Annotated in this window: 43 protein-coding genes; 9 read left to right on the forward strand and 34 right to left on the reverse strand. The window is 72.5% G+C overall.

The features are described 5' to 3' along the window. Window positions 1–138: 138 nt before the first annotated feature. On the reverse strand, window positions 139–1,176 hold the full coding sequence (locus Mam01_RS33815) for a chemotaxis protein CheB (RefSeq protein ID WP_204289239.1): 1,038 nt from the start codon (window positions 1,174–1,176) through the stop codon (window positions 139–141). A gap of 107 nt (window positions 1,177–1,283) precedes the next feature. On the opposite strand from Mam01_RS33815, the gene Mam01_RS33820 reads away from it, so the two are divergent. Continuing rightward, window positions 1,284–1,973: an STAS domain-containing protein gene (locus tag Mam01_RS33820; protein WP_204289240.1), complete on the forward strand. Its 690-nt coding sequence runs from the start codon at window positions 1,284–1,286 to the stop codon at window positions 1,971–1,973. 22 nt (window positions 1,974–1,995) lie between these two features. Here Mam01_RS33820 and Mam01_RS33825 read toward each other — a convergent pair whose 3' ends face one another. From Mam01_RS33825 to Mam01_RS33835, 3 genes are all read right to left on the reverse strand, one after another. Beyond that, window positions 1,996–2,451 (reverse strand): GNAT family N-acetyltransferase, encoded by a 456-nt coding sequence (locus tag Mam01_RS33825; protein WP_204289241.1) that lies wholly within the window; start codon window positions 2,449–2,451, stop codon window positions 1,996–1,998. A 156-nt stretch (window positions 2,452–2,607) separates the two neighbouring features. After that, window positions 2,608–3,606, reverse strand: coding sequence for an NAD-dependent epimerase/dehydratase family protein (locus tag Mam01_RS33830; RefSeq protein ID WP_204289242.1), 999 nt, complete (start codon window positions 3,604–3,606; stop codon window positions 2,608–2,610). 89 nt (window positions 3,607–3,695) lie between these two features. Then, a complete protein-coding gene (locus tag Mam01_RS33835) occupies window positions 3,696–4,613 on the reverse strand; it encodes an SDR family oxidoreductase (protein WP_204289243.1) in 918 nt (305 codons plus the stop codon). A gap of 120 nt (window positions 4,614–4,733) precedes the next feature. Between Mam01_RS33835 and Mam01_RS33840 the strand changes: the two genes are divergently transcribed. Next, the gene (locus Mam01_RS33840; protein WP_204289244.1) at window positions 4,734–5,300 is read left to right on the forward strand and encodes a TetR family transcriptional regulator; all 567 of its coding nucleotides are present in this window, start codon (window positions 4,734–4,736) and stop codon (window positions 5,298–5,300) included. A 138-nt stretch (window positions 5,301–5,438) separates the two neighbouring features. Here Mam01_RS33840 and Mam01_RS33845 read toward each other — a convergent pair whose 3' ends face one another. The 3 genes from Mam01_RS33845 to Mam01_RS33855 all read right to left on the reverse strand — a co-directional run bounded on the left by Mam01_RS33845 (window position 5,439) and on the right by Mam01_RS33855 (window position 11,394). Further along, complete coding sequence (locus Mam01_RS33845) at window positions 5,439–6,602, reverse strand: YncE family protein (protein WP_204289245.1); 1,164 nt, start codon at window positions 6,600–6,602, stop codon at window positions 5,439–5,441. Between the two features lie 308 nt (window positions 6,603–6,910). After that, the gene (locus Mam01_RS33850; protein WP_204289246.1) at window positions 6,911–7,222 is read right to left on the reverse strand and encodes an STAS domain-containing protein; all 312 of its coding nucleotides are present in this window, start codon (window positions 7,220–7,222) and stop codon (window positions 6,911–6,913) included. Then, on the reverse strand, window positions 7,222–11,394 hold the full coding sequence (locus Mam01_RS33855; protein ID WP_204289247.1) for a SpoIIE family protein phosphatase: 4,173 nt from the start codon (window positions 11,392–11,394) through the stop codon (window positions 7,222–7,224). The genes Mam01_RS33850 and Mam01_RS33855 overlap by 1 nt, the downstream gene beginning before the upstream one ends. A 288-nt stretch (window positions 11,395–11,682) precedes the next feature. On the opposite strand from Mam01_RS33855, the gene Mam01_RS33860 reads away from it, so the two are divergent. From Mam01_RS33860 to Mam01_RS33875, 4 genes are all read left to right on the forward strand, one after another. Then, entirely contained in the window at window positions 11,683–13,068 is a 1,386-nt protein-coding gene (locus tag Mam01_RS33860) for an NtaA/DmoA family FMN-dependent monooxygenase (RefSeq protein WP_204289248.1), read from the forward strand. Continuing rightward, entirely contained in the window at window positions 13,065–14,252 is a 1,188-nt protein-coding gene (locus Mam01_RS33865; RefSeq protein WP_204289249.1) for an LLM class flavin-dependent oxidoreductase, read from the forward strand. Before Mam01_RS33860 ends, Mam01_RS33865 begins: the two co-directional genes overlap by 4 nt. Window positions 14,253–14,322: 70 nt before the next feature. Then, window positions 14,323–15,378: an LLM class flavin-dependent oxidoreductase gene (locus tag Mam01_RS33870; protein WP_204289250.1), complete on the forward strand. Its 1,056-nt coding sequence runs from the start codon at window positions 14,323–14,325 to the stop codon at window positions 15,376–15,378. Further along, entirely contained in the window at window positions 15,375–16,520 is a 1,146-nt protein-coding gene (locus tag Mam01_RS33875) for an LLM class flavin-dependent oxidoreductase (protein ID WP_204289251.1), read from the forward strand. Before Mam01_RS33870 ends, Mam01_RS33875 begins: the two co-directional genes overlap by 4 nt. Window positions 16,521–16,568: 48 nt before the next feature. On the opposite strand, the gene Mam01_RS33880 is transcribed toward Mam01_RS33875, so the two are convergent. The 12 genes from Mam01_RS33880 to Mam01_RS33935 all read right to left on the reverse strand — a co-directional run bounded on the left by Mam01_RS33880 (window position 16,569) and on the right by Mam01_RS33935 (window position 30,680). Next, window positions 16,569–17,999, reverse strand: a complete 1,431-nt coding sequence (locus Mam01_RS33880) for a serine hydrolase domain-containing protein (RefSeq protein WP_204289252.1) — start codon at window positions 17,997–17,999, stop codon at window positions 16,569–16,571. A gap of 230 nt (window positions 18,000–18,229) precedes the next feature. After that, window positions 18,230–19,276, reverse strand: a complete 1,047-nt coding sequence (locus Mam01_RS33885; RefSeq protein ID WP_204289253.1) for an LLM class F420-dependent oxidoreductase — start codon at window positions 19,274–19,276, stop codon at window positions 18,230–18,232. Next, the gene (locus Mam01_RS33890) at window positions 19,273–20,277 is read right to left on the reverse strand and encodes a glutathione S-transferase C-terminal domain-containing protein (protein WP_204289254.1); all 1,005 of its coding nucleotides are present in this window, start codon (window positions 20,275–20,277) and stop codon (window positions 19,273–19,275) included. Before Mam01_RS33890 ends, Mam01_RS33885 begins: the two co-directional genes overlap by 4 nt. Window positions 20,278–20,418: 141 nt before the next feature. Beyond that, window positions 20,419–21,576, reverse strand: a complete 1,158-nt coding sequence (locus Mam01_RS33895) for an NAD(P)/FAD-dependent oxidoreductase (protein WP_204289255.1) — start codon at window positions 21,574–21,576, stop codon at window positions 20,419–20,421. Next, window positions 21,573–23,225 carry a dipeptide ABC transporter ATP-binding protein gene (locus Mam01_RS33900; protein ID WP_204289256.1) on the reverse strand — a complete coding sequence of 551 codons (1,653 nt, stop codon included), beginning with the start codon at window positions 23,223–23,225 and terminating at the stop codon, window positions 21,573–21,575. The genes Mam01_RS33895 and Mam01_RS33900 overlap by 4 nt, the downstream gene beginning before the upstream one ends. Then, window positions 23,222–24,085, reverse strand: a complete 864-nt coding sequence (locus Mam01_RS33905; protein WP_204289257.1) for an ABC transporter permease — start codon at window positions 24,083–24,085, stop codon at window positions 23,222–23,224. Before Mam01_RS33905 ends, Mam01_RS33900 begins: the two co-directional genes overlap by 4 nt. Continuing rightward, window positions 24,086–25,045 (reverse strand): ABC transporter permease, encoded by a 960-nt coding sequence (locus tag Mam01_RS33910; RefSeq protein WP_204289258.1) that lies wholly within the window; start codon window positions 25,043–25,045, stop codon window positions 24,086–24,088. After that, window positions 25,042–26,691: an ABC transporter substrate-binding protein gene (locus Mam01_RS33915; protein ID WP_204289259.1), complete on the reverse strand. Its 1,650-nt coding sequence runs from the start codon at window positions 26,689–26,691 to the stop codon at window positions 25,042–25,044. The genes Mam01_RS33910 and Mam01_RS33915 overlap by 4 nt, the downstream gene beginning before the upstream one ends. 85 nt (window positions 26,692–26,776) lie before the next feature. Beyond that, the gene (locus tag Mam01_RS33920; RefSeq protein ID WP_204289260.1) at window positions 26,777–27,889 is read right to left on the reverse strand and encodes a sensor histidine kinase; all 1,113 of its coding nucleotides are present in this window, start codon (window positions 27,887–27,889) and stop codon (window positions 26,777–26,779) included. Next, window positions 27,882–28,592: a response regulator transcription factor gene (locus tag Mam01_RS33925; RefSeq protein WP_204289261.1), complete on the reverse strand. Its 711-nt coding sequence runs from the start codon at window positions 28,590–28,592 to the stop codon at window positions 27,882–27,884. The genes Mam01_RS33920 and Mam01_RS33925 overlap by 8 nt, the downstream gene beginning before the upstream one ends. Before the next feature lie 5 nt (window positions 28,593–28,597). Beyond that, window positions 28,598–29,275 carry a VanZ family protein gene (locus Mam01_RS33930; RefSeq protein WP_204289262.1) on the reverse strand — a complete coding sequence of 226 codons (678 nt, stop codon included), beginning with the start codon at window positions 29,273–29,275 and terminating at the stop codon, window positions 28,598–28,600. Between the two features lie 139 nt (window positions 29,276–29,414). Next, window positions 29,415–30,680 (reverse strand): serine hydrolase domain-containing protein, encoded by a 1,266-nt coding sequence (locus tag Mam01_RS33935; protein ID WP_204289263.1) that lies wholly within the window; start codon window positions 30,678–30,680, stop codon window positions 29,415–29,417. Between the two features lie 305 nt (window positions 30,681–30,985). Between Mam01_RS33935 and Mam01_RS33940 the strand changes: the two genes are divergently transcribed. Next, complete coding sequence (locus tag Mam01_RS33940; protein ID WP_204289264.1) at window positions 30,986–31,678, forward strand: GNAT family N-acetyltransferase; 693 nt, start codon at window positions 30,986–30,988, stop codon at window positions 31,676–31,678. A gap of 108 nt (window positions 31,679–31,786) precedes the next feature. On the opposite strand, the gene Mam01_RS33945 is transcribed toward Mam01_RS33940, so the two are convergent. The 8 genes from Mam01_RS33945 to Mam01_RS33980 form a co-directional block, all read right to left on the reverse strand. Beyond that, window positions 31,787–33,202: a sensor histidine kinase gene (locus Mam01_RS33945; RefSeq protein WP_204289265.1), complete on the reverse strand. Its 1,416-nt coding sequence runs from the start codon at window positions 33,200–33,202 to the stop codon at window positions 31,787–31,789. 114 nt (window positions 33,203–33,316) lie between these two features. Continuing rightward, window positions 33,317–34,456, reverse strand: a complete 1,140-nt coding sequence (locus tag Mam01_RS33950; RefSeq protein ID WP_239101825.1) for a sulfite oxidase — start codon at window positions 34,454–34,456, stop codon at window positions 33,317–33,319. A 37-nt stretch (window positions 34,457–34,493) separates the two neighbouring features. Then, complete coding sequence (locus Mam01_RS33955) at window positions 34,494–35,810, reverse strand: lanthionine synthetase LanC family protein (protein WP_204289267.1); 1,317 nt, start codon at window positions 35,808–35,810, stop codon at window positions 34,494–34,496. Between the two features lie 120 nt (window positions 35,811–35,930). Continuing rightward, window positions 35,931–36,170 (reverse strand): hypothetical protein, encoded by a 240-nt coding sequence (locus Mam01_RS33960; RefSeq protein WP_204289268.1) that lies wholly within the window; start codon window positions 36,168–36,170, stop codon window positions 35,931–35,933. Next, window positions 36,167–36,724 carry an NADPH-dependent FMN reductase gene (locus Mam01_RS33965; RefSeq protein WP_204289269.1) on the reverse strand — a complete coding sequence of 186 codons (558 nt, stop codon included), beginning with the start codon at window positions 36,722–36,724 and terminating at the stop codon, window positions 36,167–36,169. The genes Mam01_RS33960 and Mam01_RS33965 overlap by 4 nt, the downstream gene beginning before the upstream one ends. A gap of 88 nt (window positions 36,725–36,812) precedes the next feature. Then, entirely contained in the window at window positions 36,813–37,319 is a 507-nt protein-coding gene (locus Mam01_RS33970) for a flavin reductase family protein (RefSeq protein WP_204289270.1), read from the reverse strand. A 215-nt stretch (window positions 37,320–37,534) separates the two neighbouring features. After that, on the reverse strand, window positions 37,535–37,975 hold the full coding sequence (locus Mam01_RS33975; protein WP_204289271.1) for a GvpU-like protein: 441 nt from the start codon (window positions 37,973–37,975) through the stop codon (window positions 37,535–37,537). Between the two features lie 73 nt (window positions 37,976–38,048). Further along, entirely contained in the window at window positions 38,049–40,310 is a 2,262-nt protein-coding gene (locus Mam01_RS33980) for a catalase (RefSeq protein ID WP_204289272.1), read from the reverse strand. 299 nt (window positions 40,311–40,609) lie between these two features. Here Mam01_RS33980 and Mam01_RS33985 point away from each other — a divergent pair, with 299 nt between their 5' ends. Together Mam01_RS33985 and Mam01_RS33990 are read left to right on the forward strand one after the other, a co-directional pair. Continuing rightward, complete coding sequence (locus Mam01_RS33985) at window positions 40,610–42,214, forward strand: glycosyl hydrolase (RefSeq protein WP_204289273.1); 1,605 nt, start codon at window positions 40,610–40,612, stop codon at window positions 42,212–42,214. Window positions 42,215–42,621: 407 nt separating this feature from the next. Then, window positions 42,622–45,198: an LVIVD repeat-containing protein gene (locus tag Mam01_RS33990; protein WP_204289274.1), complete on the forward strand. Its 2,577-nt coding sequence runs from the start codon at window positions 42,622–42,624 to the stop codon at window positions 45,196–45,198. A 106-nt stretch (window positions 45,199–45,304) separates the two neighbouring features. Here the strand turns inward: Mam01_RS33990 and Mam01_RS33995 are convergent, their stop codons facing one another. The 7 genes from Mam01_RS33995 to Mam01_RS34025 form a co-directional block, all read right to left on the reverse strand. Next, the gene (locus tag Mam01_RS33995; RefSeq protein WP_204289275.1) at window positions 45,305–48,862 is read right to left on the reverse strand and encodes a lectin; all 3,558 of its coding nucleotides are present in this window, start codon (window positions 48,860–48,862) and stop codon (window positions 45,305–45,307) included. A gap of 75 nt (window positions 48,863–48,937) precedes the next feature. Then, window positions 48,938–49,771 carry a sugar phosphate isomerase/epimerase family protein gene (locus Mam01_RS34000; protein WP_204289276.1) on the reverse strand — a complete coding sequence of 278 codons (834 nt, stop codon included), beginning with the start codon at window positions 49,769–49,771 and terminating at the stop codon, window positions 48,938–48,940. Continuing rightward, window positions 49,768–50,991: a substrate-binding domain-containing protein gene (locus Mam01_RS34005; protein ID WP_204289277.1), complete on the reverse strand. Its 1,224-nt coding sequence runs from the start codon at window positions 50,989–50,991 to the stop codon at window positions 49,768–49,770. Before Mam01_RS34005 ends, Mam01_RS34000 begins: the two co-directional genes overlap by 4 nt. 13 nt (window positions 50,992–51,004) lie before the next feature. Continuing rightward, window positions 51,005–51,937 (reverse strand): ABC transporter permease, encoded by a 933-nt coding sequence (locus Mam01_RS34010; RefSeq protein ID WP_150938412.1) that lies wholly within the window; start codon window positions 51,935–51,937, stop codon window positions 51,005–51,007. Next, on the reverse strand, window positions 51,934–52,935 hold the full coding sequence (locus Mam01_RS34015) for an ABC transporter permease (protein ID WP_204289278.1): 1,002 nt from the start codon (window positions 52,933–52,935) through the stop codon (window positions 51,934–51,936). The genes Mam01_RS34010 and Mam01_RS34015 overlap by 4 nt, the downstream gene beginning before the upstream one ends. Continuing rightward, window positions 52,932–54,362 (reverse strand): sugar ABC transporter ATP-binding protein, encoded by a 1,431-nt coding sequence (locus Mam01_RS34020; RefSeq protein ID WP_204289280.1) that lies wholly within the window; start codon window positions 54,360–54,362, stop codon window positions 52,932–52,934. The genes Mam01_RS34015 and Mam01_RS34020 overlap by 4 nt, the downstream gene beginning before the upstream one ends. Window positions 54,363–55,093: 731 nt before the next feature. Then, a partial coding sequence (locus Mam01_RS34025; RefSeq protein ID WP_204289279.1) for a ThuA domain-containing protein occupies window positions 55,094–56,937 on the reverse strand: 1,844 nt, incomplete at its 5' end.

The raw sequence follows: 56,937 nt of genomic DNA on the forward strand, positions 1-56,937 counted from the left end.
ACTGAGGTCGAGACGCGCCACGTGCGCCCGCGCCTGCCTGGCCACCTCCACACCCGGATCGTATCCCCCGGGTTCATGCCACCGTGACGAAATCCGCACCCTGAGTGACCACAACGTGCGCACCGCGGAACCCTTCACCTACCTGTCCACCACCCGCCAAAGGTCGCCCTCGGTGACCGCGACCGGCGCCTCCCAGCCGCTCTGGCTCTGCAGGCGGCGCAGCGCCTTCACGGTGTCCCGGCCCTGCTCGACCTGCCTCCGCAGCCACCGCGCCGTCATCGTCTGCCCATGCCGCTGCGCGGTGGACAGCATCCGGGTCATCAGGCGCAGCCGTTCCTCCAGCCGCAGGATGGTCACCCAGAAGGCGCGCTCGACGGCCTCGCCCTGGCCGTCGATCATGCTCTCCAGGGACCAGGCGTGCCCCACGATGCACTGGTAGTGCCCGTTGGGAGAGGTGGGCACCTCGTACAACGGGCCGTTGCAGTCGGGGCAGGTCAGGGCGCTCAGATCACCGGGCGGCCGGGGCAGCGCCCCGTGCGAGTAGAACGGCGACAGCTCCCGTTCGAGCTCCTGGTCCACCGTCTCCCCCTTCACCTCGCGGGCGCCGTCGCTCTGCCGGACGATCCACGCCGCGATGTCCGCCAGACCGGCCACCATCGGCCGCGCCGTCGCCGCGATGGCCGCGCGCGGCATGCCGTCGAACGGACTCTCCTCGGGGTCCTGCACCGCGACCAGACCACCCCGGCTCTCCACCTGCGCGCACCCGCGGGCTCCGTCGTCGAGCGTGCCGCTGAGGACGACGGCGAGGGTACGCGGCCCGGCGAAGGCCGCCGCGCTGAGGAACAGCGGATCGGCGGCGGGCCGGTGCCCGTTGTGCCGCGGGCCACGGGACAGCCGGACGGCGTCCCCGTCCAGCAGCAGGTGGAGGTCGGGCGGGGCCACGTACACGTGCCCGTGCCGCAGCGGCTCACCGTCCTGCGCCGCGGCGGCCTTCAGCGGTCCCGACCGGTCGAGGGTGCCCGGCAGGGCGCTGCCCGCCCGCGGCGAGATGTGCAGGACGACCATGACGGCCGCCCTCAGGTCGCCGGGCAGGCCGCCGAGCAGCGACCTCAGGGCCTCGACTCCGCCGGCCGAGGCGGCCACCACGACGACGTCCCGCCCGAAAATCACACCCACAATTGGCCCATATCCTCGGAAGTCAGGATTCATACGGCAGGCGTGGGCAGCGAAATCCGATCGCCCGATTCCCGTTTCCCCACTTCACGCGGGGAAAGGAGGCCGATATGGAGCTCTTCATCGACGCCACTCATCGGGAGCCCGACTCCGCGGTGGTCACCGTGGGCGGGGAGCTCGACGTGTTCAGCGCCGGGCGGCTTGAAGCGGTCATCACGCCGCTGGTGACCGAGGGCCGCGTCCACCTGGTGATCGACGCGGTCCGCCTGCGGTTCTGCGACCTCGCCGGGGTGCGCCTGCTGGAGCGCGTGCACGACGACGCCGCCGCGGCGGCCGGCGGCCTCATCGTCTGGGCGAGCCGTCCGCTGGGCCGCCTGCTCTCCCTGCTCTGGCCCGAGGGACTACCGGGACGCCCCACCGTGGTGCGCGCCGCCCCGGCCGTGCCGTCGCCGGGACCACAGCTCGTGCTGCTGCGCGGCTCCTCCCTGGACCTCCTCCCGCCCGCGCCGGGTACGGACGCGGCCTCCACGAGGACACCGGCCGCCGCCGACCGGGAGCGCCGGGCGGCGCTGCTGGATCAGTCGCGGCGGCTGCGCGCGGAGGCCGCGGCCCGCAGGGAGATCCTGTGCGAGCGGGCGCAGTCGTTGTGCGCGAACCTCGCGGCCGCGCACGAACGGCTGGCCGCCATCCACCTGGCGCTGCGAGACCGCCGCAGCGACGTCCTGGCCTGCGACGGAGTCGCCCACCGGAGGAAGGCGGCGCACGTCCGCCGCCAGGCCGAGGTCTTCTCCCGGAGGTGACCGTCCCTCAGGGCGGTCCGCCTCAGAGCGCCCTGGTCATGAACACGCTGAGCGGATCGGGACGGTAGTCGCCGAAGGGCGCGCAGTAGGTGAACCCGAACTTCTCGTACAGCTTCCTGGCCGGCAGGAAGTGCTCCTCCGAGCCGGTCTCGAGGCTCAGGCGCGCGAAGCCCATCCGCCCGGCCTCGTCGAGGATGTGCCGCAGCAGCAGGGACGCGATCCCCGCGCGTTTGCGCGCCGACGCCGTCCGCATCGACTTCAGCTCGGCGTGGGCCTCATCGAGCCTCTTGATCGCCCCGCAGCCCACCACGGCGCCGCCGTCCAGCACCGACCAGAACGTGACCTCCGGACGGCGGAGGCCGTCGAGGTCCAGGGCGTGCTTGCTCTCCGGGGGCGTGACGGACCGCATCTCCCGCAGGTGTTCCTCGAGGAACTCGGCGATCTCCGGGCCGGACAGGTCGTCCTCGACGATTCTCATCGCGCTCGCTCACCTGGATCATGACTGACGGATCATGTCTGACGGGACACCAGGATGCCATCCCGCCCCGCCTGCCCTGTACAGGTGGATCAGCACGACCGGATCAGTACGCCCGGCCCGTACGATCGGCCCGCGCGGCGTCGCATCGTGACCGGCTCAGCCCAGCGGCGCGGCGGCGAACTCCCGCATGCCCTCGGCGAACCCGACGCGCGCCTGGAAGCCCAGCTCCGCCCGCGCCCGGTCCGGCGAGGCGACGATGTGCCGCACGTCGCCGAGGCGGTACTCCCCCGTCACGACCGGGCGCGGCCCGCCCCGCCCCGCGGCCAGTTCCGCGGCCATCTCCCCGACCGTGTGCGGTTGTCCGCTCGCGACGTTGTACGCGGACACGGCGCCCTCCCGCCCCGCGGCGAGCGCCGCCAGGTTGGCCCGCGCGACGTCGCGGACGTGGACGAAGTCGCGCCGTTGCCCGCCGTCCTCGAAGACGCGCGGGGCGCGCCCCGCCTCCAGCGCCGACCGGAAGATCGCCGCGACTCCCGAGTACGGCGTGTCCCTGGGCATCCGGGGACCGTAGACGTTGTGGTACCGCAGGGCGACGGCGACGCCGCCGGTCTCCCTGGCCCAGTTGGCCGCGAGATGCTCCTGCGCCAGCTTCGTGGTGGCGTAGGCGTTGCGGGGATCGGCGGGCGCGTCCTCTCCGATCACCGCCGGCGTGAGCGGCGAGGCGCAACCGGGGCAGCGCGGCTCGAAGATCCCCCGGTCGAGGTCCTCGGCGGCCCGGGGACGGGGCCGGACCGGCCCGTGCTCGCCGCACTCGTACGCGCCCTCGCCGTAGACGACCATGGACGACGCAAGCACCAGGCGGCCGACGCCGTGCCGCGCCATGGCCGCCAGCAGCACGGCCGTGCCGTACACGTTCACCGAGGCGTAGTCGGGCAGGTCCGCCACGTCGACGCCGAGGCCGACCTTGGCCGCCTGGTGGACCACCGCGTCCACGCCCGGCAGCAGCCGGCCGGCGGCCGTCTCGTCGCGCACGTCTCCGCCCTCGACGCCGCCCGCCCGCAGGTCGAGGCCCGTCACCTCGTGCCCGGCCGCCGTCAGCGCCTCGGCGACGTGACTTCCGATGAACCCGGCCGAACCGGTCAGCAGCACCTTCACGCGCCGAGGGTAGACCGCCGCCGCCCCACCGGGGCCGCTTCGGGCGCGGCCGTTCGCGACCCGTAAGATCTTCCGCCCGCCCCCGGCCGTCAGGAGAAGTAGTGGCCCTTGCCGAGGTCGTCGAGGAGGCCGGGCTGCACCGGCCGCCAGCCGAGCAGGTCGCGGGTCAGCGCGCTCGACGCCGGGCTGTCGGCCCCGACGACATCGCCCAGCCAGCCGAAGTGCGCGCTCGCCTCCTCAGGGGCGACCGAGACCACCGGCAGGTCCAAATGGCCGCCGATCACCTCGGCGACGGCCCGGATCGGCACGCCCTCGTCGGCGACGGCGTGCAGCACCGTCCCCGCCGGGGCCTTCTCCAGCCCCAGCCGGAACAGGTGCGCGGCGTCGAGCCGGTGCGTGGCGGGCCAGCGGTTCGCCCCGTCGCCGACGTAACCGGAGACGCCCTTCTCGCGGGCGATGCCGACCAGGGCGGCCATGAAACCGGGGTCCCCCTCGCCGTGCACCGTCGGGGGGAGGCGTACGACCGACGACCGCACGCCGTGGGAGGCCAGGGAGAGCGTCAGCAACGCCGTCTCCAGCCGCCCCCGGGGGCCGCCGCCCGGATGCGCGGAGCCCGGCTCGATCCCGTCCTGCTCGGTCGCGACGGCTCCCGGCTTGAGGCCGAGGGTGCCTGAAGCGATCACGAGCGGCCGTCCGGTGCCCTGGAGCGCCTCCCCGAGCGCCTCCACGGCCCGGCGGTCCGCGCCGACGGCCTTCCCGAAGCCGCCCGAGAAGGCGATGTCGTGCTTGAACGCGAGGTGGATCACCCCGTCCGACTCGGCGGCCTCGCTCCGCAGGGTGCCGAGGTCGTCGAGCGTGCCGCGACGCACCCGAGCCCCGGCCCGGGTGAGGGCTTCGGCCGAGGCGTCCGACCGGGCCAGACCGGTGACCTCGTGACCCGCGCCGATGAGCTCGGGCACGACGGCGGAGCCGATCCAGCCCGACGCCCCGGTGACGAAAACGCGCATGAGAGAACCTCCCGACGGGTGACCGTCCCCGGCACACGGCCGCGCACGAGGATTGATGTCAGTCACTGTCGTCAGGATACGTCACGATGTCAGTGACTGTCATGCGGCTACGATCAGGGCATGGGTCGATGGGAGCCGGACGCGCGCGGCCGGTTGGAGCGGTCGGCGCTGGAGCTCTACGCGGAGCGCGGGTTCGACCAGACCACGGTCGCGGAGATCGCCAGGCGGGCGGGGCTAACGGAGCGGACGTTCTTCCGGCACTTTGCCGACAAGCGCGAGGTGCTGTTCCACGGCTCGCACGCGCTGGAGGAGCTTCTCGTGGACGCCGTCGCGGGCGCGCCCGACACCGCGGCGCCGATGGACGCGATCGCGACGGCCCTCGACGTCGCGGGCGGCATGTTCGAGGAACGCCGCGAGTTCGCGCGGCGGCGCAACGCCGTCGTCGCCGCGCACGCGGAGCTGCGGGAGCGCGAGCTGATCAAACTCGCGTCGCTCGCCGCGTCCCTCGCCGGGGCGCTGCGCGGGCGCGGCGTGGCCGAGCCGGCCGCGAGCCTGGCGGCGGAGGCGGGCATCGCCGTCTTCAAGATCGCGTTCGAACGCTGGGCCGGCGACGCCGACGGCCCGGACCTGCCGCGGCTCATGCGGGAGTCGCTCGACGAGCTGAGGGCCGTCACCGCGGGCGCGTGATCGCCGCCGGACACGGGACCGAGGACGCGGGACAGAGGACACCGAGCGGCGCAGGTCACCCGAAGCCCGGGTCTGTGGGCAGCACCGGCCGCTCGGAAGCACAGGTCGATCAGAGGTGCAGAGCACCGGAGGCACGGCTCACCGGAAGACGCCGGTGTGGCCGAGCGAGTAGCGGCCGGGCTGCGGATACACGCACAGCCCGTGCGGCCCGGCTCCGACGGGGATGGTGCGGAGGACCCTGCCGGTCCGGGTGTCGAAGACGTAGACGACGCCGTGGTAGCGGCCGCTCAGCCACAGCTTGGTGCCGTCGGCCGAGACGCCGCCCATGTCCGGGGAGCCGCCGCCGGGGATGCGCCAGACGTCGACCACCTTCCGCTGGGCGAACGACACGACGGACACCGATCCCTCGCCGCGGTTCGACACGTACAGGTGGCGCGAGTCGCGGCTGGCGTAGAGCCCGTGCGCGCCCCGGCCGGTCGGCATGAACCGGACGACCTCGTACGTCGCCGCGTCCACCAGCCACACGCCGTGCCGTTCCATGTCGGCGACGTAGAAGACGCGGCCGTCGGGCGACAGCTTCACGTCCTGCGGCATGCTCATGTGGCCGAGGTGGACGCGGCGGATCAGCCTGGGCGTGCGCCAGTCGACGACGACGAGGTCGCCGCTGAACTCGCAGCTGGCCAGGAACACCGAGCCGTCGGCGGTGAAGTCGCCGTGGTTGACGCCGCGGCAGGGCAGCGGCAGCGAGCGCAGCCGTCTCATGCTGTGCGGGTCGCGCAGGTCGAGCCGGTTGTTCCGCTCCGCCATGACCAGCGCGTACGCGCCGTCCGGCGAGAAGTACAGGTTGTACGGGTCGTCCACCGGCACCGGCCGGCCCGGCCTGCCGGTGCGCGGGTCGATGGGGGTGAGGAAGTTGCCCCGGTTGTTGTTCACCCACAGGGTCTTCAGGTCCCACGACGGCACCACGTGCTGCGGCAGCGCCCCGACCGTGAAGTGCCGCACGATCCGGTACGTCTCCGGGTCGATGACGTCGACCGTGCCGCTCTCGCTGTTGGGCACGTACACCAGGGAGCGGAACCCTTTGACGACCGGGCTCAGCATGCCGGGCCGGTCGGCCGCGTAGACGTCGGTCTGCTCCGGCCCCTCCGGAGGTGCGGCGGCGCCCCGTGACCGCGCCGGTGCTGGTGACGGGGACAGCGGCGCGGTGGGCGTCACGGCCCGCGGCACGGGCCGGGACGCGGGCGGCCCCGCGGCGCAACCGGCGAGGACGAGCCCCCCGAGGACCGCGAACACTCCGGTCACCGCCGCTTTCTTCCGCGCTCCTGTGACACCTGCACCTGTCACGCATCCCCCCGACATGGCGGGCGGCGCCCGGCCCCCCGTACGGTCACGACGACCGGCCGCGGGCGGCGGCTGCGCGGCGACTTACTGCACGCTGACTACCGCACAGTGACTACTGCACGGTGACTGCGAGACGGCGGAGACGCGGCTGCGCGGCTGGTCGGCGCGACGCTAACGCCCCCGCGGAGCGGCACGGAGGGGCTTTACCCGGTCTTGCACGGCGCCTTCCCGGCCCGCGACGCGCCGGTTCGCGGAGGCCGGCGGGGTCGCTACGACGTGATGGGGGCCTCGTGCTCGGCGGTCTGCACGGGAGCGAGCCCGGCGAGCCCGGAGATGTCCAGGACGGGGGTGAGCAGCGGGTTGGCGATGAGGGTGATGTGGTCGGCGTGGGCGAACAGGACGCTCAGGCCGGCGCTGTCGAGGTATTCGACGGCGGTCAGGTCCAGCACTAGGGGGCCCGGCATGTTGCCGAGAGCCTCGGCGAGCGCGTCGGTGTTGCTCATGTCGATCTCGCCGGTGGCCGTCAGCAGCGCGGCGCCGTCGGCGCGGCGGCTGGAGGTGAGGGTGAGGGGCGTGGTCATCAGGCGATCCTCGTGTGCATGTCGACGATGGTGCCGGACGGGCCGGGCGTGATGGTGACCTGCTGCATCATGGCGCGCATGAGGGCGACACCGCGCCCGCGGTGGGTGTTCTCCTCTGCCTTGGGAGACTTCCAGCGGCCGGTGTCGGCGACCACGAGGCGCAGGTTGTCCACGAAGGCCTCGGCCCGCAGGCGGACGATGTCGCCGGGGGCGTCGCGGTGACCGTGCTCGATGGCGTTGGCGCACGCCTCTCCGGCGGCGACCAGGACGTTCTGGATGGTCTGGGCCGGCAGGTCGCACTGCGCGAGCCAGGTCCGCAGCGCCCTGCGGACGGGCGCCAGCTGGGACGACTCGGCCGGGAAGGCCATCTCCAGCGGGGCGGGGTGGCGGTAGAGCAGCAGGGCGACGTCGTCGTCGTAGCCGTCGGCGGGCGCCAGCCGCACCATCACCTGCGTGGCGAGGTCGTCGACCGCGGCGTCCCGGCCGTCCTGCACGGCCCGGCTGGCCTGGTCGATGCCCGCGTTGAGCGGGCTGCGGCGGCGCTCGACCAGGCCGTCGGTGTAGAGCATGAGAGTGGCGCGCGCGGGGATGACCGCCTGGCCCTCCGGGCGTTCCGCGCCGGGCCGGACGGCCAGCGGGATCGACCGCCCGTCTTCGAGCAGGCGGGTGGTGCCGTCGGGGTGGGCGAGGATGCCCGGCGGGTGCCCGGCGCTGGAGTAGGTCAGCACCCCGGTCTCCGGGTCGAGCACGCCGCAGAAGACGGTGGTGCACTTCGCGCCGGGGACGCCGGCGGCGAAGTGGTCCAGGGCCATGAGCGTGCGCGCCGGGCTGGCGTCCTGCAGGAGCAGCGCGCGGCAGGCGCTGCGCAGCTGCCCCATGACGGCGGCCGCCTCCACACCGCGCCCGACGCAGTCGCCCACGACGATGCCGATGTTCCCGCCGGGCAGGGCGATGGTGTCGTACCAGTCGCCGCCGACCTCCAGGGGACGGGTGGCGGGCTCGTAGCGGACGGCGAACCCTTCGGGCAGGTCGGCGGGGCCGAGGATGGCGCGCTGCAGTGCGATCGCGGTCTCGCGCTGCTGGTCGATCTGGTGCGCGCGGACGAGCCCCTGGGCGAGGTGCCCGGCGAGCAGCGACAGGAGCAGCTCGTCCTCCCGGGAGAACGGCCGCTGGTCGCCCAGCTCGACCCACAGCGCCATCGGGCCGTCGGGATGCTCCAGCAGCACGCCGACTCCGCTGCGGTCGGCGGCCGGGGTCAGCAGGGGCCGCCGGCGCAGGCCGGTGAGCGCCTCGCGGCGTCCGGCCGGCAGCGCGCGCCAGGTCAGCGATTCGTCGGTGGCGGTGAGGGTGGGGTCGCCCTCGTGCTCGAAGACGGCGGCCAGCACGTGCCGGGCGCGCCACAGGGTGCGCAGTTCCCCCAGCGCCCCCGACAGCGCGTCGGTCAGGCTTCCGGCCTGGGACAGCGACGTGCTGAGGGAGGCGAGGGCGCTCTCCCGCTGGATGGCGTAGTGCTCGGCGGTGACGTCGCGGAAGGTGCCGACGACGACCTGGCGCCCGGTGTCGGGGTCCTGCGCCTGGTTGAAGGTGACACTGATCCACAGCCGGTGCCCGTCCCGGTGGGTGACCGGGATGGTGTAGCTGCCCTGGCCCGGGCCGACGATGCCCGCGAAGGCGTCGGCGACCTGCCGGTGGGCGGCGGGGTCGACGTCCCGGTCCGGCCACCACGGGTGGATCGGCCTGTACGGCAGGCCCTCGGGGCCGTACCCGAGCATGTCGGCGAACGCGCTGTTGATCTCGACGACCGCGCCGTTCTCGTCGCAGACGAAGAACGCCTCCTGCAGCGAGTCGACCAGCGCCGTGCGCCAGCGGGCCTGGTGCTGGCGCAGCCGCGCCATCTCCATGTTGGCCCGCACCCGCGCGAGCAGCTCCGCGGCGGCGAACGGCTTGACGAGGTAGTCGTCGGCGCCGGCCTGCAGGCCCTCGATGGACGCCTCCTGGCCCGCCCGCGCCGACAGCAGCAGCACCGGGACGGCGGCGGTGCGCGGATCGGCCCGCAACGCCGCGACCAGCGCCAGGCCGTCCAGGCGGGGCATCATCACGTCGCTCACCACGAGGTCGGGGGCGTCGGCGCGGATGGCGTCCAGCGCGTCCTGCCCGTCGCCGACGGTGTCGACCAGGTATCCCGCGCCCGTGAGGAGCCGGACGAGATATCCGCGCATGTCGGCGTTGTCGTCGGCCACCAGCACCCGCGCCGGGACGCCCGCCGGGCGGGAGGCGGAGGGGTCCTGGGCGGTCAGCTCCATGTCGTCCCCGCCGGACGCGGCGGCGTCGTCCGCCGGCAGCCAGCGCAGGGCCTCCTGGACGAAGGGGTCGGCGGTGGCGGACGCCACGCTGCCGCCGGCGGCCGTCGTGATCGCCTCGGCGGGCAGGTGCGCGGCGCCGAACGGCAGGCGGATGGTGAAGCGGGTGCCCTCGCCCTCGGCGCTCTCGGCGGCGATGGTGCCGCCGTGCAGGCCGACGAGCTCCTGCACGAGCGCCAGGCCGATGCCGCTGCCCTCGTTGGAGCGCGAGCGGGCGTTCTCGATGCGGTGGAACCGCTCGAACAGTCGCGGCACCTCGTCGGCCGGGACGCCGATGCCGGTGTCGGTGACGGTGACCACCGCGTGGCCGCCCTCCCCGCGCACCGACACGCCGACCGAGCCGTCGAAGGTGAACTTCAGCGCGTTGCTGAGCAGGTTCAGGACCACCTTCTCCCACATGCCGCGGTCGATGTAGACCGGCTCGTCCAGGGGACGGCAGTCGACCTCGAAGTCCAGGCCCGCCTTGTCGATGGCCGAGCGGAAGAGGCTGGCCAGCTCGGCCGTGACCGCGGCCAGGTCGACGGGCTCGTAACGGGCCTGCATCCGGCCGGCCTCGATGCGGGAGAAGTCGAGCAGGGTGTTGACGAGCTTGCCCAGCCGCAGCCCGTTGCGGCGGATGGCCTCCAGCTCCTCGCGCACCTGCGGGTCGGCTCCCTGCAGCCGGCCCCGCAGCTCCTCCACCGGTCCCATGATCAGGGTCAGCGGGGTGCGGAACTCGTGGCTGATGTTGGAGAAGAAGACGGTCTTCGCCCGGTCGAGCTCGGCCAGCTCCTCGGCCCGCCGCTGCTGCGCCTGGTAGCTGCGGGCGCTCGCGATCCCCGCGGCGACGTGCCCGGCGGCGAGTTCCAGGAACCCGCGGTAGCCCTCGTCTAGGAGCCGGTACCGGTTGAGCGCGGCCACCAGGAACCCGTACGGCGCGCTGCCCTGCTGGAGCAGCGGCACCAGCAGCGCCTGGGCGGGCGGCTCCGGCCAGTCACCGGACGGCAGCCCGGAGAACCCGGCGGCGTCGAGCTCCACGAGCACCGACTCCCCCCGGGCCGGCGCCGCCACGGGCCACACCGCCTCGCCGGAGTCGCGGGCCGGCAGGGTCAGGGGGGCGGCCGGGTGCCCGGCGGAGATGCCGGTCACACCCGCCAGCCGCGCGCCGCCGTCGTCCTGGAAGAGATAGGTCAGCGTGAACGGGAGATCGCGCCGGTTGTGGCCGAGCTGACGGCAGGTGAAGGCCAGCATCTCCTGCTCGGTGCGGACCACGCTGGGGTCGGAGCCGAGATCGCGCAGGGTCGCCATGCGGCGCTCGCCGACCACCCGCTCGGTGTCCTCCATGACGACGCACAACATGCCGACCACGGCGCCGGAGTCGTCGCGCAGCGGGCTGTAGGAGAACGTGTGGTAGCTCTCCTCCGGGTAGCCGGACCGCTCGAGGAACAGCAGCAGCGCCTCGTCCCAGGTGGCCTGTCCCGTGGCGAGCACGGTGCCGATCCGGGGACCGATGTCGTTCCAGATCTCCGCCCACACCTCGCTGGCCGGCCGGCCCAGCGCCCACGGGTACTTGCGCCCCAGGGTGTCGCGGCGGTAGGCGGCGTTGCAGAAGAAGGTGAGCTCCGGGCCCCACGCCATCCACATGGAGAACCGGGACGACAGCAGGATGCTCACCGCGGTCCGCAGGCTCTGCGGCCACTCGTCCGGCGGCCCGAGGGGGGTCGCGTGCCAGTCGACCTTCGCGAGGTCCCGGCCGATCTCCTCGTCGGCGGTGAACACGTCGGCGCCGGCCGCCGTCACCGGCCCCGGCTCGGCGTCGTCACTGAGCGCCACTACGCCACCCCTTCGTTCGCGCCGGCCCGGCCACTGCTCACCCGGCCCCGGTCGCCGCGTCCCGTCACCGCGTCCTATGGCCCGCCCAACCCTGGAGCAGATGGGTGACGTGACGGAGAGGATAGGTCAACCCCCCGTCAAGAGGCCAACCGGGGTCCCTTTCCGGACGGCCGGGACACCGGCGCGTCCGGCGAGTGCCCACTCCTTTCATCAGTTCCACGGTGACGATTGACGCAAAAACCCTTAATCCCTACTGTGTTAATAGGTTTCCCTCACCAGGAGCGCCCGATGACCAAGCAGATCCATCTCGCCGCGCACTTCCCGGGCGTGAACAGCACGACCGTCTGGTCCGATCCCGCGTCGGGCAGCCAGATCGACTTCGAGTCGTTCCGCCACCTGGCCCGGACCGCCGAACGGGGCAGGTTCGACTTCTTCTTCCTCGCGGAGGGACTGCGGCTGCGCGAGGCGAAGGGCCGCATCCACGACCTCGACGTCGTGGGCCGTCCGGAGTCCCTGACCGTCCTCGCCGCGCTGGCCGCCGTCACCACCCACCTGGGACTCGCCGCGACGGTGAACTCCACCTTCAACGAGCCGTACGAGGTGGCGAGGAGGCTCGCGTCGCTCGACCACCTGAGCGGCGGCCGCGCCGCGTGGAACGTGGTGACCAGCTTCGACGCCTTCACCGGCGAGAACTTCCGCCGCGGCGGCTTCCTGGACGAGTCCGACCGGTACAGCCGGGCGAAGGAGTTCCTGGAGACCGCGAGGGAGCTGTGGGACTCCTGGGCTCCCGACGCGGTGGCCGCCGACCCGGAGGCGGGGCGGTTCCTGCGGCCCGGCGGCGTCACCGCCTTCCGGCACCAGGGCCGGCACTTCGACATCTCGGGGCTGTTCAACGTGCCCAGGGGCCCGCAGGGCCATCCGGTGATCATCCAGGCCGGAGACTCCGACGAGGGCCGCGAGTTCGCCGCGTCCTCGGCCGACGTGATCTTCAGCAGGCACAGCAGGCTGGAGGAGGGCCGCGCCTTCTACCGCGACGTCAAGCGCAGGCTCGCGGCGTACGGGCGGCGGCCCGAGGACCTCAAGATCCTCCCCGCGGTGACGTACGTGCTCGGCGACACCGAGGCCGAGGCCGCGGAACGGGCCGCCGAGATCCGCCGCGCGCAGGTCGGCCCGCAGCAGGCGATCTACTTCCTGGAGGCCGTCTGGGGCCGCGACCTGTCGGCGTACGACCCGGACGGCCCGCTGCCCGACGTCGAGCCCGACCTGGACGAGGGCGTGTCCAGGGGACACGCGGCCTTCCGCCGCGACCGCGGCGAGCTGGTGGCCAAGTGGCGCGCCCTCGCCGAGGAGAAGAACCTGTCGATCCGGGAGCTCGCCATCGAGGTCTCCGCGCCGCAGACCTTCATCGGCACACCGCGCACCGTGGCCGACGAGATCGACCACTTCGTGCAGACCGACGCCGCCGACGGCTTCATCTTCGTGCCCCACCTGACGCCGGGCGGGCTGGACGAACTGGTCGACAAGGTCGTCCCGCTGCTGCAGGAGAAGGGCGTCTTCCGGGCCGAGTACACCGGGCCCACCCTCCGCGACCATCTCGGCCTCGCCCACCGCGACCCGGCTCTCAGCGAGCCCGCCGCCCCCGTGCCGGCCCCCCGTACGAAGGAGAACCGATGACCCTGCACCTCGCCGTCGCACTGGACGGGGCGGGCTGGCACCCGGCCGCCTGGCGGGCCGAGGGCGCGCGACCGGACCGGCTGTTCACCCTCGCCTACTGGGCGGACCTCGTCGCGGAGGCCGAACGCGGCCTGCTCGACTTTGTCACCTTCGAAGACGCCCTCGGCCTGCAGTCGACCCGCCTCAACGAGCCCGACGAGCGGCTCGACCAGGTGCGCGGACGGCTCGACGCGGTGCTGATCGCCTCCGGCGTCGCGCCGCTGACCTCGCGGATCGGCCTCGTGCCGACCACCGGCACGACCCACACCGAGCCGTTCCACGTCGCGATCGGCATCGCCTCCCTCGACCACATCAGCGGAGGCAGGGCCGGCTGGCGGCCCCAGGTCTCGGGCCGCCCCGACCACGCCGCGCACTTCGGCCGCCGGGTCCTGCCTCCGCTGGACTTCTCCGACCGCGCCGATCCCGCCTTCACCCGGCACGTGGCCGGCCTGCTCGGCGAGGCCGCCGACGCGGTGGAGGTGGTCCGCCGCCTGTGGGACAGCTGGGAGGACGACGCCGAGATCAGGGACGTCGCGACCGGCCGGTTCGTCGACCGCGAGAAGCTGCACTACATCGACTTCCAGGGTGACTGGTTCAGCGTGAAGGGCCCCTCGATCACGCCGCGCCCGCCGCAGGGGCAGCCGCTCGTCACCTCCCTCGCCCACGACCGGCAGCCGTACGAGTTCGCCGCCCGTGCCTCCGACGTCGTGTACGTCACGCCGCGGGACCGGGAGGACGCCTCGGCCGTCGTCGAGCAGGTGCGCGAAGCGGAGGCCGCGACCGGACGGGCGGGGCCGCCGTTGAAGGTCTTCGCGGACCTGGTTGTCTTCCTGGAGACCGGCGGCGCGGCCGACCGGAAGGCGCGGCTCGACGACCTCGACGGGGGCGAGTTCGTCTCGGACGCCCACGTCTTCACCGGCACCCCGGAGGCGCTCGCGGGCCTGCTGCTGAGCTGGCGCGAGGCGGGGCTGGACGGATTCCGCCTCCGGCCGGGCGAGCTGCCGCGCGACCTGGTGGCGATCACCCGGGGCCTGGTGCCCGAACTGCGGGCGGCGGGCGCGTTCCGAACGGCGTACGACACCGGGGACCTGCGCGGGCGGCTCGGCCTGCCCCGCCCCGCCAACCGCTACGCGACGGCGTCATGAGCGGGGCCGTCAGCGGCGTCACCACTCCGGACGGCGCCGCGCCGCTCACCGGCGGGGAGGTGGTCCGGGCGTGAAGTTCCTGGCCATGACGCTCGGGTTCCACCTGCCGCATCCGCTGACCGGCGAGCTCAAGTCGCCGACGGAGCGCTTCCGCGAAATCGTGGCGAGCGCGGTGCTCGCCGAGGAACTGGGCTTCGACGGCTTCGGCTTCGGTGAACGGCACGAGCGGCCGTTCCTGTCCTCGTCCCCGCCCGTGGTGCTGAGCCACGTCGCGGCGCTGACCCGCCGGATCAGGTTGTTCACCGCGGTGACCACGCTCAGCCTGCTGGACCCGGTCCGGGCGTTCGAGGACTACTCGACCCTCGACCACCTGTCCGGCGGGCGGCTGGAGCTGATGATCGGCAAGGGCAACGGCACCGCCCAGGCGGAGCTGTTCCACGTCACCGGCGAGGACCAGTGGGACCGCAACCGCGAGGGCTACGAGCTGTTCCGGCGGCTCTGGCGGGAGGACCGGGTGACCTGGTCGGGCCGCTTCCGGCCGCCGCTGACCGACGCCGAGGTGCTCCCCCGGCCGCTCCAGCGGCCGGTGCGGGTCTGGCACGGCAGCGCCACCAGCAGGGAGTCGGTGGACCTCGCCGCCCGCTACGGCGACCCCCTCTTCTCCGCCAACGTCACCAACCCCGTCGAGCCGTACGCGGAACTGGTGCGCTACTACCGGGAGCGGTGGCAGCACTACGGCCACGACCCGGCCGACGCCCTGGTCGGGGCGGGCAGTGCGGGCTACTACGCCACGCCGCGGTCGCAGGACGCCGTCGAGACCTACCGGCCGATCTTCGACGCCCGGGTGGCGTTCCTGGAGAAGCGAGGGCTCGACCCGGTGTTCCACACGCTGGAGGACGCCATCGAGCGCAGCTCCATCCTCGTCGGCAGCCCCCAGCAGATCGTCGACAAGGTGCACCGCTATCACGAGCGGCTCGGCCACGAGGTGCTGCACGTGCAGGCGGAGGCCGACGGCCTGACCGACGGGCAGCACCGGGCGTCGCTCGAACTGTTCCAGAGCGACATCGCCCCCGTGCTGCGCGCGCAGATCCCCAGCAGGCCGTTCCCCACCGGAGGACCAGCATGACCCGCCTGTCCGTTCTCGACCTCGCTCCGATCTCCTCCGGAGCCACCGCGCGGGACGCCCTGCGCAACACCGTCGACCTCGCCCGCCGGGCGGAGGACGCCGGATACCACCGCTACTGGCTGGCCGAGCACCACCTCACCCCCGGTGTGGCCAGCTCCGCGCCCGCGGTCCTCATCGGCGCCGTGGCGGCGGCCACCCGCCGCATCCGGGTCGGCTCCGGCGCGGTCCAGCTCGGCCACCAGACCCCGCTCACCGTGGTGGAGCAGTTCGGCACCCTCGACGCGCTGCACCCCGGCCGCATCGATCTCGGACTCGGCCGCTCCGGCCAGCGCGCCCGGGAGCTGCTCGCCACCCCGCCGGAGGGGGCCGCACCCACCCCCACCGACCCGCCCGCCACGGAGGCGCGGACGGTCAAGGGCCTGCTGATCCCGCCGCCGTTCTCGTTCGCCTCGCTCGCCAAGCACCCGCTCTTCGCCCTGGCCGGCGCGCTGCTGCAGCAGCCCGGCGCGCGGACGCCCGACTTCGCCGACCAGGTCGACGAGATCATCGCGCTGCTGGCCGGCCGCTACCGCTCCGACGAGGGGCACGAGGCGCACGCCCAGCCCGGGGAGGGCGCGGCGGTGGAGCTGTGGGTCCTCGGCAGCAGCGGCGGCCAGAGCGCGCAGGTCGCGGCCGAGCGCGGGCTGCCCTTCGCGGCGAACTACCACGTGAGCCCGGCCACCGTGCTGGAGGCGGTCGAGTCCTACCGCGACGCCTTCAAGCCGTCCCGCGACTATCCCGAGCCGCACGTCATGGTGTCCGCCGACGTCCTGGTCGCGCCCACCGAGGAGGAGGCCCGCCGCGTGGGCGAGCCGTACGGGCTGTGGGTGCGCAGCATCCGGTCCGGCGGGGGCGCCGTCCGGTATCCCTCTCCCGAGGAGGCGTACGCGCACGAGTGGAGCGAGGAGGACCGGGCCCTCGTCGCGGACCGGGTGGACACGCGGTTCGCGGGCACCCCCGAGAAGGTGGTGGAGGGGCTGCGCGTGCTGAAGGAGGCGACCGGCGCCGACGAGCTCCTGGTGACCACGATCACGCACGACCACGCCGACCGCGTCCGCTCCCAGGACCTCCTCGCCGAGGCGTGGTCGGACGCCGGATTCTGAGCACCGGATCGCCGGGGGCGGCCTGGGTGGCGTGGAGCCCGGCGTCGCCTACGCGACGTCGGGCCGTGTCATCAGCGGCGACCGCAGATGCGGCACCAGATCGGGGCTGGTCAGGGGCACGATGTTCCACGTCGCCACCGCCGTCCCCGCTCCGGCGTCGACCACCAGCCGGACCCGGTGCGGGGTGGTGACGACGTAAAGGTCGGCGACGAACGTGTCGCCCTGCCAGGCGCCGGTAGCGACGACGGGGCGGCCGAGCGGCGAACTCTCCCGCCACCCGCCGTGGCCGGCCTCGACGTCGAGGAACGACCCGAATCGCAGGAGCCATCCGCCGTCCACGGGATCGACGGTCACCGGGATTCCACCGGGCAGCGCCGAACCCTCGGCGGATGCGTCGATTGTCGCCGTGACGGAACGCTCCGGATCCGCCGAACCCGGCACCGGCGCGAGTGACAGCCGCCGCAGCCGATCGGCGAGGATCTCGTCGTCGCGGGTGCTTCCCGCGTGGTCCATGCCGGGCAGCAGGCACTCCCATATCGCGTCGAGCACCGCCTGCGCCCGCGTGTGAGCGCCGGTCACGGCGACCACGAGATCGTGCGACGGGACGACCACGCACTGCTGGCCGAAGGAGCCGTCACCGTGGTAACCGTGACGCGACACCCAGAACTGGTAACCGTAACCGCACAGGTAGTCGGCGTCCCCCGATCCGTCCTCGGACGGCAGGGTGCCGATGTGCCGCCGGGTCGCGAGCTCCACCCACTCGCGCGGGATGAGCCGCCGGTCGCCCCAGAGGCCTCCGCGCAGCAGCAGTTCACCGAAGGCGGCGACGGCCTCGGTCGTGAGGTGCAGCCCGTGGAATCCGAAGGCGGCACCGCTCGCCACCCGGTCCCATTCGGCGTGGCCGACGCCCATCGGCTCGAAGAGGCGCTCGCCGAGCAGTTCCGGCAGGCCGCGGCCCGTGACCCGTTCCACCATCCGGGCCAGGACGAAGGTGGTCGGATTGTCGTAGGCGTGCCGCGTTCCCTCGGCCTCGGGAAACGGCACGCGCAGGAAGCCCTTGACCAGGTCGCCCGGTTCCAGTTCCCAGGCCTGGGCGAGGCTGTCCATACGGTGCCCGGTCGTCATGGACAGCAGGTGGTGAACGGTGAGGCGGCGTCCCCGCTCCGAGACGCCGGCCGGAACGTGGCCGGGCAGCACGTCCACCACCCGGTCGTCCAGCGAGAGCAGCCCGTCGGCGATCGCGAGCCCCACGGCGACCGAGGTGAACGACTTCGTCAGCGAGTAGAGAAGGTGCGGGCGTCCGGCCGAGTACGGCGCCCACCAGCCTTCGGCGACGACGTGACCACGGCGTACGACCATGAGGGAGTGGCACTCGACGGACCGCGCTTCGAGCCGGTCCAGCAGCGCGGCGAGAGCGTGGGACGACACGCCTGACGCGGCCGGTGCCGAGCGCGGCAGGAGGGTGCGCTGAGAAGGCATCCGGGCACCCTAACAAATCCGCTGAATCGAGTTACGGGACAACAATGGCACCGGCCCCCTTCAACCGCCTCCGCCGTCACCATTGATTCCCCTTGAAGGATTTCCTCCTTTTACTGCTCCACCTAGGCGAGAGGCGAATCGCATTGGTGGCGGTGGTCCTGTCCCGGACGGTTCGACGGGCTCCGCAGGTGCTGAACCCGCACCCGTGAGCTCGGGCGGCATCCGGAGGATCAGCTCCGTCCCGGGCCCACCTGGTCCTGCGGGACGCGCAGGGCGGCCAGCACCTCCGGCAGCGCGCCGGGTGCCGCGTCCAGCTCGGGGGTCGGGGTGATGTGGAGCTCGACCGCGGTGACTCCGGGGTGCAGATACCGCGCGATGTGGGCGCGGCACTCCTCGGGCGAGCCGTGCACCCACAGCTCGTCCACGACCGAGTCCGGGAGCGCCTCGGCCGCGCCCCGCCGGTCCCCCGCGTCCCAGGCCGCCCGTGACGCGGCCAGGGCGTCGCCCCGGCCGAGCCAGTCGTGGAACGCGCGGTAGGGCGGCTGGTTGAGGATCCAGCCGAGGAAGGCGCGTCCGGCCGCCCTGGCGTACGCCGCGTCGTCCGTCGGGGTCACGAAGATCTTGACGACCAGTTCCTGCCCGCCGGCGGGCGGCCCGGCGGCCTCGACGATCCTCGGCACCTCGTGGGCGGCCAGCACGTTGGTGATCGCGCCGTCCCCCTCGGTGAAGGCCAGCTTCAGCATCCCGGGCCGCAGCGCGCCCACGATGACCTTCGGCCGCACCGGGGGACGTCGCCGGAGCTCGAAGTCGATCGAGAAGGTCTCGTACGTCTCCACGACGTGCTCCCCGTCGAAGGCCCGCCGCAGGAACCGCAGCAGATCCCGCACATGCGCGTACGGCCGGCCGTGCGGGCGGCCGTTCAGCGCCGTGACGTGGGCGGGGACGGACGAGCCGATGCCCAGCAGCACCTCGCCCTGGCCCAGCTCGGCCATGGAGGCGGCCGTCTGGGCGAGCACGCCGGGGCCTCGGGTCTGGGCCGGCAGCACCCCCGTGCCCGCCCGCAGCCCCGGCGACCAGGCCAGTGCCGCGGTCAGCGCGGTCAGGCCGTCGTAACCGCCGCCCTCCCCGGTCCACACGTCGCCGTAGCCCAGCGAGGGCAGCGCCTCGACGATCTCCCTGTGCCGGTGCAGCCCGAGCCCCGCCAGCGGCAGCGTGACCCCCCAGCGCACCGCGCCCGCCGGCGGGACGCCTCCGGACAGCCCGCGCGGGATGCTCACACGTGCTCCCCGGTGAGGGCCTCGCGGCCGTGCGGCTCGTGCCAGTCCGCCTCGTGCGGCGCGACCTCGATCCGCACCGGCCCGTCGCCGGAGGGGGCGGGCCTGCCGGGGACCCGGAACGCGGCGAAGTCGGTGGTCTCCCGGACGGCCGGGATGCCGTACAGGTCCCTGGCATACGCCCAGAGGTTGGGATAGCCGGTCAGCGGCCGCTCGCTGATCCCGGCGAGCGGGTTGTGCAGCAGGTCGAACCGGGCCAGCACCACCCACAACTGCACGTCGGACTCGGTGAGGCGGTCGCCGAACAGGTAGCGCCGGCCGGCCAGGCGGGCGTCCAACCGGTCCAGCGCGGCCGTCACCTGGTCGCGCCGCCGCTCGTACTCCTCCTGCGTCGAGGCCCTGGCGACGAGGTTCACCCCCTGGCTGACGTCGCGGGCGATCTCCTCGTCCAGCACCTCGATCTCGTCGCGCAGGTCCGCCGGGTAGAGATCCAGGCCCGGGCCGGCCCACTCGGCGAACGCCGTGCCGAGATCGAAGGGGATCACGGCGTAGTCGTTGCCGACGATCCGTTTCGTCCGCCGGTCCCACACCACCGGCACCGAGATGTGGCCCGGATATCCGGGCTCGGTGGCGTCGTACGCCTCGGACAGGAGCGTGAAGCCGTTGACCGGGTCGGGGCCGCGCCGCTCGCGGAACGCCCAGCCGCGCGCGTCCCGGTCGTCGTCCACGTACGACAGCGACACGACGTCCCGCAGCCCGGCGAGGTCGCGCACGATGGCGACGCGCTGCGCCCACGGGCAGGTGTAGGAGACGTACAGGTGGTAGCGGCCGGGCTCGGCCGGGTATTCGCCGGACCCGCCGGCGGTGATCCGGCCCTGGAACGGATAGAGAGGCCCCGGCCGGTCGGTCCGGCCCGGTCCGTACGGGCCGTGGGCGGCGACGTCGGCCGGGCTCGCGTACGCGGGTGCGTGGGTGGATACCGGGGTGGTCGCGTGGGTGGTCATGGGGGTGTGTCTCCTTGTCGATCTGGGGCTGCCGATCAGGGGCTGCCGATCTGGGGCTGCCGATCAGGGGCTGCCGATCTGTGGCTGTCGATCTGTGGCTGTCGACTCTGGGGCTGCCGACTCTGGGGCGGTCCGGGGACGTCAGCCGAGGATCCTGGCCGTGCCGAACCCGGCGGCCAGCTTCCCGCCGGTGGCGAAACGGCCGGGGCCGAACGCGGCGAGGCGGGGATCGGGGTCGCCGAGCAGCAGCCGGGCGACGTGGTCGCCCCAGGCGGGCGCGAGCTTGAAGCCGTGGCCGCTGGTGCCGGCGTCGACGTAGACGTGCTCGCCGACCTGCCCCGTGACCGGCTGCCAGTCGGGGCTCACGTCGTACAACGAGGCCCAGCCGCCGGTCACCCTGGCCCGGCGGCGGGCCGCGGAGCGTACGGCGGAGGCCGCGGCGAGCGCCTCCAGCTCCTCGGAACGCGGGCCGGGGACGTCGTCGGGGTCGGCGGCGGACGCCGGGACGACCCCGCCGGTGAGGTACTGCGTGCGGGGCTGCGGGGTGGTGTAGTAACCACCGGGCAGGTCGATCAGGACGTGCGGCACGAGCCCGCCGGCGTCGGCGGGGTCGTGCTCGGAGACCGCGACGACGTGCCGCTCCACGGTCAGCGGCAGGTCCACGCCGAGCGGCCGCAGCAGGGCGGCGGTCCACGGCCCGGCGGCCACGAGGAGCCGCCCGGCCCGGTGGACCTCACCGTCGGAGGTGGTCACCGCCGCCCCGCGGCTCTCCTCGGCGAGCGCGACGACCGGGCGGTGCGGGTGGACCACCGCGCCGTGCCGCCGCGCCGCGGCGGCCAGCCCGACCGTCGCGGCGTACGGGTCGGCGTACCCGGCGTCCGCCTCCCAGACGGCGACGGCGACGCCGTCGAGGTCCAGGCCGGGCAGCCGGGCGGGCAGCGCCCCGGCGCCGACCAGTTCACTGCGGACGCCGAGCCCGGCGAGCCGCGCGGCGGTGTCGGCCGCCGCGTCCACGTCGCCGGGCCCGTGCAGGTAGAACGCGCCGGTCCGGCGGAACCCCGACTGGTGCCCGCCGGTGCGCTCCTCGAAGCCGGCGAGGAACGCGATGCCGTCGCGGGCCGTCTCCGCCAGGAACGGGTCGGTGTAGTAGGCCCGGCAGATGCCGCCCGACCGGCCGGTGGGGCCGCCGGAGACCGGGCCCCGGTCGAACACGGCGACGGACACGCCGCGCCGGGCGAGGTGGAACGCGGCGGCCGCGCCGTGCACGCCCGCCCCGACGATCGCGATGTCGTACGTCATGCCACGGCCTCCCGCTCGTGCCGCCGCGAATCGAGGCGCGGGATGGCGGCCAGGAGCTCCCGCGTGTACGCCGCGGCCGGCTCGGTGAAGATCGTGCGGACGTCGCCGGACTCCACCACCCGGCCGTCCTTCATCACCAGTACCCGGTCGCTGACGTGGTGGATCACGCCGAGGTCGTGGGAGATGAACAGGTAGGCCACGCCGAGCTCGGCCTGCAGGTCGGCGAGCAGGTCGAGCACCTGCGCCTGGATCGACACGTCCAGCGCCGAGACCGGCTCGTCGCAGACGATCACCTGGGGCCGGGGGGCCAGCGCCCGGGCGATCGCCACCCGCTGCCGCTGCCCGCCCGACAGGCGCAGCGGCCTGCGGTCGAGGATCGACGCGTCCAGGCCGACCTGCGCGAGCAGCTCGACGGCCCGGTCGCGCCGGGTGCGGCGCGGCTCGCCGCCGACGGCGAGGGCCTCGCCGAGGATCCGCCGTACGGTGAAGCGGGGGTCGAAGGAGCTCAGCGGATCCTGGTAGATCACCTGGATGTGCCGCCGCAGCGCGCGGCGACCGGCGGAGCCGAGGCCCCGCCAGGACCTCCCGCCGATCTCCACCTCGCCCGCGTCGGGTTCCACCAGCCCCAGCACCAGGCGGGCCGTCGTGGTCTTGCCCGAGCCCGACTCGCCGACGAGCCCGAGCGTCTCCCCCGCCCGCAGCTCGAACGACACCCCGGCGACGGCCGCCCGGCGCAGCCCGTCCGGCCCCGCGAACGACTTGGCCAGCCCGGACGCCCTGACCACCACCTCGCCGGGCGGCACGGCCGGCGCCGGAGGCGGCGCGGAGCCGTCCTCGCGCACGGTGAGGCGGGTGCCCCTGCCGTGCTCGGAGGGCACCGCGGCCAGCAGCCCCCGGGTGTAGGCGTGCCGGGGGGCGCCCAGTACGTCCCCGGTGGCGCCCTCCTCGACGACCACGCCGTCCTTCATCACCAGCACCCGGTCGGCGAGCTCGGCCACCACCGCGAGGTCGTGGCTGATCAGCAGCAACCCCGCCCCGGCCCGGCGGCGCTCGTTCAGCAGCCGCAGGATCTGCGCCTGCACGGTGACGTCCAGGGCGGTGGTCGGCTCGTCGGCGATCAGCAGCCGGGGCTCGCAGGCGACCGCAGAGGCGATCAGCGCCCGCTGCCGCAGCCCGCCGGAGAGCTGGTGCGGATACTGCGCGGCCCGCAGCTCGGGCTCCGGCACCCCCACCTCGGTCAGCAGCTCGACCACCCGCCGCCGCACGTCCGCGCGCGGCACGGTCCGGTGCAGGCGCAGGGTCTCGGCGATCTCCTTGCCGACCGGGCGGAGCGGGTCGAGCGAGACCAGCGCGTCCTGCAGGACGTAGCCGACCTCGCCGCCGCGCACCGCCCGCCACTGCCGTTCTCCGTACGCCGTGACGTCGCGGCCGGCCACGACGAGCGACCGGGCGGTGACCTCGGCGCCGGGGCCGGTCAGCCCGATCAGCGTGCGGGCGGTGACGCTCTTGCCCGAGCCCGACTCCCCCACGATGGCGACGCACTCGCCCGGGCGCACCGTGAAGGAGATCGAGCGGACGGCCTGGACCTGGCCGAACGAGACCCGTAGGTCGGACACCTCGGCGATCGGGGCGACCCGTTGTTCGGTCACGACAGTCTCCCTTCGACGCGCCGCTGCAGGTGGCGGCCGACGACCGTGACGGAAAGGACGGTGAGCGTGATGGCGAGCCCCGGGAAGACCGCGACCCACCAGGCGACGGAGAAGTAGTCGCGCCCGGCCGACAGCATCGCCCCCCACTCGGGCGCGGGCGGCTTCGGGCCGAGGCCGAGGAAGCTCAGCGACGACGCCGCGACCAGCGCGGTGCCCACCTCGATCGTGGCCACCACCAGCAGCGGCGCGAACGCGTTGGGCAGCACGTGCCGCGTGATGATCCCGGCCCTGGTCAGCCCGAGCGAGACGGCCGCCTCGACGTACCCGGACCTGCGGATGACCATGGTCTGGGCGCGGACCAGGCGCGCGTACCCCGGCAGCGTGTAGGCGGCGATCGCGAAGACCGCGTTGAGCGTTCCCGGCCCGACGATGGCGATGACCAGCAGGGCCAGCAGCAGCCCCGGCAGCGAGAGCAGGATGTCGACGAGGCGCATGGCGACCTCGTCGAGCACCCGGCCGCCGAGCGCGGCCAGCAGCCCGACGAGGGTGCCGCCGGTCACCGCGATGGCGGTGGCGGCCAGCCCGGCCAGCACCGACGGCCTCGTGCCGTACACGATGCGGGTGAACATGTCGCGGCCGTTGGCGTCGGTGCCGAGCGGGTGCCCGCCGCCCGGGGGCCGGAGCGCGGCGACGGCGTCGGTGAGGTCGGGCGAGCCGTGCGCGACCAGGCCGGGCGCCACCGCGATCACGGTCACGGCCAGCAGGAACGCCGCGGCGGCCCAGACGCCGGCCCGCGGCGCCCGCCGCCGCCGTCCGCGCCCCACCACCACGGCGGGCGCGGCAAGGGTGGACGTGGTCACTCAGGCACCTCGCAGTCGCGGGTCGATGGCCAGGTAGAGCAGGTCGAGCAGGATGTTGATGACGACGTAGAGCAGTGAGGCGATCAGCACCACGCCCATCACGACCGGCAGGTCCTTGTTGCCGACGGCCGCGAGGGTCAGCCGCCCGATGCCCTGCCGGGAGAAGACCGACTCGATGATCACGGCCCCGCCGAACAGGAAGCTGACCAGCCATCCGGCCAGGGTGACCGTGGGCAGCAGGGCGTGCCGCAGCGCGTGCCGCAGGCGCACGCCGAGGTCGGACATGCCGCGCGAGCGGGCGGTGAGCACGAACGGCTCCTCCAGCGTGAGCTCCAGGCCCTCGCGCAGCACCTGGGTGAGCATCGCGATGACCGGGATCGCCATCGCGACGGACGGCAGGACCAGGCTCTCCGGCCCGTCCCCGCCGGTGGCGGGGAAGATCCCCAGCCCGAACGAGAAGACGGTGAGCAGCAGGATCCCGGCCCAGAACGACGGGATGGAGATGCCGATCAGCTCGATGGCGGAGAACACCGCCCGCGCCCACCGGCGGCCCGCGGTCAGCACCGCGACCGTCACCGAGACCACGACCGCGAGGGCGAACGACGCGAGCATGAGCTGGACGGACGACCCGACCTGCTCGCCGATCGCCGAGGCGACCGACTGGTGCAGCTGGTACGACTGGCCCAGGTCGCCGTGCAGCACCCGGCCCAGGTAGGCGGCGTACTGGGCGGGCAGCGGCCGGTCCAGCCCGTAGTCGGCGATGATCCGGGCGCGGACCTCCGGCGTGACGGTGCTGCTGCCGATGAGCAGGTCGACGACGTTGCCCGGGGTGAGGTGGAGGCCGGCGAACGCGACCGTCACCGCGCCCCACAGCACCAGGACGGACGTGCCCAGCCGCACCAGCGCCGGGCGGACCACCCGGGCGCGGGCCCGGGTGGCCGGTACGGCGACGGCGGTCATGCCTGCTCGACCCAGGCGTCGTAGAAGGTCGGGTACGCCTGCGGCTCCCAGCCGATGCCGTGCGCCTTCTTGCCGGCCCCGAGCAGGTAGTTGAACACGTACACCGGGAAGACCACGGCCTCGTCGGTGACCCGCTGCTGCACCTTGGCGTACAGCTCGGCCCGCTTGGCCTGGTCGGTCGTGTCCAGCGCCTCGCTCAGCCAGCCGTCGACGTCCTTGTCGGACAGGCGGGCGGCGTTCTGGCCGAACTTGGCGGCCGTGGGGATGGCGGAGGTGTCGAACAGGTTGCGCAGGGTGTCGCCGTCGGCCCGCTGCCAGCTGAAGTCGACGAGGTCGTAGTCGCCCTTGGGATACTTCTCCAGCCATTCGTTGACGGTGCCGGAGACGAACTCGACCTCGAAGCCGATCTTCTTGGCCTCGGCCTGGATCTGCTCGGCCAGCGTGTCGCGCTGCTCACGGGCGAACGACTTGAGGAACGCCCAGCGGATCGTCAGCCGTTTGCCGTCCTTGGTCCGGTAGCCCTCGGCGTCCTTCCCCGACCAGCCGGCCTCGTCCAGCAGCCGGGCGGCCGCCGCGGGGTCGTACTTCGTCTTTCCTTCGAGCGTCTTGTCGTACCCGTCGGTCGACGGGGAGACGGGCCCCGCTGCGGGCTGGAACGCCCCGAAGTAGAGATTCCTGACGATCGTCGCGAAGTCGATGCCGTCGCGGAACGCCTGGCGGACCCGCTTGTCGGCGAACGGCCCGGAGGTCGTGTTCGGGTAGTAGTTGTAGTTGCCGCCCGGCGCCTGCCGCGTGGTGACGGTCAGCCGGGGGTCGCCCTGCACCTGCTTGACGTTCACCGGCGGCACGCTGGCGATCCCGTCGACCTGCCCGCTGGTCAGCGCGCCGAGCCGGACCGAGTCCTCGGTGATGACCTTGATCTCCAGCTTGTCCAGGTACGTCTCACCGGTGTGCGCGGCGCCCTCCGGCGCCCAGTCGTAGCCGGGGTTGCGGTGGTAGGTGATGCCCTTCTGCACGACGTACTCGTCGATCACGAACGGCCCGGACCCGACGACCTTCTTGCACAGCGCGTCCTGCGGCTGTTTGAGCGACTGCGGCGACTCGATGCCGAAGTACGCCGTGGCCAGGGCCGACAGGAACGGCGAGTACGGCCTGTTGAAGTGGACCTTCACCGTGTGCGGGTCGACGACCTCGCTGCCCTTGTACGGCTCGATGTATCCCGCGGCGAGCTGCGACTTGGTCGCCGGGTCGACGATGTGGTCCAGGTTGGCCTTGACCGCCTCGGCGTCGAAGGCCGTGCCGTCGGAGAACTTCACGCCGTCACGCAGGGTGAACGTGTAGGTCTTCTGGTCCGGCGAGACCGTCCACTTGGTGGCCAGCCAGGGGTGGATCTTCCCCTCGGCGTCCAGGGACACGAGCGAGTCCAGCGCCGGCCGGGTGAACAGGCCGGCCACGTCGGCGGGGCTCTGGTGGGGGTCGAGGCAGGTGGAGGGCTCGGTGTTGACGGCGAAGGTCAGCGTGCCGCCCTTGACCGGCCCGGCGGGCGCCTTGCCCGCCGCGGTGTCCTTGCCCGCCGTGCCGCAGGCGGCGAGGGCGAGGACCCCCAGGAGCGAGAGACCGATGGATAAGCGCGTGTTCGTGGACATCGGGGGGAGAGCCTTTCTGAGAAATACCTACAAACAAAGTAGGAAAACTCGGATAAGCTGTCAACGTCCGAGGCCGGAAACGCTCCTACGGCGTGCCGGGAAGCCGTACGGTGACGAGGAGACCGCCGTCCGGGCCGGGGGCGAGATCGAGCGTCCCGTTGTGGGCGCGGACGACGCTGTGCACGATGGCCAGGCCGAGGCCGGCGCCGGCGTGCTCGTCGGTGCGGACGCGTTCGGTTCCGCGCTGGAAGGGCTCGGTGAGGGTCGGTATCAGCTCCGGTGGGAGCGGGCGGCCCGTGTTCTCGACCCGCAGCAGGCTGGTGCCGCCGTACGCCTCGGTGTGGACCGTCACGGTGCCGCCGGCGGGGAGGTTGTGGACGATGGCGTTCTGGACGAGGTTCGTCACCATCCGCGCCAGGAGCTCGGCGGAGCCGTCGGTGCGGGCCGCCCCGCCGGTGACGTTCAGCGTGATCCGGCGTTGTTCGGCGAGGGGAAGCAGCGTCTCGGCGGCTTCTTCGGCGGCGAGAGAGAGGTCGACGCTCTCGCGGGTGAAGTCGCCGCGGTCGCCGCGGCTCAGCAGCAGGAGGGCCGCGGTGAGGTCGATCGCCCGCTGGTTGACGGCGTGCAGGCGGTCGAGGAGTTCGTCCCGGTCCCGCGTGGGGTCCCGGCGGGCGACGTCGAGGAGCGTCCGCGAGATCGCCAGCGGTGTGCGCAGTTCGTGGGAGGCGTTCGCGGCGAACCTCCGCTGCTCGGCGACGTGGGACTCGAGCCGGTCGAGCATCGAGTCGAACGCGTCGGAGAGCTCCCGGAACTCGTCCCGGCGGCCCTTCATGCGGATCCGGTGGGTCAGCGACCCGTTCGCGGTCGTCCGGGCCGCGTCCGTGATCCGGGTGAGTGGTGCGAGCATCCGGCCGGCCAGGATCCATCCGCCCAGCAGGCCGAACGCCAGCAGAAAGGCCAGTGCCTGGGCCGCGCGGGGGACGAAGGCGCGCTGCAGGTCGGTGCGGTTGGGGATGAACCGCAGGGGGGCCGCCCCGGGCGGGCCGGCCCCCGGCCCGGTGCCGAGCGCGCCGTCGGGCACGTAACGCAGCAGGAACACCCACACCACGGCCAGCAGGAGAGCGCCGGCGAGCATGAGGAACCCGGCGTAGCTGAGGGTGAGTTTCAGCCGGGTGCTGAGCCCTCGGCGCCTATCCATGCGTGCTGCCGGGCCCCGTCTCCCTGGCGATGCCGGTGCCGGTGCCGGTGTCGATCCGGTAGCCGACACCGGGCACCGTGGCGATGACCCATGGTTCGCCGAGCCGTTTGCGCAGCGCGGACACGGTGATGCGCACGGCGTTGGTGAGGGGGTTGGCGTTCTCGTCCCAGGCCCGTTCCAGCAGCTCCTCGGCGCTGACGATCCCGCCCTCGGCGGCGACGAGGACCTCCAGCACGGCGAACTGCTTGCGGGTGAGCGCGACGTAGCGTTCGCCGCGGAAGACCTCCCGGCGGAAGGGGTCGAGCCGCAGGCCCGCGATCTCGCGAACCGGGGGCCGGGCGTACGCCCGTCTGCGGTCGAGCGCCCTCAGCCGCAGGACGAGCTCCCGGAGCTCGAACGGTTTGGTGAGGTAGTCGTCGGCGCCGAGCCCGAACCCGGAGGCCTTGTCGTCGATCCGGTCGGCGGCGGTGAGCATGAGGATCGGGATGCCGCTGCCGGAGGCGACGATCCGCCGGGCGACCTCGTCGCCGGAGGGGCCGGGAATGTCGCGGTCGAGGACCGCGATGTCGTAGGAGTTGACGCTGAGCAGTTCCAGGGCGGAGTCGCCGTCGCCCGCGATGTCTGCGGCGATCGCCTCCAGCCGCAGACCGTCCCGGACGGCTTCGGCCAGGTAGGGCTCGTCCTCCACGATCAGCACGCGCATGCCGCTCAGTCTGCCCGTGCTCGCACCCGTGCCGGCACCGGCACCGGCGCGGGGCCGGGCCGGGCCGGCGGCGCCTCCGCCGCGGCGCGCCACCAGCGGCGTGACGCCAGCCCGAAGAGCGCGGCCCCGGCGGCGTTGACCAGCACGTCGTCCACGGACGACACCCGGTCGAGCCGCAGGACGTACTGCAGGGTCTCGACCACGGCCGAGCAGGCCGCCCCGAGCGCCAGGATCCGCGGCAGGGACGCCAGCGCCGCGAAACGCAGCGGCGCGAAGAACCCCAGCGCCGCGAAGATCAGCAGGTTGCCGCCGATCCCGAGCGGCCCCATCGTGACCAGGTCCCGCAGCGGGACCAGGTTCACCCGGCCAGGGACGATGCCGGCCCCCGGGCCCGGCATCAGAGTGATCCAGACGAACGGCACCGTCCCGTAGACCATCCCCACCTCGGCCAGCGACCTCCGCCACGCCGAGGCGACGCCGGCGGCCCGCCGGAGGAGTGTCAGACCCCACGCCACCAGGGCGGCCGCCGGCAGCCCGGCCGGCATCATCAGCAGCACGCCGTTCTCCGTGTCGAGGCAACCGTGCCACCGCCCGGCCAGGCATGCCGGAGCCGCCATCAAGAGCGGCCCCCGCACGGCGAACGCGGCGCCCGCCAGACCGAGGATCGCCAGGCTGACGAGCATGATCGGGCGCGTGCGGCGGGGTGGTGCTGACGGGGATGCGCGGTGATCCATGCCCCTATTAGAGCCAGAGGGCCGTTGCGGTGGCGTATGCGATTCCGCATACACCGGCGATACACGGAACGCCGGCGCCTCCGGCGCCTCAGCCGCCCGTGCCGCCGCCGGGCGAGGCCCCGGTGACGGCTTGCAGCTCCTGCCCGATGATGTCCACCAGCGGCGCGCTGTCGTGGTTGGCGAGGATGACGCCGACCCAGCCGGTGTCGGGGTAGATGCTCCAGTTGGCACCGACACCGGGGTTGCCGCCGGAGCGCTGGTAGGCCCACTGGCCTTCGACGATGTCGGTCGCGATCCCGTACGCGGCGAACGACGCCTGCCCGTGGGGGGCCTTGGCCGCGGTGAGCACGTCGGCCCAGGGCCGGTCCAGCACCGTGCCGTCGCCCAGCGCCCGCGCGAACCGGACCAGATCCGGCGCGGTGGCGAAGCCGCCGTCCCCGGGGGCGTCGATGAAGGCGCGGCCCGGGTTCTTGCCGAGTATGTACGGGTACGGGCTGCCCTTGTCCAGATTGCTGAGGGCGTCCACGACACCGCCGCCGGCCACCTCCATGTACGGGTGCGCGATGTTCCCGCCGGTGATCCACTGCGGCCTGGTGTGGAACGCCGAGCCGGTCATGCCGCAGCGCCGGAAGATGTTCTCCTGGACGTAGTCCCAGTACGTCGTGCCGGACACGGCCTCCACGATCAGCGCGGGAATGGTGGCCTCCGCCTCCTGATGGCCGGTGCTGGGAAGGCCGGGAACCCCTGTGAGCCTCGCCTGCCGGACCCGCCGCTCGTGATACTCGTGCACCTCGCTCCGGCTCTGGAACACGCGTTGCACGTCCTCTTCCGGCATGTCCAGCCCGGAGGTGCCGGACAGCAGGTGATGGATGGTCACCTGAGCGGCGATGTCCTCGGCGAAGCCCGTCAGGTGGGCGCCCACCGTGTCCGTCAGCTTCAGCCTGCCCTGCTGGGCCAGCTGCAGGATGGCCACCGCGTGGAACGGCTTGCCCGCCGAGCTGAGGGCGAACGCCGTGTCCTCGCGGTTGCGGATCCTCCTCTTCTCGTCGGCCATGCCGTAGGCGCGGGACAGCACCGTCCGGCCCCGGTGCGACAGCAGCACCACGCCGGAGAACCTGCCCTCGGCGGCGAGCCGCGCCATGTACCGGTCGTAGGCCCCGCCGGGCAGCGTGTCCGGCGGGATCCGGTCGCCGCGGTCGCCCGGGTCGCTCCGGTCGCTCCCTGGACGATCCGGCCGGGGCCGGGGCGGTGTGGCCGGGCTCGGCACTCCGGCCGCCACCACTCCGGCGGCCGCCAGCCCGCTCCACTTGACCAGCTGCCGCCGGCCGACATCACGTACCGAATCCGAGTCCATGCACACGTCCTTCTCCGGTCGGGAACCGGCGCTCACAGCGAGCGCCGCGGATCGTGTCCCACTGAAGAGGCCGGGCCGTTGCGGCGGCGTATGCGCTTCCCGATACGCCCGCGATACACCCCTCGCCCGCCGCACCGCCGCGCGAGTCCGCGGCGCCGGACGTGCTATACCGTTAAGACCTACATGTTTAGTAGGTTTTATTGCACACCCTCAGACGTACGGACGACGGGAGGTCCGATGGTGAAGGCATACCTGTCCCCCCATCAGCACGGTTCGGCAGGCGGCGTGACGCGGAGTGAGGCGCGGTGAGCGCCGGGCATCCCCTCGACAACCCCGTCTGGGCGTCGCTGACCGGCCCCCACGCCCACCTCGCCGAACGGCACGGCAACGCCTTGCGCTACCCCGTCGACGTCTCCCCCTTCCACACCCTGCCCGACGATCCCGGCCCCGGCGACTGGCACGACCTCGCCGTGCTCGCCGGGCCCGGCGCGACGATCCCGGTCACCGGTGTCACCCCTCCCGACGGGTGGGAGGTGGTGGCGCACGGCGCGGGCGTGCAACTGGTCGGCGACGACGTGGTCCCCGCCTGGGACGACGAAGCCGTCCGCCTGGGGGCCGCCGACGTCCCGGACGTGCTGGACCTCGTGGAGCGCACCCAGCCCGGCCCGTTCCGGCCGCACACCATCGAACTCGGCGTCTACCTGGGCATCCGCCGACGCGGCGCACTGGTCGCGATGGCCGGGGAACGGCTGCACCCGCCCGGCTGGACGGAGATCAGCGCGGTCTGCACCGACCCGGCCTTCCGGCGGCAGGGCCTGGCGGCCCGGCTGGTGCTGGCCGTCGCCGCAGGCGTCCGCGCCCGCGGCGAGATCCCGTTCCTGCACGCCGCCGAGAGCAACGTCGACGCCATCCGCCTGTACGAGACGCTCGGCTTCCGCCTTCGCCGCCGGACGACCTTCACCGCCGTCCGCGTCCCCGCCGACGTACCGGTCGCCTGAGAACCGCACGCCGGGCGCCTCGCCGGGGCACGGGCGGACACCGGTCCGGGTGCGCGGCCGTGTGACGATGTCCGGAGGGACCACCTGGAGGACACGTGGATGCGATCGTCAACTGGCTTTCGGGCCTGTCGGGCATCGTGGTCTACGTGGTCGTGGCCGCTCTGGTCTTCGCCGAGGACGCGCTGTTCGTGGGGTTCGTGATCCCGGGTGAGACGGCCGTCGTGCTGGGCGGCGTGCTGGCCGGCCAGGACAGGCTCTCGGTCTACTGGCTCGCGCTCGTGGCGGTGCTGGCCGCCGTCGCGGGCGACAGCGTGGGGTACGCCATCGGCCGGCGCGTCGGCTCCGGACTCCTGGACACGCGCCTGCTGCGCCGCCGCCGGGAGCGGGTGGAGCGGGCCCGGGAGATGGTACGCCGGTGGGGGCCCGTCCCGCGGTGAGGCTGCCGCCCAGCAGGGCGACGCGTTCCCTGATGCCGGCGAGCCCGTAGCCCGCGCCACGCAGGGGCGGGGTCCTGGCCGCCTTCTGCCCGCCGGGCACCGCACCACCCGCCGCACCGCCCGCTGTGCGGCTCGGGGTGTTGACGACGGCGATGTCCACGTGGTCGCGCTCGATCGCGCCGGTGATCCGGACGTCGGAGTCGGGGGCGTGCCTGCGCACGTTGTTCAGCCCTTCCTGGACGAGCCGGTAGCACACGTGGGTCACCTCCGGCGGCAACGCCCCCGGGGGGACGTCGAGCCGGACGTCGACCCGCAGCCCGGCGGCCCTCGCCTCCTCGGCCAGGCGGTCGACCGCCTCGGCCGCCTCCACCACCGGCACGTCCTCCCGGCGGAGCATGGTGAGCAGCTGGCGCAGCTCGCCGAGCGCCTCGACGCCCTTGTCCTCGATCCCCTCGGCGAGCTCGGGGATGTCGGCGGGGTCCACCGGATCACGGATGAGGCCGGCGTTGAGAACCATGCCGGTGACCGCGTGCGTCACCGTGTCGTGCAGCTCCCGGGCGATCCTGCGCCGCTCCTCCAGGACGGCCGACTCCTCGCGCTCGCGCGCCCCGGCTCTCAGCTCATTGAACCGCCGCCGGTGGTCGTACACCCAGGTGCCGACCAGCGCGGGCAGGTAGACGAGCGTCAGCGCGCGCACCACGCTCAGGTAGAAGATCCGGTCTGTGTAGGGGTTCTCGTAGTCGACCACGAGATACACCGCCATGAGCCCCAGCGCCACGTACGTCCACGAGCGCGTGCGGTGCTCCGCCGTCATCGAGAAGACGGCGAGGACCATCGGCACCGTCTGGCCCACGAGGCAGGCGCAGACCACACCGGCGACGATCGCCGGCCAGGGTGTGTAACGGCGCACCAACATGGTCGCGGCGGTGAGCGATCCCACGGCCAGCTCCACCGGTTGCGACGTGCCGTCCCACAGCGAGAAGGAGTGACCTATCACCGTCGTCGGGATCGTGAACGCGATGACGGCGGCGGCGAGCAACAGGTCGACCAGCACCGCGCCATGTGACGTGCGAATCTCCTCCAGCATTCGCCACATATGCGCACTTTTGCCCGTTTATACGGACGCTCATGCCCCTCGTATGTAGATCTTCGCGCGGACCGCGTGCCCGCCGTCGCCGCCGCCGGCCTCCCGCGTCGCCGATCAGGTCACGACGACCGGATGGCGCACCACCGCGTCGAACGCGTATCCGAGCCGGTTGCACGTGGCCCGCTCCGGCTGCACGGCGCCCGTCTCGTCCACGGCCCGGGCCAGCAGCGCCGCCTCGCCCGCGCCGAGCGGCGTCCAGCGGAAGGTCCACCTGACCCACCCGCGCGGGCTCCTGTCGCCGTGCAGGTGCGCGGGCCGCCACGACACGCCCTCGTCGTCGCTGACGTCCACCCGGACCACGCGGCCGTTGCCGGACCACGACCGGCCGTGCAGCAGGTGGCCGTGTCCCGCCCGGAGGCGGGCCGGCCAGGGAAGCTCGAAGGCGCTCTTCACTCCCGTTCTCGTCAGCGGAGGGCCTCCCCCGGGCGGGTGGCCGGGGCCGTGCATGCGGTAGAGGCGGCTGCTCCACGGCGACTCCAGCGGCTCGGCGGACACCTCGACGTCTCCCAGCCACTTGATCCAGGCGATCCCGGCCCAGCCCGGCACGACCAGCCGCGCCGGGAACCCGTGGTCGGGCGGCAGCGGCCGCCCGTTCATCTCGTACGCCACCAGGACGTCGTCCAGCGCCTTGGCAACGGGGAGGGGGCGGCGCACCCGGCCGAGGTTCTCGCCGCCCTCGACGTAGTCGGGGTCGAGCCCGCGCGGCATCAGCGCCACCGCACGGGCGGTCATCCCCGCCCTGCCGAGCAGCGCCGCGAGCGGCACGCCCCGCCAGCGCGCCACCCCCACCGCTCCCAGCCGCCAGGGGGTGCCGGACACCTCCTCGCCCTGCTGCTCCCGGTACAGGCTCCGGCCGTTGCCCGCGCACTCGACGAACGCCGTCACCTCCTCGGCCGGGATGGCGAGCAGGTCGCGGTAGGTGAACGAGACCGGGCCGCCGCGCAGCCCGCTCCCCCAGAGGGTGAGCCGCCACGTGGCCGCGTCGATCAGGGGCGTCGACGTGTGGTTGCGGACGAAGAACAGGCGGGCGGGCGTCAGGTCGCCCTCGCCCCGCAGCGCCTCCCACCGTGTCTCGGCGTTGGTGCCGTGCACGGCGAACAGGCGGGCCGGCAGCGGCTTGCGGATGCCGGGCGGCGACTCAGGGTCGTCCGTCGTGGTCGTGGTCGTGGTCGTGGTCGTGAAGCGTGGATCCACACGCCACCTCCGCGCTGTCGGTGCCTCGGACACTCCACTAGCTCGCCGGCCTCCGCAGCGCGACGGCCGGCAGGGGGATGGGCGGGAACGGGTTGTCGGGCAGCAGGATGACCCGGCGCGGCCGGTCCGCCTGCCCCGCCGCGTCGAGGTGCAGCAGCGCCGCCCCGATCCCCGCCGCCCCGGTCAGATAGCCCGTGTCGGCCGACACCTCGCCGGGACGCTGCCGCCGGTACGCCTGGTACCAGCGGTATCCCCGGTCGTCGTAGCCCGTAGCCCTGCCGATCAGATGGTCGGCGAGCCTGCGGGCGAACTCCAGGTGCTCCTGCTCCCCCGTCGCCGCCCACAGGCCCACGTACAGCTCGATCAGCCCGGCGGTGCCGCAGCACTGGCAGGCGACGTTCCACAGGCCCGCCGTCTGGCGGAAGGGCGCGCCCGACTCCCTGACCCCCGCGGCGAGCCGCCTCACCCAGTCGAGCTCTCCGCTGTCGCCGGTCACGCGGTAGAGCTCGTAGAACATGCGCGCGACTCCGGCGGACCCCGAGCAGTAGCCCAGGTAGTCGCCGATCACCGCGCCGTGCCCCGTCGCCACGCTCGCGGCCCTGACGACGCCCGCGCCGCGGTGCGCCGCGTCGAGGAACGACCGGTCGCCCGTCGCCGCGTACAGGCGGGCGAGCAGGAAGGCCGTGCCGGCCGCGCCGGTCAGGAAGCCGGGCGCCGCCGCCTCGCCGGGAAGGACGGGGCAGGTCGCGGTCTCCTCGCGGGGGCCGGCCAGCCGCGCGATCCGCCGGCCCGCCTCGACCGCCATCTCCTCGTAGGCGGGCACGCCGAGCGCGGTGGCGGCGCGCAGCAGCCCGAGGACGACGCCGCCGTCGCCCCGCAGGGTGGGGTCGCCCGACCAGCCGATCCCGCCGCCGTCGAACGCGCGGGCGCTCCGCACGATCCGGTCGGCGACCGCGACCGCCGTGGCCTCGAACCGCTCCTCGCCGAGCGCCCAGCCGGCCTCGGTCAGCGCGAGCACGGCGCCCGCCAGGCCGTGGTGGAGCGAGACGTCCCCCTGCTCGGAACACGTCGCGGCGAGGTAGCGGGCCCCGGCGCGGGCGTCCTCCAGGTAGGCCTCGTGCCCGGTTCCGGCGGCGAGCTCCAGGAAGAACAGCACGATCCCGGCCGCCCCGGAGTGCAGGGACACGGGCCCGCCCGCCGTCGCCGGCCTGCCGTACGGGTCGGGGTTGGCCCGCCACCGCCTTCCGCGCTCGTCGTCCACGGCGGCCGCGCGGATCCACCGTCCCGCCATGATGGCCGCCGTCAGCGGAGTCTCTGCCCGCTCACCCCGGGAGCGGATCGGGTCCCTGCCCATGGGGTTTACTATCCCACAAACCCAGTAGGTAATACCAACTTTTCCATCACGGACAGCCACTTTCCCCGCACCGTGCGATCCGATATCCGCGTGGCGGTGGCCGGCCCCGGGATACCCGGGTCAGCGCCGCGAACCGGAGCGCCACCGGAGCCACCGGGCTCCGGCCGCGTGCTCGCCCTCCTCGGGCGCGGCGTCGTCGTCGGGCAGGTCGTACCAGTGCGTGTCGCCGGGATAGCGGCCGGACGGCGCATCGCCCTGGATCTCGGGACCCGCCCCGGCGGCGCCCCCCGGTCCGTCGCCCGCTCCATCGCCGACCCCGTCTCCCACAGCATCCCCCGCGACACCGGCCCGGCCCCTCACGCCGTGACCTTGCCCTGCGCCGCCGGGACCTGCGAGGTCACCTGGGCTGCCACCTGCGCGATCACCTGCGGGGTGACCCGGTCGGCCCAGGCGCCGAGGACCCGGTCGAGGTCGGGGATCTCGGACTCCCGCAGCGCCAGGCCGGGGGTGGGCACCAGCGCGCCCAGCTCGACCAGCACGGGGCGCAGGTGCAGCTCGACCGCCAGCGCGTGGCGGGCGTCGCCCATGACCAGCAGCGGCAGAGCCACCGTCCCGGTCAGCGCGCCACCCGGGAGACGGTCGAGGAACGCCTTGAGCAGCCCGGTGTAGGTGGCCTTGTAGGTGGGGCTCGCGACCACGAGCACGCTCGATCCCGTGACCAGTTCCAGCGCCACCTCCACACTCGGCGAGGGGCCGGGGGTGAACAGGTGCGGGCCGAGCGCGGACAGGTCCACGACCTCGGGCGGCGCGCCGTGCCCGATCCGCGATCCCAGCGCCTCGGCCGCCGCCACCGCCGCGAGACGCGTACGGGAACCACCGCGTGGATTGCCGACCAGTGCCACGAGAGAGCTCATGACGCCACCCCGCGGGCGTCCGGACGGGAGTTGCCGTAGATCATGGATGATCCTCCAGAGAAGAAGGGGGCCGGAAGTCCCCGGGCGATCACGAGTGCTCGACGAACCGGCCGAAGCGGCCCTGGTGGTAGAGGAGCGGACGCCGCGGCCCGTGCAGGTCGGCCTGGGTGACCAGACCGACGACGAGGATGTGGTCGCCCATCCCGACCCGCTCGTACGGCAGGCAGATCAGGTGCGCGGACACGTCCTCCAGCAGCGGCGCCCCGAGCGGCCCGGGACGCCACCGGGTCGGCGTGGCGAAACGGTCGGCGCCCTTCCGGGCGAACCGGGCGGCGAGATCGGCCTGGTCGCTGGTGAGCACGTTCACCGCGAAGTGGTCCGCCTCGCGCAGCGAGGGCCAGGTGGTGGACGCCTGGTCGACGTAAAAGGAGACGAGTGGCGGGTCCAGGCTCACCGAGGAGAACGAGGTGGCGGTCAGGCCCACCGGAACTCCCCCGCTCTGCGCTGTGATCACTACGACGCCCGCGGCGTGCACCGCGAGCGCGCGCCTGAAGCCGTCGGCGTTCAGAGCGGGGCTGGGCAGAGTCTCCGTCATGGGACCTCCGTGCGTGTTCACCGCTGTCCGGAACCCCCCGTCGCGTGGGCGGAGCAGCGTTGCATTCCCTACTAAATTAGTCTGTTTACTCGGTTTTGGGAAGTGTCGTCACGCTTCGGCAGGAGGGCCGGACAGCCGACCGGCGCCGGGCCACGCGCGTACGCGTGGCCCGGCGCCGGTGGAAGGGAGATCAGGAGGCGGTAGATCGGGGAGGTTCAGGAGTCGCGCCGGCCGGGGGCGCTGATCGGGTTGACGCTCCATCCGCTGACGTCGTCGGCCCGGATGCGCCAGGTCGCTCCCGGACCCTGCGGCAGATGGTCTCCGGTCACCGTGAAGGCGTCGATGAGGTGCAGGTAGGCGGGGAGCTCCGGCTCAGGAGCGCTCCCGCCGGCGAGCGAGGCGGCGGTGTGGCGCTCACGGCGCTCCCTCGCCTGCTCGGCGACGGGCGTGAAGAAGTCCTCAAGTCCCTCCCCCTCGCCGTTCCCGGCCCTCGACCGGCGGATCTGCGCGACGACCGCGGCGGCGTACTCCTCGGCGGAGACGAGGACGCCGGTGATGACCGCGCCGTTCACGGAGAGGGTGACGCTCATCTGTCCCCTGGTCGTGTCGACGGCGAACACCAGGGCCTGCAGGACGGGGTCTGCTGCGACGTTCATGAACGCTGATTGCCCCCGGGACGACGGGACATGCCTCGTCGTCCCGGGTGTGTCTGCGATCAGGCGCGCGGCGTCAGGCGACCGAGGCGGGGAACCGTTCCCAGACCCGGTGGGAGGCCATCAGCCGCCGCACGCCGGAGAGGACCTCCGTGGCGGAGTCGCCGTTCACCACTCCCGGCGCGCCGGTGATCCCGGCCCGCGCGAGCACGGTCGTGCCCGCGCCCCAGGCACCGATCGCCTTGGCGTGCCGCCAGCACTCGTCGACCAGGAGCGTCACCCGCGGGTCCACCGCGGCGGAGTCGCCCGCGTCCGCCTTGGCGTCGCGTGCGGGCAGGGCGTCGGGCGCCGGCGCGGGAGCCGTCGCGAGCAGCAGCGCGTCGAACTCGATCGACCGGGCGGTGGCGAAGGTCCGCTGCACGGGGACGTCGTCCAGCATGCCGCCGTGCGGGGCGATCACCAGCGGCACCATGCCCGCCGCGAACACGGCCGTACGGAGTTCGCGTACGTCGCCCAGGTCGGCGCCGTCGTCGGCGACGATGCCGACCACGCGGCCGTCGGCCGGCCACTCCCCGCCCACCTGCGACAGAGCGGCGCTGGGCGCCGGGTCGGCGAGCGGCAGCGTGGGCTCCGGCACGGGCAGGCCCAGCCCGGTGGCGACCTCCCGGCAGAGCACCGGGTCGATGTTCGCCAGGCACTGGAGCTGGCGCTCCTTGATCGCCTGCTCGTAGCACTTGCCCAGCTCGAAGGTGTAGGCGCGGACGATGTGCTCCTTCTCCACCGGCGACATGCTCAGCCAGAACAGGCGCACCTGGCTGTAGTGGTCGCCGAAGGACGCGGGGTTGGCCCGGACCTTCCGCGCCTGGGCGACCTGGACCGGCGCGTCGACGAACGCGTTCTCGGCGTCGCCCGCGACGAACGGGTTCCCGCCGTCGAGGGAGTTCGGCCGGTACGGCGCGACCCCGGCGTGGACGGCGTGCTGGTGGAAGCCGTCCCGGAGCATGTCGTTGACCGGGCAGCGCGGGCGGTTGACCGGGATCTGCGCGAAGTTCGGCCCGCCGAGCCGGGTGATCTGGGTGTCGAGGTAGGAGAACAGCCGCGCCTGCAGCAGCGGGTCGTTCGTCACGTCGATGCCCGGCGGCAGGTGGCCGGGGTGGAAGGCCACCTGCTCGACCTCGGCGAAGAAGTTCGCAGGCGTCCGGGTGAGCGTCATCCTCCCGATCGCCTGCACCGGCGCGAGCTCCTCGGGCACGATCTTGGTCGGGTCGAGCAGGTCGATGCCCTCGAAGGTCTCGTCCGGCGTGTCCGGGAAGACCTGGATGCCGAGCTCCCACTCCGGGAAGGCGCCGGCCTCGATCGCGTCGTAGAGGTCGCGGCGGTGGAAGTCGGGGTCCATCCCGCCGAGCATCTGCGCCTCCTCCCAGGTCAGGGAGTGCACGCCGAGCTTCGGCTTCCAGTGGAACTTGGCCAGCGCCGTCTCCCCCGCCTCGTTGACCAGGCGGAAGGTGTGGACGCCGAACCCCTCCATCGTCCGGAAGGAGCGCGGGATCGCGCGGTCGGACATGTTCCACATCGTGTGGTGCTGCGCCTCGGTGTGCAGGGAGACGAAGTCCCAGAACGTGTCGTGCGCGCTCTGCGCCTGCGGGATCTCCCGGTCCGGGTGCGGCTTGCCCGCGTGGATGACGTCGGGGAACTTGATCCCGTCCTGGATGAAGAACACCGGGATGTTGTTGCCGACGAGGTCGAAGGTGCCCTCGTCGGTGTAGAACTTCGTCGCGAACCCCCGGGTGTCGCGAACCGTGTCGGCCGACCCGCGGGAGCCGAGGACGGTGGAGAACCGCACGAAGACGTCGGTCTTCCTGCCCTTCTTGAGGAAACCGGCCTTTGTCACCGTTTCGGCGGTGCCGTACGCCTCGAACACTCCGTGGGCTCCGGCGCCCCGGGCGTGGACGACGCGCTCCGGGATGCGTTCGTGGTCGAAGTGGGTGATCTTCTCGCGCAGGTGGTGGTCCTGCAGCAGGGTCGGGCCGCGCTCCCCCGCCTTCAGCGAGTGGTCGGTGTCGCGCAGCCGCGCTCCCTGCGCGGTGGTGAGGTAGGCGCCCTGCTGGGCCTTCGCGGCGGCGGGCGCCCCGGTCTCCGCCCCGGTCGGCGTGACGGTCGCGGGAGCGCCCTGCTCCTTCTTGGGCGGCAGCGGGTCGTGCGGCGTCGTCGGCTCCTCCAGGGTCGCGGGGGCGCTGCCCGGCGACCCGGGAACGTCCGGCGTCAGGATCTCGGCCACCTTCTCTGCGGCGTTCTCCACGACGTCCTTGACGACCTTGGCGGGCTTGCTGGCATCCATTCGGCGCGTTCCTTTACGAGCGACGATGAGCAGATCCGCGCGCATACCCGCAGGTGAGGACGGGAAACCTCCAGCCGCGCCGTCCGCTCGATGAAAGCGTTTCAGGCACCGAATCCACCCGACCGGCATAAGGGGAGGTGAACCGGCCCGCCCGGCGGCGTCCCGGCGACCGCCCGTTGACTTCGGCCGTGACCGGTGGTTACGGTCGCGGCGCGATCACAGGTGTCGGTGATCGAAGCCGAGCACGGCCGGTCCAGCCCGCCGCGCCGCGAGCCCGTAAGGGAAGTGAGGCGGAGGCCGTGAAGCTCGGAAGGACAGCGGCGATCATCGGCGTGGTCGCGGCGATGTGCCTCACGACGGCGCAGGCGAGCGGCGCCGCAGGCGCGGGCACCGCCTCGGCGGCGGCGGCGGTCTGCGCCCGGCCGCCGCGGACGGCGAACGACCAGGCGAGCGCCGGGGCCGCCGCCGTGCACCGATACCTGTACTCGCTGACCTGCGGCACGGCGCCGGCCGACGGGGTGATCTCGGGCCAGAACGTCGGGCACGGCTCGCAGGCCGCCGACACCACCGGCCTGCTCGGCTACCCGCGGCTGATCGACCGGCTCGCCCAGCAGGCCGGGCACTACACCGGCATGGCGGGCCTCGACTACGAGCACGACCAGATCTTCACTCCGCGGCAGCTGAGCCTGGCCAACCAGGTGCTCGCCGGTCACGCCGGGCGTGGCGGCCTGGTCACCGTCAACTTCTCGCCGCAGAGCCCGTGGCTCAACGACGAGTCGGACATCGCCGGGAACCCGGGTGTCTGGACCAACACCCGTACCGATGACGGCCAGCTCGACGGCGTGCGGCTCGCCGACCTCCTGGACCAGAACACCCCCGCCGGGAGGGTGTGGCAGCGCAAGCTCGCCCGCGTCGCCGACGCGCTGACCCAGCTGCGCGACGCGGGGGTCGTGGTGCTGTGGCGCCCGATGCAGGAGATGAACGGGTTCTGGTTCTGGTGGGGCACCACCCTGCAGAAGGACGGCGCGACCGTCTACGTCCAGCTGTGGCGCTCGATGTTCCAGTACTTCACCCAGGTGCGGCACCTGGACAACCTGCTGTGGGTCTACTCCCCGGCGACCTACCCGGCCGATCCGGGGCAGCAGAGCGCCCAGAACATCAGGTCGGCCGCCTGGGCCTACCCGGGTGACGCGTACGTGGACATCGTCGCCGGCACGTCCTACGACGACAACCTGTCCATCCCGAACTATCTGGACTACCTGCGCATACCGAAGGTCGTCGGGGAGGCGGAGTACGGCCCGGGCCTGTCCGGCGCGCACGTCACGGCGGGCAGCTTCGACGACAGGCGGTACGCCACGCGTCTGCGGCAGGACTACCCCGCCGTCGCGTACTGGGTCTCCTGGCACGACTACACCCTGTCGGCGACCGAGACCGCGCACCTGTCCCTGATCGCCAACCAGAACGCCGCGAACCTGCTGAGCGATCCGTACGTGATCAACGCGGACCGCGTCGCGATCCCCTCCGGCCCGAGCCCCAGCCCCAGCGCCTCCCCGAGCAGGACCCCCAGCCCCAGCCCGTCTCCGAGCGCGGGGGCCGCCGGATGCGCCGCCGGCTATCAGACGACCGGCGGCCGGCCGGGTCAGTTCCAGGGGCAGGTCACCGTACGCAACACCGGACGGGCGGCGATCAACGGCTGGACCGTGTCCTGGACGTTCCCCGGCGGCGCCACCGTCACCCAGGTCTGGAACGGCGACGCGAGCGCGTCGAGCGGCTCGCGCGTGGTCGTCGGGAACGCGTCCTACAACGGCACGCTCGCGGCCGGTGGCTCGACGACGTTCGGGTTCATCGCCAACGGGTCCGGCTCCGGCAACACGCCGGGCGGCGTGGCCTGCACCCCCTCCTGATCTCGCCCTCCCGATCTCGCCCCTCTCACCTCGCCTGTGGGGGCATCGGCGGCACGTCCCGCCGATGCCCCCACAGGCATGGTCAGATATAGCAACTTATGCAACGAATCCGTTACGGTAACCGCTTTCAAATCCCGTGAGCTGCCTGTCCGTATTAATCAGATATGTCGTCCTATGGACCATCAAAATCCTTTCCGTTACAGTTCGCGGGAACCACCAATGGGATCTTCCCCCCAGGTCGGCCTCGTACGGAGGCGGCGCCAGGTCCCTGGTCGTCCACCGGACTCGCGCCGGCTCCGAGGGAAGGTGCCGTGAAGAAAGGGAAACGGCCCGTGACGAGTAGCCGTTTGGCGCGTGGGGGACGCGCTCGACTACGCAGGCTGGGAATCATCACCACTATGGGAGCGATGCTCCTCGGACTGGCGTCCACCACCACGGCGGCCTCGGCCGACACCGACCCCCGCGTCGGGCTCGGCGCGGGCTGGCTGGACGCCCAGGAGGCCGCCGGCAACGTGCAACTGCTGGCCCACCTGGACAAGCCGGAAGGGTTCGTCCAGCCGTCCAATCCGGGGAACTCCGCCTACGCCAACTCCGACCTGGCGTTCGCCGGCGACTACGCCTTCTCCGGCAACTACCAGGGTTTCAACATCTACGACGTCTCCAACGGCGGCAGCCCCGTCCTGAAGACGTCGGTGATCTGCCCCGGCGGGCAGGGCGACCTGTCGGTGTACGGGAACCTGCTGTTCATGTCGGTCGAGGAGACCCGCGGCCGGATCGACTGCGGCACGCAGGGCGCGAGCGGCACGGTCAACCCCGACCGGTTCCGCGGCGTGCGCGTCTTCGACATCAGCGACATCAGCCGGCCGGTGCAGGTCGCGGCGGTGCAGACCTGCCGCGGCTCGCACACCCACTCGCTGGTGACCAGCAAGGGCGAGCCGGAGAACGTCTACGTCTACGTCTCCGGCACGGCCGGGGTGCGCTCGGGCCAGGAGCTCGCGGGCTGCGCCAACGCCGCGGCGACCGACCCGGGCACGTCGCTGTGGAGGATCGACGTCATCCGGGTGCCGCTGGCCGCTCCGCAGAACGCGGCGGTCGTCAGCCATCCCCGGCTGTTCGCCGACCCGGCCACCGGGGCGGTCAACGGGCTGCAGAACACCCCGCCCACCCAGCAGCACCCGTCGGGCACCAACTGGTCGCCGCAGCCGGTCACCAACCACTGCCACGACATCACGGCGTACCCCGAGATCGGTCTCGCCGCCGGAGCCTGCGCGGGCAACGGCATCCTGATCGACATCTCCGACCCGGCGAACCCCAAGCGGCTGGACGCGGTCTCCGACCCGAACTACGCCTACTGGCACTCCGCGACCTTCAACAACGACGGCACCAAGGTCGTCTTCACCGACGAGTGGGGCGGCGGGTCGGGCGCGCGCTGCCGGGTCACCGACGAGCCGTCGTGGGGCGCCAACGCCATCTACGACATCGTCGGCGGCAAGCTGCAGTTCCGCAGCTACTACAAGCTCCCCGCACCGCAGACGACCACGGAGAACTGCGTCGCGCACAACGGCTCGCTGGTCCCGGTCCCCGGGCGCGACATCATGGTCCAGGCCTGGTACCAGGGCGGGCTGTCGGCGTTCGACTTCACCGACTCCCGCAACCCGAAGGAGATCGCCTTCTTCGACCGCGGCCCGATCAGCGCCACGTCGCTGGCGCTCGGCGGATACTGGTCGGCCTACTGGTACAACGGCCACATCTACGGCAACGAGATCGCCCGCGGCTTCGACGCCTTCACGCTGACGCCGAGCGAGTTCCTCGACCAGGCCGAGATCAACGCGGCCGCGAGCGTGCGGCTCGGCAAGTTCAACTCCCAGGCCCAGCCGAAGCTGACCTGGGAGCCGAGCTTCGACGTCGTCCGGGCGCGTTACGCGCAGGCGGTGCGTACGGGCAAGATGACCAAGGGCGCCGCCACCTCGGTGAAGGCGGCGATCGACCTGGCCGAGCAGCTCAGCCGCAAGTCCCAGTGGCAGGCCGCCTCGGCGCTGCTGCTGGGCGCCGCCACGCTGCCGCTGAAGAAGTCGGACCCGGAGCAGGCCGCGCTGATCCAGGCGCTCAAGGACCTCGCCAAGGCCCTGATCGCGAAGCAGCCGGCCGACAGGACCCCGCCGGTGACGAGCGTGACGACCGACCCGGCGCGGCCGGCCGGCGGCTGGTTCACCGGTCAGGTCAAGGTCACGCTGACCGCCGCCGACGAGGCGAAGGGCAGCGGGCTCGACCGCACCGAGTACAAGCTGGACGGCGGCGCCTGGACGCGCTACACCGCTCCGGTCGTCCTGACCGGCGACGGCGCGCACGCGCTGGCGTACCGCTCGGCCGACAAGGCGGGCAACGTCGAGGAGATCAGGACCGTCACGGCCAAGATCGACGCCACGGCGCCGGTCACGACCTCGACGGTCCCGCCGGCGAACGACGGCGGCGAGCACGAGGGCGACGTGCAGGTGACCCTCGCCGCGACGGACGAGACGTCCGGCACGGCGCGCACCGAGTACGCGCTGGACGCCGGCGACTGGACGCCGTACACGGGCCCGGTCACCGTCTCCGGCCCGGGCGAGCACGAGCTGCGGTACCGCTCGGCCGACAAGGCCGGCAACGTGGAGGAAGGCAAGACGGTCAAGCTGACCATCGCCACGCCCGCTCCGCGCGTCCCGCTGACCGTGACCGCCTCCTCCCGCTGCGTGGGGACGTCGGCGTACCTGGCGGTCACGGCCGTCAACGACGCCGAGGTGCCGGCGACCGTGGCCCTGACCACCGCGTTCGGCGCCAAGACCGTCGAGGGCGTGGCCCCGGCCAAGCAGGCCTACCAGTCCTTCAACACGCGGGCCGGGCAGCTCGCGGCGGGCACGGTGACCGTCACCGGAACCGCCGTGATCGGCGGCAAGCAGGGCACCACCTCGTACGAGGCCGCCTACAACGCGATCAGCTGCGCCTGACCGCACCCGTGGTGACCCCCTGTAGATAGACCCCCTGCAGATAGAAAGCGGGGCCGGCCGAATCGGCCGGCCCCGCTCCTGTTGAGGTGCGAAGGTCACTCCGCGATCAGACGCGGGTCCACTTCTGGTTGTTGCCGCCGGTGCAGGACCAGATCTGGACCTTGGTGCCGTTGGCCGTGCCACTGCTCGCCACGTCGAGGCACTTGTTCGCCCCGACCGCGGTGATCGTGCCGTCGGAGTTCAGGCGCCACTTCTGGTTGTTCTGGCCGTTGCAGTCCCAGATGATGACCGCGGTGCCGTCCGCCGTGCCCGCGCCGTTCACGTCCAGGCACTTGTTGCCGTAGACGCGCAGCTCACTGGCGCTGGTGGAGGTCCACTTCTGGTTGTTGCCGCCGTTGCAGTCCCAGATCAGCACCGTCGCGCCGTTGCTCTGCGACGCGCCGTTGACGTCCAGGCACCGGCCCGACGCCACACCCCGCAGCGCGCTCGTCCCGCCCGCGGGCGGGGTCGGCGACGCCGACGGAGAAGCGGACGGGGAAGCGGACGGCGAGACGGAGGGCGACGGAGAGGGCGAGGAGGTGCCCCCGTCCTGGGCGACGCCCTTGCCGTTGAAGGTCAGCGAGTCGAAGTCGAACGAGTTCGCCGTCGACCCCTTGAACACGACGTAGAGGTCGCCGGTGCCACCCGGGTTGGTGACCGCCACCGACGGGAGGGAGACGTAGTTGTTCCATCCCCCGGTCGACGGCACCGAGCTCGAGGCGACGAGCGTCCCGGTCGGCGAGCCGGCGCGCAGCTCGATGGAGGCCCCGGTGCTGGACGGCGCCGACACGCGGAAGGACACCGAGTCGATCCCCGACAGGTTGACCGGCGTGTAGGAGATCCAGTCGCCGTTGGAGATGTCGCCGACGCGCCTGCCGCCCTCGGCGCCGGCCTCGTCGACGACCCGGATGCCGCTGGAGCCGTTGTAGTGCTCGGCCTGCTTGTGCTTGGGCTGCAGGGTGATGCCGCCGTCGCCCTTCAGGCCGCCCTTGTCGGTGTAGGACGCGCCCAGGACGTAGTAGACGTTGGCCGCCTCGTCGTGGCCCGAGGCGGTCGTCGTGACCGTCCCGGAGCACCCGGTGAACTGGCCGGTGTCGTGGGCGTGCTGGTCGTGGCCGAGCGCGGTGAACACGTTGACCTTGGAGCAGTCGACGGTGCCGTCCTCGGGGTCGGTGACGTTGACCGTGTAGGACACCCGGTCACCGAAGTTGATGAACCCGCCGTCCGGCGGCGCCGAGAAGACGACCTTGGGACGGGTGTTGCCGACGGCGATGGTCAGCGTGATGCTGCCCGTCTTCCCGCTCGAGTCCCGTACGGTCAGCTTGGCGGTGTAGGTGCCGTTGGCGTTGTAGGTCTTCGTCGGGTTGGCCGCGGTGGAGGTGGTGCCGTCGCCGAAGTCCCAGCTGTAGGTGATCGCCTCGCCGTCGGGGTCGGACGAGCCGGCCGAGGAGAACGCGACCGTCAGCGGCGCGGCGCCCGAGTCGGGGCTGGCGCTCGCCTTGGCGATGGGGGCGCGGTTACCGACCACGTAGTCGATCCGGTAGATGGCGTCGTCGGTGTTCGCGTGACCGAAGCCGTTGCCCCAGTCGGCCATGTAGAGCGCGCCGTCGGGGCCGAACTTCATGTCGATCGGCGCGTGCGGGGCGATGTTCGCCACGAACGGGTTGATCTTCAGGAGGTTGCCGGAGGAGTCGAGGCGCATCTCCTTGACGAAGTTGCGGCTCCACTCGTACAGGAAGGTCCCGCCGTCGAAGTACTCGGGGAACTTGCGGTCGGAGGTGCTGGCCGCGTCGTAACGGTAGAACGGGCCGCCCATGGGGGCCGCGCCGCCGCAGCAGTTGATCTCCGGGAACTCCGCCGAGGCGTGGTAGTTGTACCAGACGGTCGCGGGCTTGGCGGCCGGCAGGTTGGTCAGGCCGGTGTTGTTGGGCGAGTCGTTGACCGGCGCCGAGCAGTTGAACTTCGCCCCCGAGGTGTTGGTGGAGAAGTTGAAGTCGTTGAACGGCGTGTTGTTGCCGGTGCAGTACGGCCAGCCGTAGAAACCGGGCTGCTTGATCAGGTTCCACTCGACCGTGCCCTCGGGGCCGCGGTTGGAGTTGGCGCTGCCCGCGTCCGGCCCGTAGTCACCCATGGAGATCCAGCCGGTGACCTTGTCGACCGAGAAACGGAACGCGTTGCGGAAGCCCATCGCGTAGATCTCCGGCCGCGTCTTGGCCGTGCCCGGAGCGAACATGTTGCCCGACGGGATCGTGTACGTGCCGTCGGACTCGGGGTGGATGCGCAGGATCTTGCCGCGCAGGTCGTTGGTGTTGGCCGCGGACCGCTGGGCGTCGTAGTGCTCCCGGCCCGGCCGCTCGTCGATCGGGGCGTAGCCGCTGGAGGCGTTGGGGTTGGTGTCGTCACCCGGGGCGATGTAGAGGTTGCCGCCCGGGCCGAACGTGATGTAGCCGCCGGTGTGGCCCGGCTCGTCGACGTTGCGGAACGCCGGAACCTCGATGATCTTCTTCTCGCTGCTCAGGTCGAGGCTGGTGCCGTTGAAGGTGAACCTGGAGACCCGGTTCACCTCGCCACCGTTGGAGGGCGAGTAGTTGATGTAGATCCAGCCGTTGTTGGCGAAGTTCGGGTCGAGCGCGATCCCGATACCGCCGTCCTCGCCGCCATCGTACACGGACAGGGTGCCGATGACGCGCGTGCTGCCGCCGCCCGCGGGGATCAGGTTGACCTTCCCCGAGCGCGAGATGTAGAAGACCCGGCCGTCGGCCGCAACGTCCAGCTCCATCGGCTGGTCCGGCGCGCCGTCGAGGGTCACCTTCTGGAAGCGGGCCGTGATCGTGCCGCCGCAGTCGCCGGGCTCCGCGCCCGCCGCCCACTTCACCGCGCCGAGCAGGTGCTGCTTGAACAGCGGCTCGGAGTAGGAGGACGCGTTGTGGCCCATCGCGGTGGCCCACACCCGGCCGCCCTCCGGGTTGTGACACCAGGAGATCGGGTGGTCGGCGCCCATCTTGTTCGCGCCCGCGTCATAGGTGGTCTCGTCCGCGGTCACCAGCACGTGCACCGAGCCGCGCATGTTCTTGTCGAAGTTGTACCACTCCTCGGTGCGGGTCCACCGGTCCGGCAGGCCCTTGGTCGAGGGGTGGACCTTGTCGGCGACCTTGGCGGTGCCCTGCACGATCGACGAGTGCTGCGTCATGTGCGCGCCGGCCAGCACGGTCTGGTCCCACCAGGGGAACTGCGACTCGATGTTCATGTCGACGGCGTTGTGGATCGCCACGACGCCGCGGCCGCTGCGCACGTAGGCCTGCATGGCCTGACGCTGCGCGTCGTTGTCCCACACCATGCCCGACGTCTGGAGCATGATCACCGCGTCGTAGTTGTTCAGGTTCGACGTGGTGAAGACGGAGGAGTTCTCGCTCGCGTCGAGCTGGAAGTTGTTGTCCGTCGCCAGCTGCTGGAACATCGCGATGCCGGCGGAGATGGAGTCGTGCCGGTAGGCGCCGCTCGCGGTCTTGCTGAACAGCAGCACCTTGAACTGTGGCGCCGCCGCGTGCGCCACCAGTGGCACCGCGGACAGCAGCAGCCCCAGCATGGCCGCGGCCAGTGCGGGGATCAGGCGTGATCTTCGCATGAAGGATCTCCTGGGGGGTTACCGGAAGGGGTCGGAGTTGCGGGGGGTCGTGGGGTTCTCCAGTCGGGTCTCCGGTCAGGTCGTGAGGGTGCGGAGGAAGGCGAGGCCGTCGGTGGCGAGGGCGTCCTGGCTGGGGGCCAGGGGACGCCAGACGGACGCCGCGGTGGCGATGGTCTTGTTGTCGGCGGTGAAGGACTCGATCACGAGCGGGCCGGTGTAGCCCACGTCGCGGACGGCCGCGGCGAAGCCCGGCCAGTCGAAGTGGTCGGCGCCCGGGGCGCCGCGGTCGGTCCCGCACACCTGGAGGTGCGCGATCCTGTCGCCCGCCAGCCGTACGGCCCGGAGCGGGTCCTTCTCCTCGATGTTCAGGTGGTAGGTGTCGAGCGCGAGCCCGCACTCCTCCGGGAGCGCGTCGAGCGCCTGCTCCACCGTGTTGATGACGCTGGTCTCGTACCGGTTGAGCGGTTCGACGCCGATCCTGACCCCGCGCTCGGCCGCGTACGCGACGACCGGTTTCAGGTTCTCCCGCAGCTCGCCGTAGACCGCGCGCCGCTCGTCCGGGCTCATCCGCCAGGCCCGGCCGACCGAGGCGTACGCGGGCCCGCTGACCGCGGGCGCGCCCACGGTCACCGCCACGTCCACGCAGTGCCGCAGGTAGTCCTGGGTGTCCCGGACGACCTGTGGCGAGGTGTCGACGAGCTCGCGCCCCGGCGGCATCGTGAGCACGACCGACGCGCCGAGCCCGAGCCCGTCCAGGAGGGCCGCCGCCCGCCCGGGGTCCCAGTCGCCGGGATGCTCGACCGGCAGCTCGACGACGTCGAACCCCCAGTCCGCGATCCGCGGCGCGAGGTGGGCCAGGGTCTCGTCGGTGAGCGGCGAGACCCAGACCCAGGTGTTCACCCCGATCACGACGTGCCGCCCCACTTCTCGGGGTAGCCGGGCAGGTCCTCACAGCCGCAGAGGGCGTAGTGCAGCGGCGGCATGCCGGGCTTGAGGTAGGTGGCGAGGTTCTCCTGGGTGATCGCCGGCTGCGGCAGGTTCCAGACCTTCGGCACCTGCTCGCCCTTCAGGACCTTGAGCGCCGCGATGACGGGGGTGCGCCACTGGTACGTCGGGTAGGTCGGCGCGATCGCGGTCAGCTTCGCGTCGCTCCACTTCTTCAGGAAGTCCTGCTGGTCCTCGCCGTTGATCGGCGGCACGGGCTGGCCGGCGTCCTCGAACGCCTCGACGGCCGCGACGGCGGTGGCTCCGGCGTCCATCCAGACGCCGTCGATCTTGCCGTACCGCTGGATGTAGTCGCTGACCACGCTCTTGGTCTTCGCGGCGTCGCCGTCGGTGAACTCCACGCCGACGACCTGCAGGTCACTCTTGTCGAACGCCACCTTGGCCGCCGACCACCGGGTCTCCAGCACGTCCACGCCGGGCAGGATGCGCAGGGCCAGGATCTTCCCGCCCGCCGGCACCTTGTCGACGAGGAACTCGGCCGCCGCGGCGCCGAAGGCGTAGCCGCCGATCGGCTTGATGAAGGTCACCGGGCAGTCGGTCTGCACGCCCCGGTCGAACACGATGACCGGCACCTTCGGGCAGGCCCCGGACACCGCGGGGGTCAGCGTGGCCGTGGTGTTGGGCGAGACGATCAGCGCGTCGCAGCCCTTCCCCGTCAGTTCCGCGATGTCGGAGATCTGCTTGTCGTCCTTGCCCTCGGCGTCCAGGGCGGTGAACTTCGTGATCTCCTTGTGCAGGGCGACCTCCGCCTGCATGGTCTTCCAGCCGACCTGCCGCCACGGGTTGTCGACCGCGGCGTTGGAGAAGCACAGGTGGTACGGCCCGGCCTTCTTGTACTCGGCGGTGTCGACGAGCTGGGGATCGATGGTCTGCTCCCACGGCTTGTCGGACGGGCCGGTCGGCTGCGCCTTGCGCATCGCCATCTGGGCGTCGTAGTCGGCCTGCACGAAGAACTTCGACTGCTCCCCGGTGCCCTTGTCCGCCGGTGCGGCGGACCCGGCCGGCGCCCCGGCAGGCGCCCCGGAGGCGGAGGGCGCGGGTTTGTCGCTGGTGCACGCCGCCACCGGCAGCGTCAGCACGGCGAGCGCGGCGGCGGCGAGGAACCGCCGCGAATATGAAAGCATCGTCTTCCTTCCCTTATGAGGCAGCCGCGGCTCTCGCGCGTGGGAAGCGCACGGCTCCCAGCGCCACCGCGGCGATGATGATCACGCCCTGTACGGCCGGCTCCAGCGCCCCCGAGATGCCGTACAGGTTGAGCAGGGTGAACAGCGCCTCCAGAGTGAAGGCGCCCGCCATCGCGGCGGCCACGGAGCCGCGGCCGCCTCCGAGGGCCACGCCACCGAGCACCACAGCGGTGATGGCCTGGAACTCCAGGCCCTTTCCGACCTGCGCGGACACTCCCGCGAAGCCGCCGAGCAGGATCGCGGCGACCGCCGCGGACAGCCCGGAGATCATGAAGGCCACCGTCCGGACCCGGGCGACCCGGACCCCGGACAGCGCCGCGGCGCGGTCGTTGTCCCCGGCGGCGACCAGCGTGTGGCCGAACCGGGCGCGCGTCGCCCAGACGGCGGCCGCCGCCACCACGGCGAGGATGAGTACCGACCAGGGCACCGGGCCGAGGCTCCCCCGGCCCAGCTGGCGGAACTGCTCGGACAGGGCGCCCCGGGGCGACCCGCCCGTCCAGAGGAAGACCGCCCCCGACAGGATCAGCAGCATGCCGAGGGTCGTGATGAACGACGGGACGCGGAGCAGGGTGGTGACGACCCCGTTGACCAGCCCGACGATCAGCCCGAACGCGATCATCAGGGCCAGCACGGGCCAGGTCGCCTCCGCCGAGCCGTCGATGAGCCGGGCGGCGATCACCACCTCGGCGGTGACGAGGGAGCCGACCGACAGGTCGAACTCTCCGGACACGATGACGAAGTACTGCCCGGCCGCGAGGATCACCAGTGGCGCGGCCCGTTTGACGAAGGCGAGGAAGGCGGGCGGCTCCAGGAAGTACGGGTTCACGACCGCGATCGCGACCAGCAGCCCGGCCAGCACCACGAAGATCGGCAGCGCTCGTCTCATCTGGTCCGCCTCCCGCGGGCGTAGATCGCCAGGGCGGCCACCAGGATCACGCCCCGTACGACGTCCTTGGCGAAGGAGTTGACCTCAAGCTGGTTGAAGATGCTGTCGAGGACGGCGAGGAGCAGGACTCCGCCGACGGTCCCGGCCACCCCGCCGCGGCCTCCGGCCAGCGCGGTCCCGCCGAGCACCACGGCCGCGATCGACTCCAGGTCGTACCCGCCGTCGGTGCCGACCGTCGGCGCGCCGGCCCCGAGCCGGGAGGCGAGCAGCAGCCCGGCGATCCCGGCGCAGACCGAGCAGAGCACGTGGGCGACGACCACGACCCGCTCGGTGCGCACCCCCGAGAGGCGCGCCACCTCGGCGTCCCCGCCCACGGCGTAGATCCGGTAGCCCAGCCGGGTCCGGCTGAGCAGGAGCCACGCGCACGCCGCCACCGCGGCCCAGAGCAGCGCCGACACCGGCAGCGGCCCGATCCGGTCGTACCCGAGATGCTGGAACGACTCGGGCACGCTGCCGGCCGGTCCGTCGTACCGCGCGTCCAACGCTCCCCTGACGACCAGCGCGACCCCGAGGGTGGCGATGAAGGCGTGCACCCGGAGCCGGGTGACGATCAGGCCGTTCGCCAGTCCGATCAGCGCGCTCACCGCCAGCGCCGCGGCGACCGCGGCGGGCACGTTCGCGTCGGCGCCCGCCATGATCTCGGCGGTGACCAGCGAGGTCAGGCTGATCAGGTAGGCCACGGAGAGGTCCAGGCTGCCGGCCAGGATCACCAGCGTCTGGCCGACGGCGACGATGCCCAGCGCCGCCGACCGCTGCTGGATGCCGACGATGTTCTCCTGGCCGAGGAACGTCCCGCCGTCCAGGGCGAAGACCAGCCAGCCGAGCACGACGAGCAGGGCCAGCGCGACGTAGACGGGCCGCGCGGGCCGGTCGGCCGAGATCCTGCGGAGCAACGCGCCTCCGGCGGGCACGCGCCCGAGTTTCAGCTGCTGGGTCATGACGCGGCCGCCAGGCTCATCACGGCCTCCTCGGTGGAGCCCGCGGGCAGCTCTCCGGCGAGGCGGCCGTCCCGCAGCACCACGATGCGGTCGCTCATGCCGATGAGCTCGGGCAGCTCGGAGGAGATCATCAGGATGGCCATGCCGTCCTGGGAGAGCTCGCGCATCAGGTCGTGGATGGCGGCCTTGGCGCCGACGTCGACGCCGCGGGTGGGCTCGTCGAACAGCAGCACGCGCGGCGCCACCGTCATCCACTTGGCCAGCACGACCTTCTGCTGGTTGCCTCCGGACAGCAGCCGGACCTCCTGGGCGGGCCGGGGCGGGCTGAGCCGCACGCGTTCGAGCAGCCGCTCGACCCCGGTGCGGGGCTGGGGCGCCCCGGTGGCCCGGGCGACGAGCAGGGCGTTGTCGCGCACCCGCTGGTTGAGCAGGAGCCCCTCGGCCTTGCGGTCCTCGGTGACCAGGCCGATCCCCGCGGCGATGGCCTCGCGGACCGAGCGGGGGCGGCGGGGCGTCATCTCGCCCGTGGTGAAGGGCTCGGCGCCGAACAGCGCCTTGGCCAGCTCGGTGCGGCCCGAGCCCTGCAGCCCGGCCACCCCCACGATCTCGCCCGCGCGCAGGTCGAGATCGATGTCGCGCAGCCGTGCGTTGCCGCCGCCGCGCACGCTCAGCAGCACCTCTCCGGGTGGATCGGCCGCGCGGGGCGGGTAGTAGGAGTCGAGCTCCCGGCCGACCATCAGCCGGACCAGGCCCGCGGTGTCCAGGCTCGACGCCTCCGTCGTGGTGACCCGGGCGCCGTCCTTGAGCACGGTGATCCGGTCGGCGAGGTCGAAGATCTCGCGAAGCCGGTGGGAGACGTACAGGACCGCGATGCCGCGCGCGGTGAGCCGCCGCACCAGCGTGTAGAGCAGTTCCACCTCGTGGTCGGCGAGGGGGGCGGTCGGCTCGTCCATCACCACGATCCGGGCGTTCAGCGAGAGCGCCTTGGCGATCTCGACGACCTGCTGCCGTGCGACCGAGAGCCGCCGGACGAGGTCACGCGGCCCGAACGACTCCTCGCCGAGCGACTTCAGCAGCTCACCGGTCGCCGTCTCCATCGCCGCCCGGTCGACCAGCCCCCGCCGGACGGGTTCGCGGCCGAGGAAGACGTTCTCGGCGACCGTCCGCTCCGGCAGCAGGGTGAGCTCCTGGTAGATGATCGCCACCCCGGCCCGCTGCGCCTCGACCGGGTGCCCGAACGCCACGCTCCGGCCGTCGATCTCGATCGTCCCCTCGTCCGGGGCGTGCACGCCGGCGAGGATCTTCATGAGCGTCGACTTGCCCGCGCCGTTCTCCCCCACCACCGCGTGGACCTCGCCGGCGGACACCTCCAGGTCGACGCCGCCGAGCACCCGGACGCCCAGGAAACTCTTGCCGATGCCGGTCATCCTCAGCACGCGGCCCGCCCTCCGGGACGTGGCGCCGGAGCGGCCGGGACGAGCCCCCGCGCCGTAGGGGGTGGGGAGTCATGCACGGGGATCTCCTAAACGGGGGGCGGGACTCGTGCCGGGCCGGGCGCATGGTTCACCCGGCCGGCCACCGGGGAGGAGGACCTGGCGGCCGGCCGGCGCGCGTTCCGCTCCGGTGGACAGCGGGTGACTCGGAAGGGATTCAGCCTGGTCACGCGGGAGCGGACGAACCGATTCGGGATGAAAATAGGTCTACCAAACTTCTGTTGTCAAGCACGCTTATTTTCCTGCTGTGGAGACTTCTTCTCCCGCACCGCACCAGAGTTTCGCCACCTTCCTGCGTAAGTTGCCCATTCACAGGACAATGGCCGTGTCATAGCGACCCGGGACCCTCAAGTCCCCGGCGATCGGAGACCTTCCGTCCAGGGGCGTGGACGAAATGAGTATGAAACTTTCATGCTCCGCCGGAGGCCGTGCCGGGCTCCTTTTCGTACCTGCGGACCCGCTCCCCGGGCGGGCAGCCGCACGCTCCTGACATGGGAAAAGGGATTCCTGGCACCATTGGGGGAAAATCCCCCGAATCGGCGCAGACCCCACCTCGCGAAAAAACCGGCGCGGCCCGATCAGGGCCGCGCCGGAAGTCGCGCCGGGTACGGCGAGGCGGAGTGGGACTCCGGGTACCTCACCGTTCCCCGGGTGGACGGATGGCCTCAGACGCGAGTCCACTTCTGGTTGTTCTGGCCGTTACATGTATAGATCTGCGCCTTTGTGCCATTGGCGGTGCCGCTGACGTCCAGGCACTTGTTGGCGCCGACGGCGGTGATGCTGCCGTCGGAGTTGAAGCGCCACTTCTGGTTGTTCTGGCCGTTGCAGTCCCAGATGATGACCGCGGTGCCGTCCGCCGTGCCCGCGCCGTTCACGTCCAGGCACTTGTTGCCGTAGACGCGCAGCTCACTGGCGCTGGTGGAGGTCCACTTCTGGTTGTTGCCGCCGTTGCAGTCCCAGATCAGCACCGTCGCGCCGTTGCTCTGCGACGCGCCGTTGACGTCCAGGCAGCGGTTCGACGCCACGCCCCGCAGCGCGGTCGTGCTCGTCGTGGGCGGGGTCGGCGACGCCGACGGAGAAGCGGACGGGGACGCGGACGGCGAGACCGACGGAGAGGGTGACGGGGACGGAGAGGGCGAGGACGACGGGCCGCTCAGTTCCTTGATGCGGATGTTGCGATACGCCACCTCGTTGCCGGCGCCGTGGTTCTGGATGCCGATGTAGCCCTGCTGCAGCGAGCGGGCCGGATCGGTGTTGGTGAAATCGTTGATCTTGGTGCCGTTCAGGAACACCTGCAGCCGCTCACCCTCCACCAGCAGCTCATAGGTGTTCCACTGACCCGGCGGGTTCAGCGCCGCGTCGCGTGCGGCGATGTCCGCCGACTTGACCCCGTAGATCGCCCCGGTCGTCTTGTCCGCGGTGTCGGTGGCGTCGATCTGCACCTCATATCCGGTGTTGAGCGCTGTCTGGGGGTCGTTGGTGGGCGGGAACCCGACGATCACTCCCGAGTTGGAGTCGCCGGTCATCCTCCAGTCGAGCTTGAGGGAGTAGGAGCCGAGCTCCTTGGCGGCGTAGTACAGCATCCCCATGCCGCCCTGGGAGGTCAGCGTGGCGTCGCTGTTGGTGAACGACCCCGGCCCGACCTGCGACCAGCCCGTCGTCGACCCGTTGTACAGGGTCGTGTAGCCGTTCTCGGGACGGCAGTCGGCGTTCGTGGCCTTGGCCGCGTAGCGGATGCCGCCGAGGAGCAGGGTGCGGAAGTTGGAATCGGAGTACGACTCCTGGGTGTGCCCGAGTCCGGTGTAGAACGACCGGCCGGACGCCTGCGGGTGACACCAGGTGACCGGGTGGTCGCCCATGTTCCCGCCGCTGTAGCTGCTCTCGTTCAGGCTCTGCAGCACGTGCACGTTGGCGCGCGGGTTGGTGCGGTAGTTGTACCACTCGTCGGTGCGCGTCCAGGTCTGGCCGAGATGGGCGGTGGCCGCGTGCGCGCGGTCCTCCTCCTTGAGGGTGGCCTGCTGGATCGCCGGGTGGTCCTTGAACCAGGCGCCCATCAGCTGCCCGTAGTAGGGCCAGTCGTACTCGGTGTCGGACGCCGAGTGCACGCCCACGTAACCGCCGCCGCCGTCCACGTACGACTGGAAGGCGGTCTGCTGGGAGGCGTTCAGCACGTCGCCGGTGGTGCTGAGGAAGATCACGGCCTTGTACTGCGCGAGGTTGCCCGTCGTGAACGCGTTCGCGTCCTCCGTGGCGTCCACGGTGAAGTCGTTGGCGGAGCCGAGCGAGCGAATGGCCGTGATGCCGGCGGGGATGGAGTCGTGCCGGAACGCGGCCGTCTTGGAGAACACCAGCACCTTGAAGGCGGCGGCCTGTGCGTGGGTGGCGGGGACCACCATCGTGGCGGCGGCGGCGGTGAACGCCACCGCGGCCGACGACAGGCGTCGCAGCACCGATGTCCTCCGGTCGCTCCCCGCGCCGCGCCCGGGCGCGGCGGGGGTCAGATGTCGCA

The sequence above is a fragment of the Microbispora amethystogenes genome (assembly GCF_016863015.1).
In the GTDB taxonomy this organism is placed as follows: Bacteria; Actinomycetota; Actinomycetes; order Streptosporangiales; family Streptosporangiaceae; genus Microbispora; species Microbispora amethystogenes.

Coding starts and splice junctions, on each gene's coding strand:
- Mam01_RS33890 (WP_204289254.1), bottom strand. CDS start 20,277: ATGACCACCCACGCGACCACCCCGGTATCCACCCACGCACCCGCGTAC.
- Mam01_RS33820 (WP_204289240.1), top strand. CDS start 1,284: ATGGAGCTCTTCATCGACGCCACTCATCGGGAGCCCGACTCCGCGGTG.
- Mam01_RS33955 (WP_204289267.1), bottom strand. CDS start 35,810: ATGGGCAGGGACCCGATCCGCTCCCGGGGTGAGCGGGCAGAGACTCCG.
- Mam01_RS33910 (WP_204289258.1), bottom strand. CDS start 25,045: ATGACCGCCGTCGCCGTACCGGCCACCCGGGCCCGCGCCCGGGTGGTC.
- Mam01_RS33895 (WP_204289255.1), bottom strand. CDS start 21,576: ATGACGTACGACATCGCGATCGTCGGGGCGGGCGTGCACGGCGCGGCC.
- Mam01_RS33970 (WP_204289270.1), bottom strand. CDS start 37,319: ATGACGGAGACTCTGCCCAGCCCCGCTCTGAACGCCGACGGCTTCAGG.
- Mam01_RS33975 (WP_204289271.1), bottom strand. CDS start 37,975: ATGAACGTCGCAGCAGACCCCGTCCTGCAGGCCCTGGTGTTCGCCGTC.
- Mam01_RS34020 (WP_204289280.1), bottom strand. CDS start 54,362: ATGACCGGCATCGGCAAGAGTTTCCTGGGCGTCCGGGTGCTCGGCGGC.
- Mam01_RS33920 (WP_204289260.1), bottom strand. CDS start 27,889: ATGGATAGGCGCCGAGGGCTCAGCACCCGGCTGAAACTCACCCTCAGC.
- Mam01_RS33880 (WP_204289252.1), bottom strand. CDS start 17,999: ATGCCTTCTCAGCGCACCCTCCTGCCGCGCTCGGCACCGGCCGCGTCA.
- Mam01_RS33865 (WP_204289249.1), top strand. CDS start 13,065: ATGACCCTGCACCTCGCCGTCGCACTGGACGGGGCGGGCTGGCACCCG.
- Mam01_RS33835 (WP_204289243.1), bottom strand. CDS start 4,613: ATGCGCGTTTTCGTCACCGGGGCGTCGGGCTGGATCGGCTCCGCCGTC.
- Mam01_RS33875 (WP_204289251.1), top strand. CDS start 15,375: ATGACCCGCCTGTCCGTTCTCGACCTCGCTCCGATCTCCTCCGGAGCC.
- Mam01_RS33840 (WP_204289244.1), top strand. CDS start 4,734: ATGGGTCGATGGGAGCCGGACGCGCGCGGCCGGTTGGAGCGGTCGGCG.
- Mam01_RS33945 (WP_204289265.1), bottom strand. CDS start 33,202: ATGCTGGAGGAGATTCGCACGTCACATGGCGCGGTGCTGGTCGACCTG.
- Mam01_RS33915 (WP_204289259.1), bottom strand. CDS start 26,691: ATGTCCACGAACACGCGCTTATCCATCGGTCTCTCGCTCCTGGGGGTC.
- Mam01_RS33860 (WP_204289248.1), top strand. CDS start 11,683: ATGACCAAGCAGATCCATCTCGCCGCGCACTTCCCGGGCGTGAACAGC.
- Mam01_RS33995 (WP_204289275.1), bottom strand. CDS start 48,862: ATGCGAAGATCACGCCTGATCCCCGCACTGGCCGCGGCCATGCTGGGG.
- Mam01_RS33935 (WP_204289263.1), bottom strand. CDS start 30,680: ATGGACTCGGATTCGGTACGTGATGTCGGCCGGCGGCAGCTGGTCAAG.
- Mam01_RS33850 (WP_204289246.1), bottom strand. CDS start 7,222: ATGACCACGCCCCTCACCCTCACCTCCAGCCGCCGCGCCGACGGCGCC.
- Mam01_RS34005 (WP_204289277.1), bottom strand. CDS start 50,991: ATGCTTTCATATTCGCGGCGGTTCCTCGCCGCCGCCGCGCTCGCCGTG.
- Mam01_RS33930 (WP_204289262.1), bottom strand. CDS start 29,275: ATGCTCGTCAGCCTGGCGATCCTCGGTCTGGCGGGCGCCGCGTTCGCC.
- Mam01_RS33825 (WP_204289241.1), bottom strand. CDS start 2,451: ATGAGAATCGTCGAGGACGACCTGTCCGGCCCGGAGATCGCCGAGTTC.
- Mam01_RS33925 (WP_204289261.1), bottom strand. CDS start 28,592: ATGCGCGTGCTGATCGTGGAGGACGAGCCCTACCTGGCCGAAGCCGTC.
- Mam01_RS33965 (WP_204289269.1), bottom strand. CDS start 36,724: ATGAGCTCTCTCGTGGCACTGGTCGGCAATCCACGCGGTGGTTCCCGT.
- Mam01_RS34015 (WP_204289278.1), bottom strand. CDS start 52,935: ATGACCCAGCAGCTGAAACTCGGGCGCGTGCCCGCCGGAGGCGCGTTG.
- Mam01_RS34010 (WP_150938412.1), bottom strand. CDS start 51,937: ATGAGACGAGCGCTGCCGATCTTCGTGGTGCTGGCCGGGCTGCTGGTC.
- Mam01_RS33980 (WP_204289272.1), bottom strand. CDS start 40,310: ATGGATGCCAGCAAGCCCGCCAAGGTCGTCAAGGACGTCGTGGAGAAC.
- Mam01_RS33990 (WP_204289274.1), top strand. CDS start 42,622: ATGCTCCTCGGACTGGCGTCCACCACCACGGCGGCCTCGGCCGACACC.